This is a genomic window from Azospirillum melinis, from assembly GCF_013340935.1.
GTDB classification, from domain to species: domain Bacteria; phylum Pseudomonadota; class Alphaproteobacteria; order Azospirillales; family Azospirillaceae; genus Azospirillum; species Azospirillum melinis.
The window spans coordinates 57672-115342 of the sequence record NZ_WHOS01000006.1 but is presented as its reverse complement, the minus strand read 5'-3'; the positions used below and the strand labels follow the sequence as shown (position 1 = coordinate 115342).

Annotated in this window: 42 protein-coding genes (1 of these 42 only partly in view); 19 read left to right on the top strand and 23 right to left on the bottom strand. The window is 69.1% G+C overall.

Annotation, left to right across the window (positions count from 1 at the left end; translation table 11 throughout):
* Positions 1–11080 carry the 3' portion of an Ig-like domain-containing protein gene (locus GBZ48_RS07035; protein ID WP_174470362.1) on the top strand. The gene continues 3707 nt to the left of window position 1, outside the view, so only the last 11080 of its 14787 coding nucleotides appear in the window; the start codon falls outside the window, past its left edge; its stop codon occupies positions 11078–11080.
* Positions 11081–11190: 110 nt separating this feature from the next.
* Here GBZ48_RS07035 and GBZ48_RS07030 read toward each other — a convergent pair whose 3' ends face one another.
* The 5 genes from GBZ48_RS07030 to GBZ48_RS07010 form a co-directional block, all read right to left on the bottom strand.
* The gene (locus GBZ48_RS07030; protein ID WP_174470361.1) at positions 11191–13047 is read right to left on the bottom strand and encodes a tetratricopeptide repeat protein; all 1857 of its coding nucleotides are present in this window, start codon (positions 13045–13047) and stop codon (positions 11191–11193) included.
* Between the two features lie 358 nt (positions 13048–13405).
* Positions 13406–14977, bottom strand: a complete 1572-nt coding sequence (locus GBZ48_RS07025) for a gamma-glutamyltransferase family protein (RefSeq protein ID WP_174470360.1) — start codon at positions 14975–14977, stop codon at positions 13406–13408.
* A 57-nt stretch (positions 14978–15034) separates the two neighbouring features.
* Positions 15035–16057 carry an ABC transporter substrate-binding protein gene (locus GBZ48_RS07020; RefSeq protein ID WP_174470359.1) on the bottom strand — a complete coding sequence of 341 codons (1023 nt, stop codon included), beginning with the start codon at positions 16055–16057 and terminating at the stop codon, positions 15035–15037.
* Between the two features lie 27 nt (positions 16058–16084).
* Complete coding sequence (locus GBZ48_RS07015) at positions 16085–16858, bottom strand: ABC transporter permease subunit (RefSeq protein ID WP_174470358.1); 774 nt, start codon at positions 16856–16858, stop codon at positions 16085–16087.
* Positions 16859–16861: 3 nt separating this feature from the next.
* On the bottom strand, positions 16862–17716 hold the full coding sequence (locus GBZ48_RS07010; protein WP_174470357.1) for an ABC transporter ATP-binding protein: 855 nt from the start codon (positions 17714–17716) through the stop codon (positions 16862–16864).
* A gap of 234 nt (positions 17717–17950) precedes the next feature.
* Here GBZ48_RS07010 and GBZ48_RS07005 point away from each other — a divergent pair, with 234 nt between their 5' ends.
* Complete coding sequence (locus GBZ48_RS07005; RefSeq protein ID WP_174470356.1) at positions 17951–18667, top strand: GntR family transcriptional regulator; 717 nt, start codon at positions 17951–17953, stop codon at positions 18665–18667.
* 32 nt (positions 18668–18699) lie between these two features.
* On the opposite strand, the gene GBZ48_RS07000 is transcribed toward GBZ48_RS07005, so the two are convergent.
* Complete coding sequence (locus tag GBZ48_RS07000; protein WP_098737858.1) at positions 18700–19098, bottom strand: nuclear transport factor 2-like protein; 399 nt, start codon at positions 19096–19098, stop codon at positions 18700–18702.
* Between the two features lie 80 nt (positions 19099–19178).
* On the opposite strand from GBZ48_RS07000, the gene GBZ48_RS06995 reads away from it, so the two are divergent.
* Positions 19179–20414, top strand: a complete 1236-nt coding sequence (locus GBZ48_RS06995; protein ID WP_174470355.1) for an amidohydrolase family protein — start codon at positions 19179–19181, stop codon at positions 20412–20414.
* Here the strand turns inward: GBZ48_RS06995 and GBZ48_RS06990 are convergent.
* From GBZ48_RS06990 to GBZ48_RS06970, 5 genes are read right to left on the bottom strand one after another with little or no spacing between them, the layout of a single operon-like run.
* Positions 20386–20706: a DUF3325 domain-containing protein gene (locus GBZ48_RS06990; RefSeq protein ID WP_174470354.1), complete on the bottom strand. Its 321-nt coding sequence runs from the start codon at positions 20704–20706 to the stop codon at positions 20386–20388. The two genes, GBZ48_RS06995 and GBZ48_RS06990, sit on opposite strands and share 29 nt — an antisense overlap.
* Positions 20703–22346: a PepSY-associated TM helix domain-containing protein gene (locus GBZ48_RS06985; RefSeq protein WP_343049384.1), complete on the bottom strand. Its 1644-nt coding sequence runs from the start codon at positions 22344–22346 to the stop codon at positions 20703–20705. Before GBZ48_RS06985 ends, GBZ48_RS06990 begins: the two co-directional genes overlap by 4 nt.
* Positions 22347–22360: 14 nt before the next feature.
* Positions 22361–22642, bottom strand: a complete 282-nt coding sequence (locus GBZ48_RS06980; RefSeq protein ID WP_109051397.1) for a DUF3649 domain-containing protein — start codon at positions 22640–22642, stop codon at positions 22361–22363.
* Positions 22639–23367: a DUF4198 domain-containing protein gene (locus GBZ48_RS06975; protein WP_174470353.1), complete on the bottom strand. Its 729-nt coding sequence runs from the start codon at positions 23365–23367 to the stop codon at positions 22639–22641. The genes GBZ48_RS06980 and GBZ48_RS06975 overlap by 4 nt, the downstream gene beginning before the upstream one ends.
* A gap of 29 nt (positions 23368–23396) precedes the next feature.
* Entirely contained in the window at positions 23397–25883 is a 2487-nt protein-coding gene (locus tag GBZ48_RS06970) for a TonB-dependent receptor (RefSeq protein WP_174470352.1), read from the bottom strand.
* A gap of 314 nt (positions 25884–26197) precedes the next feature.
* On the opposite strand from GBZ48_RS06970, the gene GBZ48_RS06965 reads away from it, so the two are divergent.
* The 6 genes from GBZ48_RS06965 to GBZ48_RS06940 all read left to right on the top strand — a co-directional run bounded on the left by GBZ48_RS06965 (position 26198) and on the right by GBZ48_RS06940 (position 33556).
* Positions 26198–27088, top strand: coding sequence for a LysR family transcriptional regulator (locus GBZ48_RS06965; protein WP_174470351.1), 891 nt, complete (start codon positions 26198–26200; stop codon positions 27086–27088).
* A 131-nt stretch (positions 27089–27219) separates the two neighbouring features.
* Positions 27220–28233, top strand: a complete 1014-nt coding sequence (locus GBZ48_RS06960; protein WP_174470350.1) for a 2-hydroxyacid dehydrogenase — start codon at positions 27220–27222, stop codon at positions 28231–28233.
* Positions 28230–29450, top strand: a complete 1221-nt coding sequence (locus GBZ48_RS06955) for an enolase C-terminal domain-like protein (protein WP_209798437.1) — start codon at positions 28230–28232, stop codon at positions 29448–29450. Before GBZ48_RS06960 ends, GBZ48_RS06955 begins: the two co-directional genes overlap by 4 nt.
* A gap of 65 nt (positions 29451–29515) precedes the next feature.
* Entirely contained in the window at positions 29516–30604 is a 1089-nt protein-coding gene (locus tag GBZ48_RS06950) for a maleylacetate reductase (RefSeq protein ID WP_174470349.1), read from the top strand.
* Between the two features lie 43 nt (positions 30605–30647).
* Complete coding sequence (locus GBZ48_RS06945) at positions 30648–31685, top strand: TRAP transporter substrate-binding protein (RefSeq protein ID WP_246307027.1); 1038 nt, start codon at positions 30648–30650, stop codon at positions 31683–31685.
* Positions 31682–33556: a TRAP transporter large permease gene (locus GBZ48_RS06940; protein WP_174470348.1), complete on the top strand. Its 1875-nt coding sequence runs from the start codon at positions 31682–31684 to the stop codon at positions 33554–33556. Before GBZ48_RS06945 ends, GBZ48_RS06940 begins: the two co-directional genes overlap by 4 nt.
* Before the next feature lie 81 nt (positions 33557–33637).
* Here the strand turns inward: GBZ48_RS06940 and GBZ48_RS06935 are convergent, their stop codons facing one another.
* Positions 33638–34501: an IclR family transcriptional regulator gene (locus GBZ48_RS06935; protein ID WP_209798438.1), complete on the bottom strand. Its 864-nt coding sequence runs from the start codon at positions 34499–34501 to the stop codon at positions 33638–33640.
* 197 nt (positions 34502–34698) lie between these two features.
* Between GBZ48_RS06935 and GBZ48_RS06930 the strand changes: the two genes are divergently transcribed.
* The 5 genes from GBZ48_RS06930 (at position 34699) to GBZ48_RS06910 (ending at position 41175) form a co-directional block, all read left to right on the top strand.
* Positions 34699–35475, top strand: coding sequence for an enoyl-CoA hydratase-related protein (locus GBZ48_RS06930; RefSeq protein WP_174470347.1), 777 nt, complete (start codon positions 34699–34701; stop codon positions 35473–35475).
* A gap of 120 nt (positions 35476–35595) precedes the next feature.
* The gene (locus tag GBZ48_RS06925; protein ID WP_174470346.1) at positions 35596–36696 is read left to right on the top strand and encodes an ABC transporter substrate-binding protein; all 1101 of its coding nucleotides are present in this window, start codon (positions 35596–35598) and stop codon (positions 36694–36696) included.
* Positions 36697–36721: 25 nt separating this feature from the next.
* Positions 36722–37816: an ABC transporter ATP-binding protein gene (locus GBZ48_RS06920; RefSeq protein ID WP_174470345.1), complete on the top strand. Its 1095-nt coding sequence runs from the start codon at positions 36722–36724 to the stop codon at positions 37814–37816.
* Positions 37813–39576 (top strand): ABC transporter permease subunit, encoded by a 1764-nt coding sequence (locus tag GBZ48_RS06915; protein ID WP_174470344.1) that lies wholly within the window; start codon positions 37813–37815, stop codon positions 39574–39576. Before GBZ48_RS06920 ends, GBZ48_RS06915 begins: the two co-directional genes overlap by 4 nt.
* Positions 39577–39636: 60 nt before the next feature.
* Complete coding sequence (locus GBZ48_RS06910; RefSeq protein WP_174470343.1) at positions 39637–41175, top strand: AMP-binding protein; 1539 nt, start codon at positions 39637–39639, stop codon at positions 41173–41175.
* A gap of 113 nt (positions 41176–41288) precedes the next feature.
* Here GBZ48_RS06910 and GBZ48_RS06905 read toward each other — a convergent pair whose 3' ends face one another.
* The 7 genes from GBZ48_RS06905 to GBZ48_RS06875 all read right to left on the bottom strand — a co-directional run bounded on the left by GBZ48_RS06905 (position 41289) and on the right by GBZ48_RS06875 (position 47836).
* Entirely contained in the window at positions 41289–42203 is a 915-nt protein-coding gene (locus tag GBZ48_RS06905; protein ID WP_174470342.1) for an SMP-30/gluconolactonase/LRE family protein, read from the bottom strand.
* Positions 42200–43729, bottom strand: a complete 1530-nt coding sequence (locus GBZ48_RS06900) for a tripartite tricarboxylate transporter permease (protein ID WP_174470341.1) — start codon at positions 43727–43729, stop codon at positions 42200–42202. The genes GBZ48_RS06905 and GBZ48_RS06900 overlap by 4 nt, the downstream gene beginning before the upstream one ends.
* Before the next feature lie 39 nt (positions 43730–43768).
* Positions 43769–44275 carry a tripartite tricarboxylate transporter TctB family protein gene (locus tag GBZ48_RS06895; protein WP_109447488.1) on the bottom strand — a complete coding sequence of 169 codons (507 nt, stop codon included), beginning with the start codon at positions 44273–44275 and terminating at the stop codon, positions 43769–43771.
* 69 nt (positions 44276–44344) lie between these two features.
* Positions 44345–45310, bottom strand: a complete 966-nt coding sequence (locus GBZ48_RS06890; protein ID WP_174470340.1) for a Bug family tripartite tricarboxylate transporter substrate binding protein — start codon at positions 45308–45310, stop codon at positions 44345–44347.
* 51 nt (positions 45311–45361) lie between these two features.
* Positions 45362–46027 (bottom strand): 2-dehydro-3-deoxy-6-phosphogalactonate aldolase, encoded by a 666-nt coding sequence (locus GBZ48_RS06885; RefSeq protein WP_174470339.1) that lies wholly within the window; start codon positions 46025–46027, stop codon positions 45362–45364.
* Positions 46020–47039, bottom strand: a complete 1020-nt coding sequence (locus GBZ48_RS06880; RefSeq protein WP_174470338.1) for a 2-dehydro-3-deoxygalactonokinase — start codon at positions 47037–47039, stop codon at positions 46020–46022. The genes GBZ48_RS06885 and GBZ48_RS06880 overlap by 8 nt, the downstream gene beginning before the upstream one ends.
* Positions 47003–47836: an IclR family transcriptional regulator gene (locus GBZ48_RS06875; RefSeq protein ID WP_174470337.1), complete on the bottom strand. Its 834-nt coding sequence runs from the start codon at positions 47834–47836 to the stop codon at positions 47003–47005. The genes GBZ48_RS06880 and GBZ48_RS06875 overlap by 37 nt, the downstream gene beginning before the upstream one ends.
* Before the next feature lie 279 nt (positions 47837–48115).
* Here GBZ48_RS06875 and GBZ48_RS06870 point away from each other — a divergent pair, with 279 nt between their 5' ends.
* Together GBZ48_RS06870 and GBZ48_RS06865 are read left to right on the top strand one after the other, a co-directional pair.
* On the top strand, positions 48116–48892 hold the full coding sequence (locus GBZ48_RS06870) for an SDR family NAD(P)-dependent oxidoreductase (RefSeq protein WP_174470336.1): 777 nt from the start codon (positions 48116–48118) through the stop codon (positions 48890–48892).
* Positions 48893–49052: 160 nt separating this feature from the next.
* Positions 49053–49304 (top strand): hypothetical protein, encoded by a 252-nt coding sequence (locus tag GBZ48_RS06865; RefSeq protein WP_174470335.1) that lies wholly within the window; start codon positions 49053–49055, stop codon positions 49302–49304.
* A gap of 12 nt (positions 49305–49316) precedes the next feature.
* On the opposite strand, the gene GBZ48_RS06860 is transcribed toward GBZ48_RS06865, so the two are convergent.
* Together GBZ48_RS06860 and GBZ48_RS06855 are read right to left on the bottom strand one after the other, a co-directional pair.
* Positions 49317–49862, bottom strand: a complete 546-nt coding sequence (locus tag GBZ48_RS06860; protein WP_174470334.1) for a GNAT family N-acetyltransferase — start codon at positions 49860–49862, stop codon at positions 49317–49319.
* Positions 49863–49867: 5 nt separating this feature from the next.
* Positions 49868–51109, bottom strand: a complete 1242-nt coding sequence (locus GBZ48_RS06855; protein WP_174470333.1) for an MFS transporter — start codon at positions 51107–51109, stop codon at positions 49868–49870.
* Between the two features lie 75 nt (positions 51110–51184).
* Between GBZ48_RS06855 and GBZ48_RS06850 the strand changes: the two genes are divergently transcribed.
* The gene (locus GBZ48_RS06850) at positions 51185–52069 is read left to right on the top strand and encodes a LysR family transcriptional regulator (protein ID WP_174470332.1); all 885 of its coding nucleotides are present in this window, start codon (positions 51185–51187) and stop codon (positions 52067–52069) included.
* Positions 52070–52289: 220 nt separating this feature from the next.
* Complete coding sequence (locus GBZ48_RS06845) at positions 52290–54662, top strand: PAS domain-containing hybrid sensor histidine kinase/response regulator (RefSeq protein WP_343049374.1); 2373 nt, start codon at positions 52290–52292, stop codon at positions 54660–54662.
* Between the two features lie 27 nt (positions 54663–54689).
* Here GBZ48_RS06845 and GBZ48_RS06840 read toward each other — a convergent pair whose 3' ends face one another.
* On the bottom strand, positions 54690–55418 hold the full coding sequence (locus GBZ48_RS06840; RefSeq protein ID WP_174470330.1) for a GntR family transcriptional regulator: 729 nt from the start codon (positions 55416–55418) through the stop codon (positions 54690–54692).
* A gap of 98 nt (positions 55419–55516) precedes the next feature.
* On the opposite strand from GBZ48_RS06840, the gene GBZ48_RS06835 reads away from it, so the two are divergent.
* The gene (locus GBZ48_RS06835) at positions 55517–56740 is read left to right on the top strand and encodes a benzoate/H(+) symporter BenE family transporter (protein ID WP_174470329.1); all 1224 of its coding nucleotides are present in this window, start codon (positions 55517–55519) and stop codon (positions 56738–56740) included.
* 130 nt (positions 56741–56870) lie between these two features.
* On the opposite strand, the gene GBZ48_RS06830 is transcribed toward GBZ48_RS06835, so the two are convergent.
* Positions 56871–57275 (bottom strand): 6,7-dimethyl-8-ribityllumazine synthase, encoded by a 405-nt coding sequence (locus tag GBZ48_RS06830; protein WP_109447523.1) that lies wholly within the window; start codon positions 57273–57275, stop codon positions 56871–56873.
* Positions 57276–57671: the final 396 nt, after the last annotated feature.

The following is a 57671-nucleotide window of genomic DNA, read 5'->3' as shown; positions in this document are numbered from 1 at the left end:
CGGCAACACCAGCCAGCTGTCCACCGGTCTGGTCATCAGCATCGACCGCACCGGGCCGGGATTGTCGGTACCGACGGCAGACACCGCCGGGCCTTCGGGTCAGTTCACCCCGATCCTGTCGGGCACTGCCGAGGCCAACAGCGTCGTCACCCTGTATGACGGCTCCGCCGTCGGGGCGGCGGTGCTCGGGGTCGTGACGGTCGGCAACAGCGGCCTGTGGTCGATCACCACGCCGGAACTCGGCGGCGGCACCTACACGATGACCGCGCGCGCGCTGGACGCGGCCGGCAACGAAACCGTCACGACCACGCCGCTTTCGGTGACCGGGCGCATCGGCGTGCCCGGCGGCCTCCAGCTCGCCTCCGATTCCGGCGTGCCCAACGACGGGATCACCAACGTGGTCTCGCCGATCCTGACGGGAACCGCGCTTGCGGGCGCGACGGTCTCCCTCTACAGCGGCCTGACGCTGATCGGCACCGGCACGGCCGATGGCAGCGGTGTGTGGACCGTCGCCTCGACCGGCACGTTGGCGACCGGAAGCGCGCACACGCTTTATGCCAAGATCGATGCCTATGGGACGGTCCTCACCTCCGCGGGCCTGACGGTCACCATCGACACGACGGCGCCCGATCAACCGGGCGCGCTGGCGCTGCAGGCCGGATCGGACAGCGGCTCGGTCGACACCGACCGCATCACCAACCTCGACGCGGTCACCGTCACCGGCACCGCCGAGGCGCGCAGCGTCGTCACCCTGTATGGCAACGACGGGACCACGGCGCTCGGCACGGCCACCGCCTCCGACGGCGGGATATGGTCGCTCAGCACGGGCTCGCTGGCGGCGGGCGTCCACACGCTCACCGCCCGCGCGGTGGACATCGCCGGCAACACCGGCGCCGCCTCCGGCGGCCTTGTCGTCACCATCGACCGCACCGCCGACGCCCCGACCGGCCTCGCCCTGGCGACGGGATCCGACACGGGCCTGGCGGGCGACGCGATCACCGGCGTCCTGGCCCCGACCATCACCGGAACGGCGGAGGCCAACGGCACCGTCTCGCTGTACAACGGCGCCAACCTCGTCGGCACCGCCACCGTGGACGGCAGCGGCAACTGGTCGGTGACCACCTCCGCGCTCGGCAACGGCACGCACAGCCTGACCGCGCGCGTCGTGGACGTCGTCGGCAACACCAGCAATGCCTCCTCGGCCTTCGTGGTCACCGTCGACACGACGGCGCCCGACGCGCCGGGCGGGCTGTCGACCGATCCGGCCGACGACAGCGGCGTCCGCGACAACGTCACCAACATCCGGACGCAGACCGTCACCGGAACGGCGGAGGTCGGGGCCACCGTCGTCCTGTACGACGGCGCCACCGCGCTGGGCACGCAGGTTGCGACGGGCGGGGTCTGGACCATCGGGACGGGCACGCTGGCCGAGGGCGGACACACGCTGACGGCGCGGGCCATCGACGCGGCCGGCAACACGGGTGCCGCCTCCGCGGCGCTGACCGTCACCATCGACCTGTCCACCCCGGCTCCGAGCGCCATGGCCCTGACCGGGGCGTCGGACACCGGCTACAGCGCCACGGACCGCATCACCAACGCCACGACGTTGTCGCTGACCGGCTCCGCCGAGGCGAACAGCACTGTCACGCTCTATGACGGCTTGGCCGGCAGCCTGACGCCACTGGCGACGCTGCTCGCGGACGGCAACGGCGCCTGGTCCTACACCGGGACCGCGTTCGCCGAGGGCACGCACACCCTAACCGCCACCGCGGTGGACCCCAGCGGCAACACGTCGAGCGGCGCCGGAACGCTGGTGGTGACGGTCGACCTGACCGTCGACGCGCCCGGTGCGCCGGCGCTGGCCCCCGCGTCGGACACCGGGGTGTCGGGCGACGGGAAGACCCGCCTGCTCGCGCCCACCTTCACCGGCACGGTGGAGAGCGGCGCGGTGGTGTCGCTGTACGACGGCGGCAATTTCGTCGGCATGGGCACGGCCAATGGCACCGGCGTCTATTCCATCGAGACGCCGTTGAGCAACGGGTCGCACACCATCACGGCGCGCGTCGTCGATGCCGCCGGCAACAACACGGCCGCCGCTTCGGCCCCGCTGGTCATCACCATCGACGCCGTCGCCCCGGATGCGCCGTCCGCGCCGGTGCTGGACCCGGCCTCGGACAGCAGCACGCCGGGCGATCTCCTCACATCGGTCGCCACGCCGACCGTGACCGGCACGGCGGAGGCGCTCAGCACCGTCCATCTCTACAGCGGCGGCATCAGCGTCGGAACGGCCACCGCCGACGGAACGGGCGCCTGGACGATCACCGCCGGCAGCCTCGCCGACGGCGTGAACACGCTGACCGTCCGCTCCGTGGACGACGCCGGCAACACCAGCAGCGCCTCGGCTTCGCTTCTGCTGACCATCGACACCACGCCCCCGACCCCGGGCGGCCTGGCCCTGACGGCGGCCACCGACAGCGGCCGCGTCAACAACGATGCCGTCACGTCGGTGACGGCGCCGGTCATCACCGGCACCGCCCAGGCCGGCAGCATCGTCACGCTCTACGATGCCCACGGAAACACCCTGCTGGGCAGCGCGACGGTGGACAGCCTCGGCCAATGGTCGGTCGCCAGCCCGACGCTGACCGAGGGGCTGCACACGCTGTCGGCCCACGCCGTGGATCCGGCCGGCAACACGGCGGTCGTGGCGGCGGCCCTGATCGTCAACGTCGACCTCACCGTCCTGCCGTCGTCGGCGCCCAGCCTGACCGCCGGTTCCGACAGCGGCATCGCCAACGACCAGCTCACCAACGACACCACGCCCACGGTGAGCGGAAGCGCCGAGGCATACAGCGTCATCACCCTCTACGCCGGCACCGCGCTCGTCGGCACGGGAACCGCCGACGGTTCGGGGAACTGGACGGTGACCACGGGGACGCTCATCAGCGGCACCCACACGCTGACCGCCCGCGTCACCGATCTGGCCGGCAACAGCACCGCCGCGGCATCCGCTCCGCTGATCGTCACCATCGACACCGAGAATCTCACGATGTCGAACCTGGCCCTGGCGGCCGGGAACGACACCGGGGTGTCCGACACCGACGGGCTGACCAAGCTTGCCACGCCGACGATTGTCGGCACGGCGGAGAGCTTCAGCGTCGTCACCCTGTATGAAGGCAACGTCAGCGTCGGCTCGGCGACGGCGGACGCGACCGGTGCCTTCTCCCTCACCACGAACTCCCTGTCGCAGGGCAACCATTCCCTGACGGCGCTCAGCGTCGACCGGGCCGGCAACACCTCCACGGTGTCGAGCAGCCTCCTCCTGTCGGTCGACCTGTCCACCCCGCAGCCCAGCCTGCTCATGGCCGTTGCGTCCGACAGCGGCATTTCGAACAGCGACCATCTCACCAACAACACTGTCCTGCCGCTGAGCGGCACGGCCGAGGCGGGCAGCACCGTCGTCCTGTACGACGGCGCGACCGCGTTCGGCACGGTCGTTGCCGACAGCCTCGGCGGCTGGTCGCTGCTGTCACCCTCGCTGGCGGCGGGCAACCACAGCCTGACCGCCGAGGCGACCGACCTCGCCGGGAACCGCTCGACCTCCGCGGCTCTCGTCGTCACCATCGACACGGTTGCGGCGGTGCCCTCGCTGGCCCTGTCGGCCGCAAGCGACACCGGGGTCACCGGCGATTGGACGACGAACGACTCCACGCCCGATTTCACGGGCACGACGGAGGCCGGCGGGTTCGTCTCGCTTTACGAAGGCAGCACGCTGCGCGGAACGACGACCGCCGACGGCGCCGGCCTGTGGACCATCACCAGCAGCCAGATGGGCAACGGTCCGCACACCCTGACCGCGCGCGGCATGGACGCCGCCGGCAACACCAGCGTCCTGTCCTCGGCGGTGGTGATCACCATCGATACGGTCGTGCCGAACGCGCCGACCGGCATCACGCTCGCGACCAGCTCCGACAGCGGGACGTCGAACACCGACCGCCTCACCAACGTCGCGACCCCGACGCTGTCCGGCTCGGCCGAGGCGGGCAGCACGGTCGTCCTCTACAGCGGCACCACGGCCGTCGGCACGGCGACCGCCGGCGGCGGCGGGGGCTGGACCATCACCGCCGCGTCGCTGGCCGACGGCGTGAACACGCTGACGGTGAAGGCAACCGACGCCGCCGGCAACACCAGCGCCGCCAGTTCGCCGCTGAACGTCACCATCGACACCGTCCAGGCGGCGCCCGGCACGCCGGTGCTGGGCGCCGCCTACGACAGCGGAAGCTCCAGCACGGACGGCATCACCAGGATCGTCAACCCGACGATCACCGGCACCGGCGAAGCGGGCAGCGTCGTCACCCTTTACGACGGCAGCGTGAGCTACGGCTCCACCACCGTGAACGGGCTGGGCGTCTGGTCGATTGCCACCGGCACCCTGGTTCCGGGCACCCACACCCTCACCGCCCGTGCGGTCGACGGCGCCGGCAACAGTTCGGTGGCCTCCGCCGGGCTGGTCATCACCATCGACACCTCCGCGGCGGCGCCGGGGACCCCGTCGCTCGTCGTCGACAGCGGCGCCTCCAACACCGACCGGCTGATCAACACCGGTTCGCCGACCCTCACCGGCACGGCCGAGGCGAACGGCCTCGTCCGGCTCTATGACGGCGCCAGCCTCGTCGGATCCGGCACGGCCGACGGGTCGGGCGTCTGGACCATCGCCGCCAGCGGGCTCGGTGCGGGTGCGCACACGCTGTCAGCCCGGATGGTCGACGTCGCCGGCAACACCAGCGATCCGTCCGCGGCGCTGACCATCACCGTGGACACCACGGCGCCCGCCGCGCCGGGAACCCCGTCGCTCAGCGCCGGCTCGAACAGCGGCTCCACGGCCGACCGCATCACCTCGGTCTCCGCCCCGACCCTCACCGGCACGGCCGAGGCGAACAGCCTCGTCACGCTGTATGACGGCACGACCAGTCTCGGCACCGTGACGGCCAACGGCAGCGGTGCCTGGTCGATCACCACCCCGTCGCTGACCGACGGGACGCACACGCTGTCCGCGGTCGCGCTCGACCTGGCCGGCAACACCAGCGCCGCCTCCGCGGCGCTGACGGTCACAATCGACACCACGGCGGCGGCCCCGACGGGGCTTGCCCTGGCTGCCGCCTCCGATACCGGACTCGTGGGCGACAACCTGACCTCCGCCACCACCCCGACGATCACCGGGCGGGCGGAGGCGGGGAGCGTCGTCACCCTGCTGGAAGGATCGACGGTGCTCGGCACCGGCACCGCCGACAGCACGGGCGCCTGGTCGATCACCAGCTCCGTCCTGGCGGGCGGCACCGGAACGGCGCATTCGCTGTTCGCCACGATTGTCGATGTGGCGGGCAACACCAGTTCCGCCTCCGCTTCGCTGAACTTCACCATCGACACCGAGCCGGACGCGGTCTCGATTGCGCTTACCCCGTCGTCGGACACCGGCTCATCCAACAGCGACCGGATCACCTCCGACACCATGCCGACGCTCAGCGGCATCGTGGGAACGGACACGCTCGGCGCCGGCCGGATCGTCACGATCACGAGCGCGTTCAACGGGGGAACCGCCCAGGCCATCGGGACGGTGGTGGCGGACGCCATGACCGGCGCCTGGAGCTTCACGCCGTCGAGTTCTCTGGCCGCGGGTGTCTACAACTTCGGAATTTCCTCGTTCGACAATGCGGGGAACGCGGGCGTCAACGGCCTCACGGTGACCATCGATCTCACCGCCGACACACCCGGCGGGCTGGCCCTCGCCACCGGATCGGACAGCGGCCGCGACACGGCGGACAACAGGACGAACGTCACCGCACCGGTCATCACCGGCACCGCCGAAGCCGGCAGCATTGTCACGCTCTACGACAACGCCGTCTCCGTCGGGACGGTCACGGCAAGCGGGCTTGGCACCTGGTCCTTCACCACGCCGACGCTGGCCGACGGTGCCCACGCCTTCACGGCCAGGGCTGTGGACGTCACCGACAACACCAGCGGCCTCTCCGCCGCGCTGGTCGTCACCGTCGACACGCAGGCCGCCGCGCCAAGCGGCCTCGTCCTGGCGACCGACTCCGGCAGCAGCGCAACCGACCGCCTGACCAACGTCGCGTCGCCGACGATCCGCGGCACGGCCGAAGCCTCCAACGTCGTCATGCTGTACGACGGCTCGGCCCTGGTCGGCATGTCGACCGCCGGTCTCGACGGCAACTGGACGGTACAGGCGATTGGCCTGGCGGACGGTGAGCGCACCCTGACGGCGACGACCATCGACCAGTTCGGCAACACCAGCGCCGCCTCGGCCGTCCTGCTCGTCACCATCGACACCGCGGCACCCCAGCCCTCGTCCATCGCCTTGGCGGCGGGCTCCAACAGCGGCTCGACCGCCGACCTCGTGACCAACAGCACGACGCCGGTCCTGACCGGGACGGCGGAGCCGGGCAGCGTGGTCATGCTGTATGACGGCGCCACCCTTCTGAACAGTTCGACCTCCGACGGCGCCGGCGCCTGGACCATGAGTTCGGCGTCGCTGAGCGAGGGCACGCACAGCCTGACCGTCATTTCCCGTGATGTGGCGGGCAACACCGGCGCAGCCTCGGCTCCGCTCGTCATCACCATCGATCTCACCTCGGCCACGCCGACGGGGCTGGGCCTCGGCACCGGCTCCGACAGCGGTGCGCTGGGGAACGACCGCATCACGAATGTCGCCACGCCCACGGTCCTGGGCGTCGCCGAGGCGAACAGCATCGTCACGCTGCACGACGACGTCAGCGGCGTGAACATCGGCACGGCCACCGCCGACGGGGCCGGCGTCTGGTCCATCGACGTGGCGTCGACGCTCTCCAGCGGCACGCATTCGCTGACCGCGACCGCCGTCGATGTGGCGGGCAACACCAGCGCCGCCGGTGTGCTCATCGTCACCATCGACACGGCGGCGGACGTTCCGACCACGCCGGTTCTGACGGCGGGCTCCGACCTCGGCAGCTCGAACAGCGACCGGCTGACCTCCGACAGCACGCCGACGGTGAGCGGAAGCGCCGAGGCCAACAGCGTCATCACCCTGTATGACGGCAGCGTCTTCGTCGGGCTGGGAACCGCCGGCGGCGACGGCCGCTGGTCGGTGACGGCCGGCGCTTTGACGGAGGGCGCGCACACGCTCACCGTGCGGGCAACGGATTTGGCCGGGAACACCAGCAACGCCTCCGGCGAGCTGATCGTGACCATCGACCTGACGACGGCCGTCCGCTCGATCATGCGGGTGAGCGGAAGCGCGGGCGCCAACAGCGTCGTTCAGCTCTATGAGGGCGTGAACCCCGCCGGGGAGGGCATCACCTTCTTCGGGTCGGCGACGGCCGACGGCAACGGCCTGTGGACCCTGCTGGCAAGCGACCTGGGCGTGGCCGACTATACCTTGACGGCGGTGGCGCCCGGCGCGAACAGCAACACCGCGGGGCCGTCCGCTCCGCTGGTGACCATCGATGTCGTGACGCCGGTCCGCTCGATGCTGCTGGCCCAGGCGTCCGACACCGGCAGCGGGCGCGACGATCTGCTGACCAACGACACCACGCCGACGCTCATCGGCATGGTCGAGGCGGACAGCGTGGTCACGCTGTACGACGGCAACGTCGCGGTGGGCACCACGACGGCCGACGGCAACGGCGCCTGGACGATCACCTCGACGACGCTGAACTCCGGCTTGCGTCAGCTTTCGGTCACGACGGTCGATCGCGCCGGGAATACGGCCACCTCCGCCTCGGGGCTGGCGGTGACGATCGACACGACCGCGCCATCGGCACCCGCCACCCCGGTGCTGAGTGACGACAGCAACAGCGGCCGTCTCAACAACCTCGTGACCAACGTCCGGCAACCGGTGCTGACCGGCAATGCCGAGGCGAACGCGCACATCCTGCTGTACGCCAACGGCGCGCTGGTCGGCGAGACCGACGCGGATGGGTCCGGGAACTGGTCGGGTGGCACCTCGACGCTGAGCCTCGGCGCCCAGACCATGACCGTCAGGGCCGTGGACGCGGCCGGCAACACCTCGTCGGCAAGCAGTGGCCTGACGCTGACCATCACGCCGGAAAGCACCGCCCCGACGGATCTCGGGTTGGCTCCGGCCTCCGACAGCGGCGTCCAGGCCGACCGGCTGACCAACGTCCGCACCCCGACCATCACGGGATCGGCGGTGGCGAACAGCGTGGTGACGCTGTACGACTTCATCACCGTCGTCGGGACGGGGACTGCGGACGGAAGCGGCCGCTGGTCGATCACGGCCGGAAGCCTGAGCGGGTCGAGCTACACCTTCACCGCCACCGCCACGGACCCCGACGGGGTCGAATCGCCGCTGTCGGCGCCCTTCATCTTCAGCATCGACACCACGGCGCCCACGGCGCCGGGCAATCTGGACCTCGCCAACGACGACGATACCCTGACGAACAACGCCACGCCGCCGATCACCGGTACCGCGGAGGCGGGCAGCACGGTGCTGTTGTATGACGGCGCCCTTCTCGTCGGCTCGGCGACGGTGGACGGCAGCGGCCTGTGGACGGTCAGCCCGTCTTCGGCGCTGTCCGATGCCGCCCACAGCCTGACCGTGCGTGCGGTCGATGCCGCCGGCAACACCTCGGCGGCGTCCAGCGCGCTGATCGTGACCGTCGACACCGTCGCGGCGGCTCCCGGCGCCCTCGACCTGACGACGGACAGCGGTGCCAGCAGCACCGACAACCTGACCAACATCGCCACGCCGACCATCGTCGGCACGGCGGAGGCCGGCAACAGGGTCGTGCTGTACGATGGCGGAAGCGCCGTCGGGACGGCCACGGCCGGGGGCGGCGGGCTTTGGACAATCGGGGCCTCCTCCCTGTCCGATGCGGTGCACACGCTCACCGCCAGGGCCTTCGATGCGGCCGGCAACACCTCGGCGGCGTCCAGCGGGCTGATCGTCACCATCGACACCGCCGTGGCGGCCCCGACCGGTCTCGGCCTTGCCACCGGCGCCGGCACGTTGACCAACACCGGCACGCCGACGATCACCGGCACCGCCGAGGCGGGCAGCACCATCACCCTGTACGAGGGGGCCTCCTCCCTCGGGACGGCCACGGCCGACGCGACGACCGGGGTTTGGAGCCTGTCGGCGGCCTCGCTGAGCGAGGGAGTCCACACGCTGAGCGCCATGGCCGTCGATCTGGCCGGCAACAGCTCGTCCGCATCCAGCGGGTTCGCCGTGACCATCGACACGGTGGCGCCGACGCTCCTGGCGGCGCTCTCCGTCAACGGGAGCCTGCTGACCCTGACCTTTGCCGAGGCGGTGAGCCTCGCCGCGGCTCCCCATCAGACCACCGGCATGAGCGTGACGGTCGACGGCACGCCCCGCGCCATCACCGCGGTCTCGGGTACGGGCAGCGACACCCTGACCCTGACGCTCGCGTCCGCCGTGTCTCACGGGCAGACCGTGACCTTCAGCTACGATCCAGCCCTGTCGGGCAGTGCCTTGTCTGATCAGGCGGGCAATGAGATGGCCAGCCTCGTCGGGCAGGCCATCGTCAATGCCACTCCTTCGCCCCCGCCGCCCACGACGACGGTCGTGATCGACGGCGTGCCGACGACGATGACGACGGGCACCGACGGCATGGGCCGTCCGACGGAGTCCGTGGTGATCGCCCCGGTCGCGGAGAACCGGACCGATACGGACAGCAAGACCAGCCTGGCGGACGTGCCGCTGGCCGGAACCACGGTCGCCCCGGTGCTGGTGGCCAGCCTGCCGACCGGCGTGGGCATGACCTCGACCGGCACCACCTCCGGACTGACCCTGGGCGAGCTGGCCAACTCCTTCTCCAGCCAGCTGGGCACCTTGGGCATCGTCGCGCCGACGACCGCGACCGTGCCCAACGCCGGACTCACCCAGTCGCTGCCGTTCACCAGCACGGTGACGCTGCGGCATGTCACGCCCACCGTCGCGACGGGGCAGGCCCCGGCCACGCCGATCACCATCACCGGTTCGGCTCCGGCCGGTCAGGCCTCGGCAGTGCTGCTGGACGCGCGCCAGCTTCCGGCCGGGACGGTGGTGAACCTCGACAACGTGGACTACGCCGTCATCACCGGCGCGGTCACGGTCGGCGGCGGCGCCGGCTCGAACGTGGCGATCGGCGACAGCGCCAACCAGACCATCATCCTGGGCGCCGAGGACGATACGCTGCGCGGCGGCGGTGGCGACGACGTGATCGGCAGCCGGGAGGGCCGCGATCTGCTCTATGGCGACGACGGAAACGACACGGTGTTCGGCGGGCTCGGCTACGACCGTCTGTCGGGCGGCGCCGGCGACGATCTGCTGCGCGGCGACGAAGGCGTCGACGCCGTGCGGGTGGAGGCGAACTTCGCCGATGTGCTGATCGCCCACGGCGCCTATGGCGCGCTGACGATGGCCAGCGCCACGCTTGGCGTCGACCGGCTGGAAAGCGTGGAGATCCTGCGGTTCAACGACCGTGTGGTCCTGGTCAACGCCCCCACGGGCATCATCAGCGACACCGGTGCCTCGCAGATCAGCGAGACGCTGTACCTCGCCCGCAATGCCGATGTGGCGCAGGCGGTAGCGCGCGGCGAGTTCGCCAGCGGCATGGACCACTATCGGCAGCACGGTGCAGCCGAAGGACGGCTGCAACCGGTGGCGCTGGACGAGGCCTTCTACCTGTCCCAGAACGAGGATGTCGCCAAGGCGGTCGCCGCCGGGCTGTTCACCAGCGGCCTCCAGCATTACCTGCTCAAGGGCGAAAAGGAGGGACGCGATCCCAACGCGCTGTTCGACACGGCCTGGTATCTGCAACACAACGCCGACGTCGCCGCCGCCCTTCAGGCCGGCACCATCGACAGCGCCTATGACCATTACGAGGCCTTCGGTTGGAAAGAGGGGCGGACGCCGTCGGCCTGGATCGACACCGGTGCCTATCTGGCGGCCAACCCGGATGTCGCGGCGGCGAAGGTGGACCCGATGGCCCATTATCTGAACTTCGGCGTCCGCGAGGGGCGGACGATCACCGCCGCGGACAGCGGCCTGTGGCTGAGCTGAGGCCGGTCGGGGCAGGAGGACGGGGCGGGGCGGTGTTCCGCCCCGCCAGCCCCGCCACGGGCGTGCCGAAGCGCCTGGAAACCGGCGGGAGCGTCACGCAGGCGGGGTGATCATGCGGCCAACTGACGCAGGGCGTCCGCGACGCGCCTGATGACGGTCGTCCAGTCGCCCGGCGCGGTCTGGCGGAAAAGCCGCATCGTCGGGTACCAGGGCGTGTCGTCGCGGTCCTGAAGCCAGCGCCAGCATCCGTCGTAGCGCGACATGACCCAGACGGGCTTGCCCAGCGCGCCGACGAGATGGGCGACCGAGGTGTCGACGGTGATCACCAGATCGAGGCGCATCACCAGGGCCGCCGTGTCCGCAAAATCGGTGATGGCCCCCATCGGATCGTGGATGTCCATCCCCGCCGGCGGTTCGGCGAGCTGCGTCGCCGGCCCCCCCATCTGCAGGTTCACGAAGCGCAGGTCCGGCACCTCGGCCAATGGCGCCAGGTCGTGCAGGCTCATGCTGCGCCGCCGGTCTGTCAGGTTCGCGCGCAGCAGGCCCAGCCGGGGGTCTCCCGACCACACCAACCCAACCCGCAGCCCGGCGCCCGGCAGGGGCTGGCCCAACCATTTGCCGATCGCCTCGGCGGGCGGGTAAAGGTAGGGAATGCCGCCGGGGATCGTGCCCAGCTCGGTGCCGAGCAGCCGCGGCAGGCTCATCAGCGGACAGTGGAACTCCGGCTTCGGGAAGGGGTCCGTCAGCGCATGGACCGCAGCCACGCCGGGCATGCCGGCGACCAGCCGCTTCAGCGACGGCTGGACCGCCAGCACCACGCGTCCGCCCCGCGCCGCCACCAGCGGGGCGTAGCGGACGAAATGAAGGGTGTCGCCGTGTCCCTGCTCGGCATGCAGCAGGATGGTGGCGCCGTTCAGCGGCTCGCCCTGCCAGGCCCGCAACTGCCCGTTCACCGTCGGGAGCTGGCCGGTTTCCCAGCGGGCCTCGTAATGGTCCCAGCCCTCCTTGAGCCGGCCGGCTTTGAGCAGGGCCAGCGACAGATTGAAGCGGGCGTCGGGGTGCTTCGGTTCGGCGGCCAGCGTCCGGTTGAACAGGCGCTCGGCCTCGTCCAGTTGGCCGAGGTCGAGGTTGACGATGCCGAGATTGTTCAGCGCCGAGACATGCGACGGGTTGATCCGCAGGGCTTGCCGGCACAGCGTCGCCGCCTCGGCGAAATCATCGCCGTTCCGGGCCTGGGACCGCTGGACATAGCCGAGGTTGGCGTAGGGATCGGGATGGTCCGGCTTGAGCGCCACGGATCGGCGGCAGAAGCGGACGGCACCCTGGCCGTCGTTCAACTCCCATACGGCGCTGGCGAGGTTGTTCCACGCCCCCGGATGATCGGGGGACAGGCGCAGGGCCCGGCGATAGGCGGCCGCGGCCTGCGCATGGTTCTTTTCCCGCGAGGCGGTGGCGCCGAGGTTGACGTAGGCCTGGACCGTTGCCGGTTCCAGCGCCACTGCCGCCCGATAGGCGGTGCGCGCGTCGGCCAGCCGTCCCGAAAGCAGGCGGTGATCGGCAACGGCCAGGAGTTCGCTTGCCTTGGCCGGGCGGAGGCGGCAGAAGCGCTCGAGCAGGACCGACGCATCGTCGCCCGGCAGGGGCTGCCTGTGCAGGTTGGCCAGCGCTTCCGGGTAGGCCGGATTGAGCGTGAGCGCCAAGCGGTACTGTTCCCGCGCCTTGTCCGGCCGGCCGAGTGCGCGGAAGGCTTCACCAAGGCTGTTGCGGTAGTAGGCCTGAGCTCTGTCGACCACGAGCGCCCGCCGCAGCCAGCGGCTGGCCACCTCCGCCGCCCCGGTCTGCAACGCTGTCACGCCAAGCAGGTGAAGGACGTCGCTATGCGACGGTTCGGCGGACAGAATGGCCCGGTACAGAGTGCCGGCGGCAGCATCCCCTGCCTTATGCCGGGCAACCGCGGAGGCGAGCATCGACCTCACGTCGGGCAGTGTGGCCGCTGGGCCTTTCCCGACCTCAGGTTTGGCCAGCTGGCCCATGTCCTCACCCTCATCCTCGTGGCGTCAGCAAGTCTTTGGAAATACATAGCGCTTTCCGACGCCAAGGGCAGCATCGTTCAGGTCCTGAAACCGGCTTGGAGCAGGTGGACGGGGCATTTCCATGCGAATTCAAGCAGCCCACAGCGAACTCGATGCCCGAGGACTGCCTCACGCCGCAACAGTCCCGGCTTGGCAACCCGTCTTGACATGCGCCTGCACGGGCTCTTGTCGCCGCGAGGCGGAGCCCGCCGCACTGGAGAGGTCTTTCCGGCGAGCCGGTCGAAGTGGCGCGTTATCCGGGCAGCGCCCTCTGGGATCGGATCGCGTCGCCTTCGCCACGCGGATCGTGGGCTCCGTACAGGGTGTCTGCATCGGTGAGCCTGATGGCTCCCGCCTGGCCGAAGATCGGCGACAGGGCTGGAAGGGGCGCCACCTCATGCCCCAGAGTGGCAAGGGTCTCCATCGCGGCCCCGCCAAGGGACGCTTCGATCTTGAGGCTGTCGCGGCTGTCGGAGAATGTCTTGCCCAGAAGGAAGCGGGGCTGGGCGAGCGCCTCCTCGGGCGTCATGCCGTGATCGATCATGCCGCTGAGCAGCACGGACAGGGTCTGCGGCTGGCCGTCCGCACCCTGGGTGCCGTAGAGAAGGTGAGGGTTCCCATCCTTGAGGGCGATGCCGGGATTGAGGGTATAGAAGGGGCGCTTGCCCGGCTCGATCCCGTTGCGGTCGCCGGGAACGGTGGAGAATGCCGCGCCACGGTTCTGCCAGAGGATGCCGGTGTCGCCGATCAGGACACCGCTGCCCCAGTCGAAATAGGTGCTTTGCAGGACGCTGGCACAGCGTCCCTGTTCGTCGGCCGCGGCGAAATAGACCGTATCGCCATGCTGGTAGGGATGGGGCCAGGGGAGCGCGTGCGCCGGCTCGATGGCGGCGGCCTTGGCGGCCAGACGCTGCGGATCGAGGAAATCCCAGGGAGGCGGTTCGGCACAGTCCGGATCGGCGATCCGCGGCCGGTCCAGGAAAGCCTGCTTCACCGCTTCGACCAGCAGATGGTAACGGAGCGGGCTGGTGGGGGACAGGGCCGCCAGATCGAAGTGGGAGAGGATGCCCATGATCGCCAGCGTGGATAGCCCCTGCGTCGGCGCCGGTGGCGCCAGCAGGGTCAACCCGCGATAGTCCAGGCTTGCGGGGGCCTCGTCCCGCGTCCGTGTTGCGGCCAGATCGACGGCGCCGAGAGGGGAGCCGGCAGCGGCAAGCCCTTCTGCCAGCTGCTCGGCCAGCCGCCCGTCATAGAAGGACCGGTAACCGTCCTCCGCCAGCAGGGAGAGGCTGCGGGCGAGGCCGGGCTGCTTGAAGAGGGCGCCGGGGGCCGCGTTGAAATGGTCCGCGAAGCCTCCCCAGTGCGGGATCTCGTCGCGGCGGAAATCGAACCAGAACTGTTGCGAGCGGCTCGGGACATAGCCGTCCCGGGCCAGGGCGATGGCGGGGGCGAGAAGGTCGGCGAAGGCCTGTGTGCCACCCCAGCGATCCGCGCTGTAGGCCAGCGCATGACCCCAGCTGTCGACCGCGCAGGCCGAGGTGACGGTCGAGGCCGGTCCACGCAGAGGGATGGCAGCGTCATAGGCGGGCAGGGTCTCCGCCGCCTGTCCGATGCCGAGGAGGCAGCGTTGCCCTCCCTGCCGGTCCGCCACCAGCCAGACGGCGTCGCCGCCGATCCCGCAGAAATGTGGCATGACGACGGACAGGCAGGCGGCGATGGCGACCGCCGCTTCGATGGCGGTGCCGCCCTTCGCCAGAACGGCGGCTCCGGCGTCGGAGGCCAGGGGATGCGGACTGGTGACCATTCCGGGCCGGGCGACGTTCATCTCTTTCCCCCTCTGGTGGAACCCGGTCGTCGGTCCGGCCGGGCCTGTTCCCTGCTGTCAGTTGGTCTTGTAGGCGAGCTTGCGGTCGGCCGGCGGCGGCAGGAACTGGCGGGTGAAGATCTGGTCCGGCTTGGGCGTGGCGGTCAGCTGATAGCCTTCGACCACGATGCCGATGGAGCGGGCGAGGCGGGCGTCGTCCACATCGCCGAGGCCGAGCCTGTCGACTTCCGGCGAAACGATGAGATGCTCATAGGAGAAGATCATGCGGGCGCGCTCAAGCTCCTCCTTGGCCAGATTGTCGTAGGCCAGGACCGCCTTCAGCCCGGCGGCAGGATCCCCGCCGATCTCGACCGCCGCCTTGTTGACCGCGCGGACGAGGCCGGTGACGGCGGCCGGGTTCTCCCGGATCAGCTTCTGGGAAACCATCATGCCGTTGGAATAGAGGTCGAGGCCGAAATCGCCGAACAGCAGCCAGTTGTAGTCCTTGGCCGGATCCTGGCGGTTGTTGATCAGGTTGAACCAGCTGGTGATGTTGAAGACCAGGGCGCCGTCGATGTCGCCCTTGATCAGCATTGGCTCCTGCAGGTTCGGCCCCATGTTCTCGATGGCGACCTTGGTCATGTCGACCTTGTTGAGCGTGCCGAGCACGGTCACGAGGCGGGTGGTCGGGGTGCCCTGGGCGCCGCCCAGCTTCTTGCCGACGAGATCGGCGGGCGTCGCTATGTTGGTCGCCTTCTTTGAGACGATGGCGAAGGGCGGCTTGTTCCAGAGTTGATAGACCATGACCGGCACGTCGCCGGGACGGGTCGCCGCATTCTGGATGATCGCGTTGATGTCGCCGAAGCCGGCGTCGTAGGCGCCCGACATGATGCGGGTCACGGTGGCCGCCGACCCTTCACCCTGGTCGATGGTGACGTTCAGCCCCTCCGCCTTGAAATAGCCCTTCTGCAAGGCCAGCAGGAACGGCGCGTCGGAGCCCTGGGTCTTCCAGCCGAGCGTGAACTTGATGTTGGTGTCGGCCGACGCCGTTCCGCCCAGGCAAAGGCCGAGCGCAAGCGTCGCGAGAAGCTTTTTCAACATGGGGAGGCTCCGTTTCGGAAGGATGGATCAGGCGGAGGCAAAGCCCTGCCGGCGGGTGGCCCAGCCGGTGACGCGCGCCTCGACCAGCGAGAAGGCGACGTAGAGCAGGATGCCGAGGGCGGCGAGCAGGAAGAGGCCGGCGAAGACCAGCGGCACGTCGAAGTTGGAGGAGGCCGTCATCATCACGTTGCCGATGCCCTTGTTGGAGGCGACGGTTTCGGACAGCACGCTGCCGACGAAGGCGAAGGTGACGGCGATCTTCAGCGAGGCGAAGAAGAAGGGCATGGTGCGGGGCAGGCCGACATTCCACAGGATGTCGAGCCTGCTGGCCCCGAGCGACTTCAACACGTCCTCCAGTTCCGGTTCGGTGGTGGCGAGGCCGGTCGCGATGTTGACGACGATGGGGAAGAAGCACATCGCGAGCGCCGTGAGGATGGCCGGCGTCGCGCCCGATCCGAACCACAGCACGAAGATCGGCACCACCGCGACCTTGGGGATCGAGGAAAAGCCGATCAGCAGCGGATAGACCGTGTCGTAGGCGGTGCGCGAGACGCCGATGGCCGCCCCGATGACCACCCCGACGGTGACGCCCAGGACGAAGCCGATCATCGTGGTCCACAGGGTCTGCATCACATGGGGCAGGAGGATGCCGAAGCGCGCGGCCAGCGTTGCGAAGACCTGGGTCGGGCGTGGCAGGACCAGGTCGGAGACCTGGAGGACGAGGCAGAGGATTTCCCAGGCCGCGAAGAAGCCGAGGATGAGGAGGGCGGCCCAGAGGCGGCGGCGCAGGTCGTAGCTCACGGCTCAGGCTCCCTGGATTGCGGCATCGCTGCGCGCATCGATGATGAGGTCGCGCAGGCGCTGGTTGAGGGCGACGAAATCGGCGTCGAAGGTCATGTCGACCGTGCGCGGCCGGGGGAAATCGACGGCGCTGTCGTCGATGATGCGGCCGGGGCGGGCGCTCATCACGCAGATGCGCGAGGCGAGGAAACCGGCTTCCTTCAGATCGTGGGTGATCAGCAGGACGGTGGGTTTGCGCTTCAGCCACAGGGATTGCATCGTTCCCCACAGCTCCTCGCGGGTGAACTGGTCGAGCGCGCCGAACGGCTCGTCGAGCAGCAGCAGGCTCGGTTCATGGATGAGGGCGCGGCACAGGTTCGCGCGTTGCAGCATCCCGCCCGACAGCTGCCAGGGGTAATGGTTGGCGAACTTGTCGAGCCCGACATCGGCCAGCAGGGCATGCACCCGGTCGCGGAACTCCGTCCTGCGCTTGGCGCGATAGTCGGAGCGGAAGGGCCGCACGATCTTCAGCGGCAGCATGACGTTCCGCTCGATGGTGAGCCAGGGCAGCATGGTCGGATTCTGGAAGGCCATGCCGATGCGCAGCGCCTTGGCCCCCACCTCGCGCCCGCCGACGATGACGGCCCCCCGCGTCGGGTTCAGCAGGCCGGCCGTCAGCCGCAGGATCGTCGATTTCCCGCAGCCCGACGGTCCGACCAGGGCGACGAATTCGCCTGCCGCGATCCGAAGGTTGGTTTCCTGCAAGGCTGCGACCGTCTTGCCCGGCTTGCCGAACGAAACGGCGGCCTGCGAAAGCTCGACGGCGATGGAGGGGGCGATAGACGGGTGGCCTTGCGGGATGGCGTGGGATCGGGACATGCGGCGTACCTCGTGGCGGATCGGTGAAACTGTATGCAACGGGTGCGCCAGTTTCCCTGAAAAGCCAAGCTCTGCGCAGGAGAAGCCGAAAGCTGGACGGGCAAAAGTGCATACATATTTTGTATGCACTGATTTTATGCAAGCGAGCGACGCCGCTGCATTCAAATGCGGCACTTGGCGAGTTGCATTCCCAACCGGCCTCGCTTATGGAAGGCGGAGCAGGCGGGGGCGGTGATGGCCGAGGAAAAACGCGAGCAAAAGCGTTCAGGGAAAACCGGTGGCGACCGTGTCGCGGCGATCTGCACGGCCTTGCGGCGCGCGATCATCGAGCGGGCGCTGTCGCCGGGAGACCGGCTGCCCGAGGATTCGCTGGGCGAACGCTTTGGCGTCAGCCGGACCATCGCCCGCAGCGCGCTCGGTCAGCTGGCGGCGGAGGGGCTTGTCGACCTGCGCCGCAACCGCATCGCCGTGGTCGCTGTGCCGTCCTTCGAGGATGCGCGCGACATCTTCGACATCCGGGTCGATCTGGAGCGTCAGGTCGTCCGCCATCTGGCCGGCAAGCTGACCGAGGCCCAGGTCAAGCAGCTGACGGCGATCGTCGAGGCCGAACATCAGGCTCGCCATTGCGCGGAGGGGATTTCGATCCGCCTTGCGACGGAGTTCCATGTCCGGCTGGCGGAAATGACCGGCAAGCCCGTCCTGATCCGCTATGTGACGGAGATCTGTTACCGTGCCGGCCTGTCGCTGGCGGTCTTCAGCCGGCCCCATTCATCGGAATGCGCAGTGAATGAGCATCTGGAACTGATCGAGGCGATCCGCACCGGCCCCGCCGACAAGGCCTGCGCTCTGATGGACGAGCATCTGGAGGCCGTGGCCTCGCGGGCGCTGTTGCAAAGCTCGGGCGCCCGGAGCCGCGACCTCATGGACATCCTGGCGCCTTACACCGAATAAGAACGCCAGGACCGGCGGTTGGCAGGCTTAAATCAACGGGCGCAGGAGGGATCGAGGATCCATTCGGCGCTGTCGTTCCAGACATCGGTTTCGACGATCAACCCGTCCCGCACCACGAAACGGTCGACATAGCGGTTGTTGTCGAAGGGCGTGCCGTCCGGCCAGGCGCCATACAGGTAGCCCAGGCTGTAGACGATGGTTTCCGTCTCGCCCGGCACCACGTCATAGCGTTCGATCCGCTTCTTCACCCATTTGTAGCGGGCGGCGTTGAAGCCGGTCGGCCCGCTGGGGGTGTCGAAAACGCGATGCCCGGTGAAGCGGCATATGAAGCCCGGCGCCACGTATGTGGCCGCGCGCACCGGATCGGGGGCCATCGACGCCTCCAGATAATCCTTCACCGCCTGCAGATCGCGTTCAGTCGTCTCACTCATCTGGACCTCCGTAAGTGTCGGTATATTGGTATCAAAAGTGCATACGATTTTCGCATGCAAACGACACGCCGGATTTCGAGATGCCGCAGACCCACAGTTTCGATCTTCTCCTGCGCAATGCCCGCCTGAGGGGAGGGCAGGGCTTGCAGGACATCGCGGTCAGGCAGGGACGGATCGCCGCCATCGGCCCCGACCTGACCGGCACCGCCGCCCTGGAAGAGGATGCCGGCGGGCGCCTTGTCCTGCCGGGGCTGGTGGATACCCACATCCATCTCGACAAATCCTGCCTGCTCTGTCGCTGCCGCGATGCCGGCGGCGGGCTGAAGGGGGCGATTGCCGCCGTCTCCGGGTTGAAGCGGGCGTTTACGGTCGAGGATGTCTACCAGCGCGGCGCCCGTACCCTGGAACGCGCGATCACCCAGGGCACCATGCATATGCGGGCGCATGTGGAACTCGATCCGCTGGTCGGCCTGCGCAGTTTCGAGGCAATGATGCGGCTCAAGCGCGACTATGCCTTCGCCATCGACCTGTCGGTCTGCGTCTTCCCGCAGGAAGGGATGACCCACGACCCGGCGGTCGAGCAGTTGCTCGCCCGGGCGCTGGCGGAGGGGGCCGATCTGCTGGGCGGCTGTCCCTACACCGATGCCGACCCGTCCTTGCAGATGGAGCGGATCTTCGCCCTGGCGGTGGCACATGACGTCGATCTCGATTTCCACCTGGATTTCGATCTCGATCCCACTTGGTCGCATCTGGAGGAAATCTGCCGGCGGACGGTGGCGGCGGGCTGGCAGGGGCGGGTCGCCGTCGGCCATGCCACCAAGCTTGCGGCCATCGACGATGCGGCGCTGGAGCGGATGATCGCGCTCCTGGCCGAAGCCGGCGTGGGGGTGACGGCCCTGCCGTCGACGGATCTCTATCTCAATGGGCGCGATCAGACGCACCGGGCGCCGCGCGGGGTGGCGCCGGTCCATCTGCTGGCGGACGGCGGCGTCACCGTCTCGGTCGCGACCAACAATGTCCTGAATCCCTTTACGCCCTTCGGCGACGGTTCGCTGATCCGGATGGGCAACCTCTATGCGAACCTCATGCATCTGGGGCCCGAACGGTTCGGCGATTGCCTCGACATGGTCTCGACCACGGCTGCCCGGCTGATGCGCATTGCCGATTACGGCATCGCGGTCGGCGGACAGGCGGACCTGATCGTGCTCGACGCCGACGACGAAGCCGACGCCTTCGGCGGAATCGCCACGCCCCTGATGGGGTTCAAGCGCGGCCGCAAGAGCTTCGTCAGACCCGCCGCGACGCTGGTGAGATAGCAGCCGGTTTCCCGCGGCGGCGGGCGCTTGCGAGGCCGATGGCCGCACAGAACACGACGCCTGCGGCCAGGCTGGTGTGGCCGCTGAACATGACGAGGCCGAGGCCCCAGCCCTGCCAGTCCAGCAGGACGCCCAGCGCCAACAGCATGACGCCCGTTCCCGCGACCCGCAGAAGGCGCGTCGCGGCCGGCGACAGCGGACGGCCGAACAGGTCGTGCTGCTGGCGCTCCGTCGCCAGGGCCAGCGCCGCGAAGGCGGCAAGGCAGAGCACGAAAGACAGCAGATGCATCATGAGCGCCCCTCCTCCAGCGCGCCGCCGATAACGCCGCCCCGCCCCTTGGCGGGCACCGTCCGCGGTTTCGGCCGATGGCGGGCGGTGCGCAGCGCCAGAACGGCGTGGAGCGCCGCCAGTGACAGGCACATCAAATCCATGCCGGCGAACACCCAGTCGGCCTCGGTCACGCTGTGCCACAGCGGCCGGTCCGTCGTGACGGCGTTCAGCACCGGCAGAAGCGCCAGCAGCGCCGCCGCCGCCCACAGCTGTTCGATCCAGGCCGTCCTGGCCGGGCGCAGCACGGCATGCGCCAGCGTCAGCGCCCAGACCGCGAAGAACAGGTGGATCTCCCAGGCCCCCCGCTCCGCCAGTCCCGCCGGCAGCAGGCGGTTGCCCCAGAGGAAGGCCGTCATGGCGACCGACAGCCCGGCGATGCTGGCGATGTTCAGCCGCTCGACGATGCGGAAGCCGATATGGGGCTGCTCGGGATCGGCCAGCTTCTGGCGGCGCTTCACCGTCCACATCACCAGACCGGTGCCGACCATCGCCGTGCCCATCAGGCTGACGAGGAAATACAGCCAGCGCGTCACCGTGTCGCTGAACCGTCCCAGATGCAGGGCATACAGCACGCCGCGCGTCTCCGCCGCCGCACCCACCCCCTCGCGGGTCTCCAGCAGCCGGCCGGTCGGGCCGTCGAACAGCATGTATTGTGGGCTCATCGAGACGCGGCCGGCCTCGCCGCGCGCGACCGCCACGCGGGCGGTGCTGTCGCCGGAATTGGTGGCGGTGACGCGGCCGACAGCGTCCTGGCCCCAGCGCTCCTGCGCTTGGCGCACCATGTCGGCGACGGAGGCGAGCGGGGCTGCCTGTCCGCTGGGCTTGCCCGGCTGGATGAAGGCATTCAACTCGGCGCTCAGCTGCTGGCGCTCGGCCGGCGTCGTGATCGCCGTCCGCTCGCCCCAGGGCATGTAGAGCGCCATCAGCGTGACCAGCCCGGTGTAGGTGATCATGGCGTGGAAGGGCAGGCCGAACACCGACAGTGCGTTGTGCGCGTCGAGCCACGACCGCTGTCCCTTGCCGCCGCGGAAGGTGAAGAAATCGATGAAGATCTTCTTGTGGGTGATGACGCCGCTGACGATGGCGACCAGCATGAACATCGCCGCCGCCCCGGCGATCCACCGTCCCCACAGCACCGGCATGTAGTGGAACTGGAAATGGAAGCGATAGAAGAAATCGCCGCCCAGCGTTTCGCGCGCGGTGACCTTCCCGCCGGTGGCGGGATCGAACGCGGCCTCTCCGAAGGCGCGGCGGCCTCCCTCCGCACCTGCCGTGCGCCAGAACGCGTAGACGCTGTTGGTGCGCCCGTCCGGCAGGCGCATGCTCCATTGCGGGCTGCCCGGCGCGATGGCGCCCAGTTCGTCGGCGACGCGCTGGGCAACCAGCGCCGGATCGGGCAGTTCCGCCTGATGCGCCAGTTCCGGCCGCATCCATTGCGACAGCTCGTCCTTGAAGTAGGACACCGTCCCGGTCAGGAACATGGCGTACAGGATCCAGCCCATCAGCAGGCCGGCCCAGATGTGCAGGCCCGACATGCTCTGGCGGATGCCGCGGCCGGCGGGACGCTGTTCCCTTTCCCGCTTTACGTTGTCCGTCTTCACAGGCCCTCTCCCCCTTACCAGACCGACCAGGCCGCCAGCAGCAGCGGGGCCGCCGCCGCCAGCAGGCCGGCCCAGGCCCGCAGCGCACTGCGCGCCGCGAAGACCCAGACCACCGCCGCCGCATAGATCGCGAAGCTCGCCAGCATGCCGGTGAGCACGGCCTGCGGCTTGCTCATCGGCAATGCCAGCGCCGCGACGCTGCCGAGCGCCGCCAGCGCGTAACCGCCGAACAGCGCCGCGACGATGCGCGAGGCGACCGGTGCTGCGCGGCGGACAGGGCCGATCAGCGACATCATTGGTGCGGTGCTGCCGCCGGGCCGGCGGGAAGCGGCGCCAGCCCGTCGCCATGGACGTAGGTCGCCGTGGTGGCGTAGCTCACGGCGTCATAGCGTTCCGGACCCTTGGCGCCCGGACGCTCGCCGGGGCTGCGGTCGGTCAGGCTGGCCTCGGCGACATAGGTGCCCTTCCATGGCAGGTCGAAGCTGACGACACCCTGGTCGTCGGTGTAGCCCTCCTTGGCCCAGCCGGACTGCGTCACCAGCGACACCTTGGTCTTCGACTTGGGCTGTCCCTTGAAGAACAGCTTGAAGCGACCCGGCTCGCCGGCGGGCACCAGATCCAGGGGCAGCTTCGGCTGCTGCTCGGTAAAGCCGGTGATCAGGCGCGCCGACGGGTGGTACCAGTTGGCGGTCTCCTTCCCGTTCTCCTTGCCCGGATAGAGCGGATAGAGCGGGTCGTCGGCGACGATGGTCTCGCCGTCGCCGGCCTTGAAGGGCAGGGCGAAGCCGGTGGCGGTCTTGGCGGCCTCCGCCGCGTGGTCACCCTTGGCCGAGACCAGGGTGGCGGCCGGCTTGACGAACTTGTCGAGCAGGCCGGGCGACGCCTCGCGCAGATTGTCGCCGAACTCGCCGAAGCGGATCACCGCATTCTGGCCGTCGGGCTGTTCGATCCAGATCTGGTGGGCGTTGGCGGGTGCCGCGAGGCCCAGCAGGGCGACGATGGCGATGGACAGTCTGGTCATGATCACTCCGGCTGGATCGGGGGTGGGGATCAGAAATCGGCGGAGGCGGACAGCAGCACCGTGCGCGGCGCGCCGACGGTCACGTAGGTGCCGGTGGTCAGCCAGTAGTTCTTGTCGAACAGGTTCTCGACGTTGGCGCGGAAGGTGACCGGCGTGCCGACGATTGTGGTGGCATAGCGCGCGCCGATGTCGAAGCGGGTCCAGCCGTCGAAGCGCAGGGTGTTGGCGTCGGTCAGGTAGGAGCCCGAGGTGTAGATCACCCGCCCGTTGAGGGCGAGGCCCTGCACCCAGGGGGTTTCCCAGTCCAGCCCGGCCGACAGCGTCTTGTCCGGCACGCCCGCGGCGTCGTTGCCCTGCACCGAGGCGACGGCGGTGCGCGTCAGCTTCGGGTCCATGAAGGCGGCGCTGGCCATGCCGCGCAGGCCGGGCAGGATCTCGCCATAGACCGACAGCTCCAGGCCGCGGTTGCGCTGCTCGCCGTCATAGGCCAGCTCGTTGGCCGCGTTGCGGATCGAGTTCGGCTTGGTCAGCTGGAAGACCGCCGCCGTGGTGGTGATCGTCCCCCAGTCGACCTTGACGCCGGCCTCATACTGCTTCGACTTGAAGGGGGCCAGAACCGCGCCGGTGTTGGCGTAACCGGCACCGACCACCGTGCCGCGCGTCAGCCCCTCGGCATAGTTGGCGTAGAGCGAGACGTTGGACAGCGGCTTGACGACGAAGCCGGCCAGCGGCGAGGTCGCGCTGGCATCGTAGGTGCCGGTCTGGGCGCCGGTGGCGGTGCTGAAGCTGTCGACATGGACCTTCTGGCGGCGGGCGCCCAGCGTCAGCATCACCCGGTCGTCCAGCACCGACAGCGTGTCGGCGACCGCGACGCTGGTCAGCGTGGTTTCCGTCGACTTGCGCGCCGAGGTGCGGGCGGCGGTGACGGCCGGCAGCGGCACCGGGTTGTAGATGTTCGACAGGGCGGATCCGGCCGACTGGATGTAGGCGTTGCCCTCGTCGCGCTTGAAGCCGGTGTAGCCGACATTCAGCTGATGGTGGACCGGGCCGGTCGCGAAGCGCCAGCGGGCGCCCGCAGTGCCGCTGACCGTGCGGGAATAGGAATCGTAATAGGCGTTGCGGACCGTGAAGTTGCCGAGCGCGTTCACCGCGGTGGTCGAGCTGGGGAAGGTCTGGTCGTTCTCGCCCTTGCGGTAGCCGATGCCGGCATAGGCGGTCAGGCTGTCCGTCAGGTCGACCTCGATGTTGGAGGCGACGGTGACGTCCTTCTGCACCAGAACCGTGCCGGGATACCAGTTGCTGCGCGCGTCGGGCGGGGAGGGGATGGCGGTGGTGGCGGGCAGGATGCTGATCTGCGGCCGGAAATTGTCGGTGTCGTCGCGCTGGCTGATGGCGTCCATCGACCAGCGCAGCCGCTCGCCGCGGTAATCGACCGCCAGGGCTCCCAGGCCGGAGCGGAGGTTGCCGCCGTCGACCGACGCCTCGCCGTTGCGCATCAGCCCGTTGAAGCGGACGCCCCATTCCTTGTTCTCGCCGAACCGGCGGCCGACATCCAGATGCACGCCGAGATTGGCGTCGCTCATGTAGGTGGTGGTAACGCGGGTCAGCGGCTCTTCCCCGGCGCGTTTGCTGAGGATGTTGATGCCGCCGCCGATGCTGCCGCCAGGAGAAATGCCGTTGACCAGCGCGCCGGGGCCCTTCAGCAGCTCGATCCGCTCGACGATCTGCGCCGGCACCCGGTTGGACGACACCAGGCCGTACATGCCGTTGAAGCCGACATCGCCGGACCCGACGGCATAGCCGCGGATCTGGAAGGTGTCGTCGAAGCCGTTGCTGCCGGTGGTCAGCCGGACGGAGGCGTCGTTGATCAGCGTGTCCGCCGCGGTGCGGGCCTGCTGGTTCTCGATCAGGTCGGAAGTGTAGTTGACCGTGCTGAAGGGCGTGTCCATGACGTCGCCGCTGCCGAGCAGGCCGACCGACCCGCCGCGCGCGACCTGCCCACCGGCATAGGGCTGCGCCAGACCGCCGGTCATCAGTCCGGCGTTGGCCGTCACCTGAAGGGCCGGCAGGGTCGTGCTGTCCGGGGAAGAAGCCGGGGCCGCGGCGTTCTGAGCGACGACGGCGTAACCTGACGCCATGCGCACGATTCCATGGCCGCTGCCGGCCAGCAGGCGGTGCAGGCCGTCCTCCACCGTGGTGGCGCCCTTCAGGCCGGGCGAGGTCTTGCCCCGGACCATCGCCGGATCCGCCTGGACCGTCACGCCCGCCTGCGCGGCGAAGCGGCTCAGCGCCTCGCCCAGCGGCCCGGCGGGAATGTCGGCGTTGACGGTGGCCGCCGCCGTCTGGGCATGGGCCGCGGGGGCCGGGAAAGCCCCACCCGCCAGGACCGCGGCGGTGAGCCCGGCAGCGACGGCCGCCGGGCGCAGGCCGGACCTGCGGGCGTCAGGCGCGGCCGAGCGCTCGCCACACGCAGTGGTCGTGCGACGGGCGTCCGCCGTGCTGCGAACTAGTTTCATAGTATCGGTTCCCCTGCCTGACGATGGTTGCAGCACGACATCGACGACCGGCACGGTTCCCCCCAAGCCAGTCAAACGTGCGACTTATATAAGAGAATGCGTATCACTCGCATCGATAATGCGAATCGTTCGCACTATAGTCATCGAATCTTGGCCGGTGCAACAGATGTTTGGCTCGATTGGATTTTTCCGGGGAACCGGGAGCGGGCTATCGCAATGCGCGCACCGTCCTGCCGCCGCAGGTGGCGGGCGCAGCGCCCCGCACCGCCCATCGCGGCTTTACAGCGCCGGCCCAATGTTCTTATCTCCGCAGCATGGATCGTCGCAGGCTCCAGTTCTTTGTCGCGCTCTGCGAGGAGCTGCATTTCCACCGTGCCGCCGCGCGGTGCCACATCACGCAGCCTGCCCTCAGCCAGCAGTTGCGGCAGCTGGAGGACGAGCTTCAGGTCCAGCTGGTCCACCGCAACAAGCGGCGGGTTTCCCTGACGAGGGCCGGCGAGTCCTTCCTGGGCGAGGCCCGGAAGATTCTGAACCAGATGGATCGGGCCACACAGCTCGCGCGCCAGACCGACCGCGGCGAGATCGGGCAATTGTCGGTCGGCATGACCGCGCCGGCGCTCTACATCGTGTTTCCCGAGATCATGCACCGGTTCCGCACAGCCTTGCCCAATTTCGGCGTGAACGTGCATGTCATGACGACATCCGAGCAGGAGGAGGCCCTGAGGGCAGGGGCCATTGATGTCGGCATCTTCCATCCGCCGCTCGACGACCAGTCCCTGTCGTCGCACCTCATCGCGCGCATCCGCTTCAACGTCGTGCTGTCGGACCGCAACCCGCTGGCGGAGCGGCCCCGCCTGCGGCTGGAGGAGTTGTCCAGGCAGCGCTTCATCATCTTCCCGCGCGTGATCGGTCCGCGCCTGTACGACGAGATCATCAGCCTGTGCCAGCAGGCGGGGTTCAGCCCGGAACTGATCCTCGAAGCCTCGCCGGCCCAATCGATCATCGCGCTGGCCGCCGCCGACTTCGGCATCGGCCTCATCGCGTCGGACCTTCAGCAGTTCGCGCGGCCGGGTGTCGTCTACCGGCCGCTGGACGGGCCGGCTCCCTACCTGACGCTCGGGGTCGCCTACCAGAGCGACGACACATCCCCGGCGATCCAGACATTCCTCGACGTCGCCGCGACCGTGGGCGAACTGGTCTCCTGAGCCAAAGACCTCCGGCACTAACACTGCCAACCCATGTCAGTGAAAACTTTTCCTTATCAACCGATCATTTTTAAAAGTTGGACCTACTCAGTTCGTTGGCCCTATCGTTTGCGTAACGGAGGATCAAGCCAATGAAAGTCTTCATGATTGGGGAAGCCGCCAATCACAAGGACAAGCTCGGCGCTTACCTGACGACACCCTGCGAGATCATTCCCCTTCCCCGTGAGGCAGCCCACTCGCCCGACTTCGATTCCGCGATCACCACGGACGACGTGGTCGTGTCTTTGCGCTTCTCCCGGAACGATGGGTCCGTTCCGGATTTTCGACTTCTGCATGTGCCGGGGGCCGGATTGGACGGCGTCGACATGGCCTCCCTGCCGTCCGGCGCCAGCCTGTGCAACGTCTTCGAACATGAGATCCCCATCGCCGAATTCGTCATGGCGGCGATGCTGAACTGGGAAATCCGTCCCGACGCCCTGCGCGGCTCCTTCGCCACCGACACCTGGTCCGACGTCTACCGGGCGCGCGTGCCGCATGGCGAGATTCACGGCCTGACCCTGGGGCTGATCGGCTTCGGCCGCATCGGGCGGACGATTGCCCGGCGGGCGGCGGCCTTCGGCATGCGCATCCTCGCCGTTGATCAATTCGCTGCCGATTCCGATGGTCTGGCCGAGGCGATCCTGCCGCCGGACCGCCTGCCGGAGATGCTGGCGCAGTCGGATTTCGTGGTGATCGCCTGCCCGCTGACCGATGAAACACGCGGGCTGATCGGAGCGGCCGAACTCGCCGCCATGAAGCCGACCGGCGTGCTGATCAACGTATCGCGCGCGCCCATCGCCGACGAGGAGGCGCTGTACGACGCCCTGCAACGCCGGACCATCGGCGGTGCGGTGCTCGACGTCTGGTACGGCTATCCGGCCGGGGCGGACGACCGGGTGGCGCCTGCGCGCTTCCGCTTCGAGGATTTGCCGAACGCGGTCTGCACCCCGCATTCCTCGGCCTGGACCACCCGGCTGCCCGAACGCCGCTACGCCTTCATCGCCCGGAACATCGACCGGCTGATTGCCGGCGAACCGCTGCTGAACCTTGTGCGGGCGCCTGCTCCGGCAGTGCGACCCGTCCTCCAGAACACGAGCTTCCCATGATCCGAGACACCGAGGACCTCGCCCGCCGCAGCGCCGGCGTGCCGATCAAGATCACCGGCGTGAAGACCTTCGTCGTCAACGCCGAGATGCGCAACTGGATCTTCGTCAAGGTGCTGACCGACCAGCCCGGCCTGTACGGCTGGGGCGAGGCCAGCCTGAACTGGAAGACGCGGGCCGTCACCGGCGCCGTCGAGGATCTGGAGCCGACCGTGCTGGGCCGCGACCCGCGCGACATCGAGCAGTGCGTCCGCGCGATGAACAAGTTCAGCTATTACAAGCTGGGCATGGTCGGCGTGACGGCGATCAGCGGCATCGAGCACGCGCTGTGGGACATCTTCGGCAAGAGCGTCGGCCTGCCGGTGTGGCGCCTGCTGGGCGGCAAGGTCCGCGACCGCGTGCGCGTCTACACCCATCTCGGCCTCGGCGAGATGAAGTCGGTGTACGAGACCTTCGATGTCGGCTCGCTGAAGGAGCGCGCCGCCGCGGTGACGGAGAAGGGCTACGACGCGCTGAAGGTGGTGTTCATCCCCTACGGCGCCCACAGCGCCCCGGTCCCGGCCCAGCGCCATGTCGGCAAGATGATGCAGGCGCTGCGCGACACGGTGGGCGACGGCGTCGACATCATGATCGACTTCCACGGCCGCCCCGGCTCCATCGCCGCGGCCATGGGCTACATTCGCGAACTGGAGCCCTACCGGCCGATGTTCTGCGAGGAGCCCGTCCAGCCCGGCGACACCGAGGCGCTGCGCCGCATCGCCGAGCAGGCCGACTGCCCCATCGCGTCGGGCGAGCGGCTGGTGGGCTTGAGGGAATTCATGCCGGTGTTCGCCCAGAAGGCGGTGCACATCGCCCAGCCCGACCTGAACCACACCGGCGGCCTGCTGGAGGGGAAGCGGATCGCGGCACTGGCGGAGGCGGAGCTGATCGGCATCGCGCCCCACAATCCCAACGGCCCGCTGGCCGGCGTCGCCGCCCTGCATTTCGACATCTCCACCCCGAACTTCGTCATCCAGGAGGAGATGAGCGGTGCGGTGCCCTGGTACGACGACGTCGTGCAGACGCCGATCCGCCGCACCGGCAGCCATTGGGACGTGCCGGACGTTCCCGGCTTCGGCATCGAGGTGAACGAGGTTGAGGCGGCCAAGCATCCGTTCAAGCCGGAGGTGATGCACACGACCTCCGCCGTGCTGGACGACGGCACCATCGTCGATTGGTAAGCCGTAATCGGTAAGGCGCTGCCTGCCTGCTTCATCGGACGGGTTTCATCGGACGGATTTCCATCATGAGAGAATTCAGCACCCCGGGCGACGTGTTCAACGCGCTGCCGTCGCGGGTCGTTTTCGGGGCGGGCGCGGTCGACCGCATCGACGGGGAAGTGGAGCGGCTGGGGGCCAAACGTGCGCTCGTCGTGTCCACACCCGGCCGCAGCGCCATGGGCGGGCGGGTTGCCGACCGCCTCGGCAGCCGCTGCATCGGCATCCTGCCGGAAGCAATTTCCCAGGTGCCCATCGAGCTGGCCATCCGCGGCCGGGCCAAGGCACGCGAGATGGGCGCCGACTGTCTGGTCAGCGTCGGCGGCGGTGCCTCCATCGGTCTGGGCAAGGCCATCGCGCTGGACCTCGGGCTGCCGATCGTCGCCGTGCCGACCACCTATTCCGGCTCCGAGATGACCGGCTTCTGCGGGATCACCATCGACGGCGTCAAACGGATGCACCAGAGCCTGCGCATGCTGGCCGGCACCGTCGTCTACGATCCCTCCCTGACGCTCGGGCTGCCGGTGGACGTCAGCATGGCCAGCGCCATGAACGCGCTCGCCCACTGTGTCGACGCCATCTACACCCCGACCATCAGCCCGGTGATCGTGCCGGCGGCGATGGAGGGCGCGCGGGCGATCATGGACGCGCTGCCGCGGGTGGCCGCCCGTCCGGACGATGGCGACGCGCGCGCCGACCTGCTCTACGGCGCCCACCTCGCCGGTGCGGCGCTGGCCGGCGGCTTCGCCCTCCAGCATGGCGTCGCCCATGTGCTGGGCGGCACCTACGGCGTGTCGCACGGATTGTCCCATGCGCTGGTGCTGCCCCATGTCGCAGCCTACAATGCACCCTTCGCCCCCCAGGCGATGGACCGGCTTGCCGCCGCCATGGGGGTGGAGGATGTCGGCGCCGCCATCTTCGATGTGATGGAAACGGTCGGCCTGCCGACGCGCCTGACGGAGGTCGGCTTCTCCGCCGACCGGATCGCGGAGGCCGCCCGCATCACCGTCGAGACCGACAACCGCTACAACCCCGGACCGGTGACCGAGGAGGCCGTGCGCGGCATCCTCGCCGCGGCGGTGGAGGGGCGTCGTCCGGGTTCGCATCCGGGCCGGTAGAGGCCGAACCGGACGAGAAAACGCAAAAAGGGAGGGAACCACCATGACGATCAAGCCCACCATGACGATCAAGCGCAGACAGTTTCTGGCCGCCACCGCGGCGGGCGCCCTGGCCGTCCCCTTGGCAGCACCCTTCATTTCGAAGGCGCATGCCGCGGAGTTCGCCTGGAAGTTCGGCCACGGCTTCCCCGCCAGCCACCCGCTGCACGTCCGCGCCGTCGAGGCCGCCGAGCGGATCCGCAAGGAGACCAACGGCAAGGTCGACATCGCCGTCTTCCCCAACAGCCAGCTCGGCGGCGACAGCGACCTGCTGGCGCAGGTCCGCTCCGGCGGCATCGAGTTCTTCAGCACCGGCGGGCTGATCCTGTCCACCCTGGTCCCGGTGGCCTCGATCAACGGCATGGGCTTCGCGTTCAAGGATTACGACGCGGTCTGGAAGGCGATGGACGGCCAGCTCGGCGGCGTGATCCGCAAGGGCTTCGACAAGGCCGGCCTCCACGCCTTCGAGCGCATCTGGGACAACGGCTTCCGTCAGATCACCACCGCCACCAAGCCGATCACCGGGCCGGCCGACCTCGCGGCCTTCAAGATCCGCGTCCCGGTCAGCCCGGTCTATGTGTCGCTGTTCAAGGGGCTGGGCGCATCGCCGACCAGCATCAACCTGGGCGAGGTCTATGCCGCACTCCAGACCGGCGTGGTCGATGGTCAGGAGAACCCGCTGGTGGTCGCCGACACCGCCAAATTCTACGAGGTGCAAAAATTCTGCTCGATCACCAACCATGTCTGGGACGGGTCCTGGATCGTCACCAACGGCCGGTCCTGGCGCGGGCTGCCCGAGGATCTGCGCCAGATCGTCAGCCGCAACCTGAATGACGGTGCGCAGCAGCAGCGCCAGGACATCGCCAGCCTGAACGAGGCGCTGCAGAACTCGCTTTCGCAGAAGGGGCTGACCTTCAACAAGGTCGATCCGGTGCCGTTTCGGGAGGTTCTGCGCAAGTCCGGCTTCTACGGCGAATGGAAGGCCAAATACGGCGAGGAGGCCTGGAGCGCCCTGGAAAGCTCGGTGGGGGCCCTGACATGACGACGGTGGTGGATCACAAATCCACCGCCGGTCCATCCGACGGCGCCGGCACGTGGCTGGCGCAGGTCGACCGGCTTCTGGGCTGGGTGTCGGAACTGCCGGTGGCGCTTCTGGTGGCGGCGGAGGTGGTGATCCTCTTCACCGGCATCGTCGCCCGCTACGTGCTCCACGCGCCGATCACCTGGTCGGACGAGCTGGCCTCGATCCTGTTCCTGTGGCTGGCGATGTTGGGGGCCGTCGTCGCCTTCCGCCGCGGCGAGCATATGCGGATGACCGCCTTCGTCAGCTGGGCGTCGCCCCGCGCGCGGGCGTTCCTCGACGTCTTCGCGGTGGCGGCGGCGCTCTGCTTCCTGCTGCTGGTCATCATGCCGGCCGGTGAATTCGCCTGGGAGGAGCTGGAGATCACCACCCCGGCCTTGCAGATCTCGAACATGTGGCGCGCGGCGGCCCTGCCGACCGGCCTCGGGCTGATGATCGCGACGGCGCTGGTCCGGCTGGCACGGGTGGGCGACCTCCGGCTGGTGGCGGGCGCCCTGGCGGCGGTGGCGGCCATCGCGGCACTGTTCACGGTCCTCCAGCCGGTGCTGGCCGATCTCGGCAAGCTCAACCTGCTGGTCTTCTTCGTGGTCGTGGTGGCGGGGTCCGTGTTCGCGGGCGTGCCCATCGCCTTCGCCTTCGGGCTGTCGAGCTTCGGCTATCTCGCCCTGACCACGAAGGTGCCGCTGCTGGTCGTCATCGGCCGGATGGATGAGGGCATGTCGCACCTGATCCTGCTGTCGGTGCCGCTGTTCGTCTTCCTCGGTCTGCTGATCGAGATGACCGGAATGGCCCGCGCCATGGTGGCGGTGCTGGCCAACCTGCTCGGCCATGTGCGCGGCGGCCTGTCCTATGTGCTGATCGGTGCCATGTATCTCGTCTCCGGCATTTCCGGTTCGAAGGCCGCCGACATGGCAGCGGTCGCCCCGGTGCTGTTCCCGGAAATGAAGAACCGCGGCGCCAAGCCGGGCGATCTGGTGGCGCTGCTGGCCGCGACCGGCGCGCAGACCGAGACCATTCCGCCCAGCATCGTGCTGATCACCATCGGCTCGGTCACCGGCGTTTCCATCGCCGCACTCTTCACCGGCGGCCTGCTGCCTGGTCTGCTGCTGGCGGTGATGCTGTGTCTGGTCGTGCGGCACCGCTACCGCAACGAAGACCTGTCGGGGGTGCGCCGGCCGACCGGCGGCGAGCTGGGCAAAAGCCTGGTGGTGGCGCTGCCTGCGCTCGCCCTGCCTTTCGTGATCCGCACCGCGGTGATCGAGGGTGTTGCCACGGCGACCGAGGTGTCGACCATCGGCATCGTCTATGCCGTCGCCGTCGGGCTTCTGGTCTATCGCCGCTTCGACTGGCGGCGGGTGGTCCCGATGCTGGTCGAGACCGCGGCCCTGTCGGGGGCGATCCTGTTCATCATCGGCACCGCGACGGGGATGGCCTGGTGCCTGACGCGCTCGGGCTTCTCGACCGATCTGGCCCATTTCATGGCCAGCCTGCCGGGAGGCTCCTTCACCTTCCTTGCGGTGTCCATCGTCGCCTTCATCGTCCTGGGCAGCGTTCTGGAAGGCATCCCCGCCATCGTGCTGTTCGGCCCGCTGCTGTTCCCCATCGCCCGCGAAATGGGCGTGCATGAGGTGCAGTATGCGATGGTGGTGATCCTCGCCATGGGCCTGGGCCTGTTCGCCCCGCCCTTCGGCGTCGGCTTCTACGTCGCCTCGGCCATCGGACGGGTCAACCCGGACGAGGGCATGCGCCCGATCATGGGCTATCTGGCGGCGCTGCTGGCCGGGCTGGCGCTGGTCGCGGCCATTCCCTGGATCTCGACCGGCTTCCTGTAACCCGTATCGTCCGGTCTCTCGGCGACTTGAACAAGCCGGCTCCGGTTCACTCCGGGGCCGGCTTCGTCTTTTCGGGACCGGTCAGCGCTGCGAGACCGATCCGGCCGCCGCCACCACCAGCGGGGCGAAGCGCTCCTCCATCTCCTCCGGCGTGAAGCGCGCGCGCGATACGGCGATGTTCAGCGCACCCACCGGCACGCCGCCCGATCCGGTGATGGCCGCCGCGACCGACAGGTCGCCGTGATAGAATTCCTCGAACGCGGTGGCATAGCCGCTCACCGCCGATTTCGCGATCTTGGCCAGCAGCTCGTCGCGCTTCCAGGTGGTGGTGGGCGTATAGGGCTTCAAATCCATCCGGTCGACCAGCGCCGCCGCCTCCGCCGCCGGCAGGCGCGACAGGATGGCGATCCCCGGCGCGGTGCAATAGGCCGGCATCCGCGTGCCGACGATGACGTCGGTGTTCAGCACATGCCGGCTCATGAAACGCGACACGAAGACGATCTCCGTCCCGTCCATCATGGTCAGGTTGATCGTCTCTTCCGTCGTCTTGCTGAGATGCATCAGATAGGGCATCGCGCGCTGCAGCATCGCATTGCTGTGCAGATAGTGATGCGCGATGTCCAGGCTGCGGACGGTCAGCTCGAAGCGCTTGGTGACCGGATCCTTCCGCAGATAGCCCAGCTTTTCCAGCGTGTAGGTGAAGCGCTGCGCCGCGCTCTTGTCCATGCCGACGGCGGCGGCGACCTGGGTCAGGCTCATGGACGGCCGCGAGGAATCGAAGGCGTGCAGCACGCGGAACGCCTTGTCCACCGACATCACCATCAGCGGATCGCCGGCCCGGCCCTCGGAACCGGTGTTTTCGGCGGTGACGGTGCCGGCATCGATGTCCGTGCCGGCGGGAACGCCCGTCTTGGGCGCTGGGGAGGCGGATCGGCGCGGTGCCATGTCGGTCGGTCCTGACTGTGCGCGGTGAGAGATACCGTTGACAGCGTACCGAAAGCAAGCCAAGCTAATCAATACAAAGTATTGCATTTCAATACACCGCTTCGCGATCACCCTTCGATCCCTCATTCCCGCGGGAGGGTTTCGGCGGCCGGCACCACTTGGCCGGACCGGCCCCCCGCATCGACAGGAGCGCATCCGTGACCGACTTCATCCTCACCGAGACCCGCGGCCCGGTCGGCATCATCACGCTGAACCGTCCCAACGTGCTGAATGCCTGGAACAAGGCGATGCGTGACGATCTGGTCGTCGCCTTCGACCGCATGGAGGCCGACGAGTCCATCCGGGCGATCATCCTGACCGGCGCCGGCGACCGCGCCTTCGGTGCGGGCCAGGATCTGAACGAAACCAAGAGCTTCGATGCCGACCGCGCCGAGGAGTGGGTGGCGGAGTGGGAGCGGCTCTACGACCGCATGCGCAGCCTGTCGAAGGCGCTGGTGGTGGCGCTGAACGGCGTTGCCGCCGGCTCCGCCTTCCAGGTGGCGCTGCTGGGCGACCTGCGCGTCGGCCATCCCGGTGTGCGCATGGGCCAGCCGGAGATCAATTCCGGCATCGCCAGCACCACCGGTCCCTGGATCATGAAGGAGATGATCGGGCTGGCCCGGACCATGGACCTGACCCTGACCGGCCGCCTGATGGACGCGGAGGAATGCCACGCCATCGGTCTGATCAACCGCATCGTTCCGCAGGACCGCGTGATGGCCGAAGCGCTCGAACTGGCCGGCGAACTGGCCGCCAAGCCGCCGGTTGCCATGCGCCTCGACAAGCAGCGCTTCCGCGAGATGACCGAGGCCGGGTTCCGCGACTGTCTGGCCGCCGGCGTGCGCATCCAGCGGGAAGCCTACGCGTCGGGCGAGCCGGCCCGCATGATGGAGGAATTCCTGGCCAAGCGCGCCGCGCGCAAGACGGCAGCCTGACCGGCCGTTTCGGCCCGTCTTTTAAAAGCGGGACGGTTCGCCGCCGTCCCACCCCACCCGACAGCTCCTCCATCAACCGGACGATTGCCAAGATCCGGCCAGCGAACAGGGAATAAGACAATGGGACAGAATGACGGTTTCTCCATCGACCGCCGCGGCCTGCTCTCCACCGCGCTGAAAGGTGCGGCGGGCACCGCCGTTGCGGCGGCCCTTCCGCCGGTCCTGGCGGCCGGGATGAGCAGCCCGGCGCTGGCGCAGACCTCTCAGATCACCGTGGCCGATCCGGGCGGCCCCTACAGCCCGGCCTTCCGCAAGGCGTTCTACGACCCGTTCGAGAAGGCCACCGGCATCAAGGTCGTCAATGTCGCCCGCGAGGCCGAACCGACCGCCCAGTTCAAGGCAATCGTCGAAACCAGATCCTACAGCTGGGACGTCTGCACGCTGACGCTGTCGGCGCGTGACATCCTGACCCGCCAGAACCTGCTGGAACCGCTGGATTTCGCCGCCGCCGACGCGCCGGGCCTGATGCCCGATGCGCTGACCGGCCAGTGGATGGGAACGGACGTCTATTCGACCATCCTCGGCTACCGGACCGACAAGTTCGCATCCAACCCGCCGCAGAGCTGGGCCGATTTCTGGAATGTCGAGAAGTTCCCCGGCCGCCGGTCGCTGCGCAAGAACCCCATCGACACGCTGGAGCAGGCGCTGCTCGCCGACGGCGTGCCGCTGGACAAGCTCTACCCGCTCGACGTCGACCGCGCCTACAAGAGCCTGGACCGCATCCGCCCGCACATCGCCGCCTGGTGGACCGGCGGCGCCCAGTCGACCCAGCTGATCCAGAGCGGTGAGGTCGACATGATCGCCCTGTGGAACGCCCGCGCCCAGGCCGCCATCGACGGCGGCGCGCCGGTGAAGATCTCGTGGAACCAGGGGCTCTATTCCATCGAGGGATGGGGCATCCCGCGCGGCAACCCGCGCGCCGACGCCGCGCGCAAGTTCATCAAGTTCTGCGCCGATCCGCAGCGCCAGTCGGTCTTCACCGAGGTGCTGGCCTACGGTCCGACCAACCTCAAGGCCTATGACGACATCCCGAAGGAGCGGGCGCAGGCCCTGCCCACCTTCCCCGAGAATCTCAAGACCATGACCATCGCCCGCGAGGATTGGTGGGGCGCCAACCGCTCCAAGATGAGCGAACGCTTCAACGCCTGGATCCTCGGCTGACGACCATCACAGGAGACCCGCCGCCATGCTCCCCTCCCACGGAACGGCCCCTCCCGCCTGCAAGCTCCTGGTCGATGGCCTCACCAAGAGCTACGGGTCCGTCGTCGCCCTCCAGCCCACCCGGCTGGAGGTCCCGGCGGGCGAATTCCTGACCCTGCTGGGCCCCTCCGGTTCGGGCAAGACCACGCTGTTGCAGATGATCTGCGGGCTGGTGGAGCCGAACGGCGGGCGCATCCTGATCGATGGTCGCGACGAAACCCGCACGCCCGTCCACAAGCGCGACATCGGGCTGGTCTTCCAGCATTACGCCCTGTTCCCCCACCTGACGGTGGCGGAGAACATCGGCTTTCCCCTGCGCATGCGCGGGATCCCGGGCGCCGATGTCGACCGGCGGGTCCGGGAGGCGCTGGAGATGGTCCATCTCGGCCATCTCGGCGACCGCTTCCCCAAGGAGCTGTCGGGCGGCCAGCAGCAGCGGGTGGCGCTGGCCCGCTGCTTCGTCTACCAGCCCTCGGTCATCCTGATGGACGAACCGCTGGGGGCGCTCGACAAGAAACTGCGCGAGCACATGCAGTACGAGATCAAGCGGCTGCACCGCGAGACCGGCGCCACCATCATCTATGTCACCCATGACCAGGAGGAAGCCCTGGCCATGTCCGACCGCATCTGCCTGATGAACCACGCGCGCATCGAGCAGATCGGCACCCCGCACGACATCTATGCCCGGCCGAAGACCGCCTTCGCCGCCGACTTCATCGGCGTGTCGAACATCTTCCGCGGCCGGCTCCAGCGCGACGAGGGTGGGGCGCCGATCCTGGTGACCGGCGGCGGGCGGTTCCGCCTGTCGCCCGCCACCGCCACCGCCAGTGCCGCGGCCGGCCAGGGCGAGGCGTCGCTGATCGTCCGGCCCGAACAGCTCGACCTCGACGGCGAGGGCGACAACGAGGTGTCGGGCCAGGTGGTCGACACCGTCTATGCCGGCTCGGAAACCCGCGTGTTGGTGGCGCTCGGCGACCAGTCCACCATCACCGTCCGGCTGCGGCGCGGCATGTCGCCGCCGCCGCTTGGCGACCATGTCGCCGTGCGCTGGCGCAGCGACGCCGGGGTGCTGGTGTCATGAGCGCCGTTCTCCTGCACGGCGCCGACGAGGGCGGTCTGCGGCAGCGCCTGCGCTTCGGACCGCTCTGGCTGGCGGCACCCGGCATCGCCTTCCTCGCCGTCTTCTTCCTCTATCCGGTCCTGCGGCTGCTCGGCCTCAGCGTGCAGGACGCCGACACCGGCGCCTGGACGGGGGAGCATTACGCCCGCATCGTCGACACCGGCGTCTATTTCCGCGTGCTGATGGGCACCTTCCGCATCGCCGGGCTGACGGCGCTGTTCTCGCTTCTGCTGGGCTATCCGCTGGCCTATTGGCTGGCGCAGCTTCCGGAGCGCAAGCGCGGCGTGATGATTCTGGCGGTGATGGTGCCGTTCTGGACCAGCTATCTGGTGAAGACCTTCGCCTGGATGGTGATCCTGGGCCGCACCGGCGTCATCGGCGGCATCCTGGCTGCCGGCGGCCTGCCGCAGCCGGAGATGCTGCACAACGAGTTCGGCGTGATGATCGGCATGGTGCACGCCATGCTGCCGCTGGCCGTGCTGACCATGCTGCCGGTGATGACCGGCATCGACCGCCGGCTGGTCCAGGCGGCGGAAACGCTGGGGGCCGCACCCGGCCATGCCTTCTGGCTCGTCTATTTCCAGCTGTCGCTGCCGGGCATCGCCGCGGCGGGGCTGCTGACCTTCATCTCCTCGCTGGGCTTCTTCATCGTTCCCGCATTGCTGGGCGGACCGCAGCAGACCATGCTGGCGCAACTGATCATCGCCCAGATCCAGGAGATGCTGAACTGGGCCTTCGCCGGGGCGCTGGCCACCTTCATGCTGGCGGCGGCGCTGGTCACCTGCTGGGTCTATGACCGCATCTTCGGCCTGTCCACTTTGTCCGGCGAGGGATCCCGGCGCAAAAAAGGCGGCGGCCGCATGCGCAGGGCCGGGCAGGGCATCCTGTCGGCGCTGGCGGCGCTGACGGCAATGGCCGCGCGGGTGACGGCACCGGTGCTGGGCGAGCGTGGCCGTGACCGGCTGCCGGCGGTCTATTCGACGCTGGTGCTGGTCTTCCTGGTGGCGCCGGCCATCGTGGTGGTGCCGATCGCCTTCACCAGCTCGCCCTTCCTCGACTTCCCGCCGCCGGGCTACAGCCTGAAATGGTTCGAGGTCTATTTCGGATCGGACCTGTGGCTGGGCGCCACGCTGCGCTCCTTCGGCGTCGCCTTCGCCACCGCCATCCTGGCGACCCTGATCGCCGGGCTGGCGGCCCTGGCGCTGGCCCGCTCGACCTCGCGCTGGCGCGGTGCCATCTTCGCCCTGTTCCTGGCGCCGATGATCGTTCCGCGCATCGTCATCGCGGTCGGCCTGTTCTATCTGTTTGCCCAGATCGGGCTGGTCGCCACCGACCTCGGCCTCGTCATCGGCCATACGGTGCTGGCGCTGCCCTTCGCCTTCGTCGCCATCGCCGCGGTGGTCAAGGGGCACGACTGGCGGCTGGACCAGGCGGCGGCGACGCTCGGCGCCAACCGGGTGCAGACGCTGATGCGGGTCACGGTTCCGCTGATCCGTGGCGGTCTGGTCGCCGCCTTCCTGTTCGCCTTCATCACCTCCTTCGACGAGCTGACGGTGGCCATCTTCGTCAGCGGTGGGGTCAAGACCACGCTGCCCAAGCAGATGTGGGACGACATGATCCTGCAGCTGAACCCGACCCTGGCCGCGGTTTCGGTCGTCGTCTTCCTCATCGTCATGGCGCTTCTGCTGATCGCCGAACGGCTGCGCCGGTCCGGCCGCTGAGCGGCAGACCTGAGCCGCCGTCCATTCATCCCGAGATTTTCCGAGCCGAGAGTCCCGACCATGTCCGATTTCTCCACCGGGTTCGCCGGCCTGCTGACCCAGGCCGCGCGGACCGACGGCGAGCGTCTGTTCGCCCGCTACAACGGTGCCCCGCTGACCGCCGGCACCCTCGACCGCCAGTCCGATAGCATGGCGGCGGAGCTGCGGCGGATGGGTCTGGTCCCCGGCGACCGCGTGGCGCTGATGCTGCGCAACAGCCCGGCGGTGCTGTCCACCCTGTTCGGCATCGCCAAGGCCGAGCTGGTGTGGGTCCCGATCAACGCCCAGCAGCGCGGCGACGGGCTGCGCTACATCCTGGACCATTCCGAACCGGCGGCCGTACTGGCCGACGCCGACCTCGTGGCGACCATCGCGGAGTGCGGCGCCGACCTGTCGGGCAAGCCGCTGATCGTGGCCGGCGCCGACGAGGCCTCTTCGCTTCTGCGGCTGGAGCCGATGCTGGACAGCGGTGCCGCGTTCGAGGGGACGCTCCCCGGACCGGACGACCTCTTCGCCATCATGTACACGTCGGGCACCACCGGCCGGCCGAAGGGCGCGCTGGTCACCCACCGCATGATGCGTCTGGCGGGCGAGGCGGTGGCCCGCGTGTCGGCGGCCCGCGACGGCGACGTTCTGTTCGTCTGGGAGCCGCTCTATCACATCGGCGGCGCGCAGATGATCGTGCTGCCGCTGATCCGTGCGGTGTCGCTGGCGATGGTTGACCGCTTCAGCGCCAGCCGCTTCTGGGATCAGGTCCGCGACTATGGCGCCACCCACATCCATTATCTCGGCGGCATCCTGCAAATCCTGCTGAAGCAGCCGCCGGACCCGCGCGACCGCGACCATCCGGTGCGCATTGCCTGGGGCGGCGGCTGTCCCAAGGAGACCTGGACGCCGTTCCAGGAGCGGTTCGGCGTCGAGATCCGCGAATGCTACGGCATGACAGAGGCGTCGAGCATCACCACCTGCAACGACGAGGGGACCGTCGGCGCGGTGGGGCGGCCGATGCCCTGGTTCACCGTTGAGCTGCTGGACGAGGCCGGCAAGCCGGTCGCCCGCGGCGAGCGCGGCGAGATCGTGGTGCGCACCGACACGCCCGGCGCCCTGTTCGCCGGCTATTTCCGCAATCCGGAGGCGACGGCGAAGGCGCTCCGCGATGGCGCGCTGCACACCGGCGACCTCGGCTCCCTGCTGCCGGACGGCACGCTGCTGTTCCACGGCCGCATGACCGACAGCATGCGCTGCAAGGGTGAGAACGTTTCCGCCTGGGAGATCGAGCACATCGCCGCCACCCATCCCGCCATCGAGGATTGCGCCGTCATCGGCGTGCAGGCGGACATCGGCGAGCAGGACATCAAGCTGTTCGTCAAGCCCCGGCAGGGCGCCACCGTGGACATCCCGGCGCTGTCCGACTGGCTCGGCCGCCAGCTGGCGCCCTACCAGAACCCGCGCTACATCGCCCTGGTGGAGGGGTTCGAGCGCACGCCCAGCCAGCGCATCATGAAGCACCGCCTGTCGCCCGCCGTGAATGACAGCTGGGACCGTCAGGCGGCGCGCTGAGGTCGCCCGGCATCGTCTTCAGCTCTGCCTACAATGGACAAAGCCGGCTGTGAGACACAGCCGGCTTTGCCCTTCGCCAGGAATGGGATCGCCTTGGTGCGAGGCCCGTGCCCTCAGCGGGTCAGGCGCGGCTCCGGCAGGCCCTGGACGCCGGGGTCGAACATCAGGACCCGGCCGCCGTGCGGATCCTCGGCCAGATCGGCCGGTCCGCGGCTGAGCGAGGTGACCAGCATCGTGCGCAAGCCGTCGCCGCCGAAGGCGCACATGGTCGGCTTGCGCATCGGCACCTCGATCCGGCGGTCGAGGTCGCCGCGCGGGGTGAAGCGCTTGATGCAGCCTTCGTCGAGGCAGCAGATCCAATAGCAGCCGTCGGTATCGACCGCCGCACCGTCCGGCCGCCCGACCATCGCCCGCATGTCGACGAAGGGACGCCGGTTGCCGGCGGTGCCGGCCTCCGGATCGTAATCCCAGGCCCAGACCATCCGCACGTCGCGGTGGGTGTCGGACGCGTAGAGCGTGCGGCCGTCCGGGCTGAAGGCGGAGCCGTTGGGGATGACGAAGCCGGTCAGCCCGGTCTCCACCAGCCCCTCGGCGCGGGTGTAGCGGTACCACGCGCCGGACGGGTCGCCCTTGGCGATGTCCATCACCATGGCGGACACCCACAGCCGCCCCTGCCGGTCGCAGCGCCCGTCGTTGAAGCGCATGCCCTCCGTCGGGAAGGGGCTGTCGGCGAGGCGGCTGAGCACCGCTTCACCCCCCGCTTCGGGCAGGTCGGCATCGAAGAGGCCGGTCTGGCAGGCGACGACCGCACCGCCGTCCGGCCGCAGCACGAGGCTGCCGACCGGCTCCGGCAGCGTCCAGTCGCGCCGCACACCGCTGGACATGTCCAGCCGGTGGATGCGGCGGCCCGGAATGTCGATCCAGGTCCAGCTGCGGCGGTCGGCATCCCAGACGGGATTCTCGCCGGTGCCGTTGCGCAGGTCCGGTTCGATGACGGCGTCGAGGCCGATGGTGGTGACGGCGGTCACTTGGACGCTTCCAACGGTCCGGCCGCAGCACCCCCCGATGCACCGGCCCGGTCGGCCCGCCAGCGCTTCACCAGCGGCAGCAGCATCGTCAGGATGGCGACGGTCAGCAGAACCGCGGTGATCGGCCGGGTGTAGAGGAAGTCGTAGCTGCCGCCCGAGAGCGACAGCGCGCGGCGGAAGTTGGCCTCGGCCATCGGTCCCATGATCAGCGCCAGCACCACCGGCGAGGCCGGGAAGTCCCACTTCTGCATGAAGTAGCCGGCGACGCCGGCGGCCAGCATGATGCCGATGTCGAACAGGCTGTTGTTGATGGCATAGGTGCCGACCACGCAGAGCGCCAGGATGACCGGCGTCAGCACCGACTTCGGCATTTGCAGGATGCGGCCCATGAAGCGCAGCGAGCCCAGACCCAGCACCAGCATGCCGACATAGCAGAAGATCATGCCGGCGAAGAGGGTGAAGACCAGATCGCCATGTTCCTTGAACAGCAGCGGACCCGGCTGCAGCCCCTGGAGCGTCAGCGCGCCCAGCATCACCGCGGTCACCGCGTCGCCGGGGATGCCCAGCGTCAGCATGGTCAGCAGCGCACCGCCGGTGCAGCCGTTGGCGCCGGCCTCGCAGGCGGCGACGCCGCCCAACTCACCCTTGCCGTAATTCTCCGGCGTCTTGCTGAAGCGCCGCGCCTCGTTGTAGGCGACGTAGGCGGCGATGTCGGAGCCGGCACCGGGAATGATGCCGATGACGATGCCGAGAATCGAGGAGCGCGACACCACGCCGAGCAGCGACTTGTAGGTCGCCCAGGGCGGGATGATGCGGCCGAGCGCTGCCGCCATGCCGAGGCGGACCTTCGGGTCCTCCATCGACTTGAAGGCTTCGGCGGCGGCGAACAGCCCGATCATCACCGGGATGAAGGGGACGTTGAACAGCTCGGTGTAGCCGCCGGTGAAGCGCGGGAAGCCGCCCATCGGGTCCATCCCGACGGTGGCGATCAGCAGGCCGAGGAAGCCGGCGATCAGCCCCTTCACCACCGATTTGCCGGAGATGCTGGCGATGATGCTCAGCCCGAAGACGGCGAGCGCGAAGCTTTCCGACGCGCTGAACTCCAGGGCAAAGCCGGCGAGAACCGGCGCCAGGAAGATCAGCACGAGGATGCTGGCCATGCCGCCGAGGAAGGACGACAGGGTGGCGGTGCCGAGAGCCACGCCGGCCATGCCCTTCTTGGTCAGCTCGAAACCGTCCATCGCGGTGGCGGCGGCGGCCGGGGTGCCGGGGATCTTCAGCAGGATGGCGGTTACCGAGCCGCCATAGACGCCGCCGAAGAAGACGCCGGAGATCATCAGCAGGCCGGACACCGGGTCCATGCCGAAGGTGAAGGGCAGCAGGATGGCGACGCCCATCGTCGCGGTCAGGCCGGGAAGGGCGCCGATGACGATGCCGAGAGCCACGCCCACCAGGGACAGCAGCAGCGCCATCGGGTTGGCGGCCAGCGTCGCGACGCCGTTCATCAGCATGCCGAGTTCATGCATGGCGGCGCTCCTTCGTAGGCGTGAGGCGGGATGACAGGCTCATTCGAACAGGCTCCCGACCGGCAGTGGCACCTGGAGGGCGCTCTGGAAGGTGAAATAGATCACGGCGGTCACGACGACGGCGATCACCGGGTTCCACAGCGGGCTGCGCTGCCCCATCAGCCACATCAGGGCTGCCATGTAGACCACCGTGGCGACGGCGTAGCCGACATACTCCATGGCGTACAGGCAGGCCGCGGTGGCGAGGATGCCCAGCGCCACCCCGGCATAACCGGCGACACCGACCGGCGGAGTGTCGTCGGCGATGGTCGGCATGCGCAGCGTGTTGGCGATCAGGATCAGGCACAGCACGATCAGCACGGAGGCGTGGATGATCGGGAACCGGGCCGGGCCGACGTCGGCGGCCAGCATGGTCTTGGGGAAATCGCCGGTCGAGGCGATGGCGGCGGCGGCCACCGCGATCAGCACGACCGCGATGACGAGATTGGCGATCTTGGTGGAGAGGGGCGCGCCGGCCCCGCCGCCCTGGACAGGTGCGTTGCTCATCAGTCGGACTCCTCGGAAACGGAACGCCGGGCCGGCGGCTCGCCGCCGCCGGCCCGGCGCGTTTCCGTGTTACTTGGCCATGCCGAGCTTGGTCATCAGATCCTTGAAGAAGGCGTTGTCCTTCTGCATGGCGGCGCCGAACTCCGGACCGTCGGCATAGGCCCAGGTCAGGTTCATCTTGGCGAGCTGCTCACGGAAGGCCGGCTCCTCGGCCGCCGCCTTGCTGGCCTTGCGCAGGGTCTCGACGACCGGCGCCGGGGTCTTCTTCGGCACCACGATGCCGCGCCAGGTGGCGACCGACAGGTCGATGCCCTTCTCCTTCAGGGTGGGCACGTCGGGGAAGGCCTTGGAGCGCTCGTCGGCCATCACCGCCAGCATGCGGAGCTGGCCGCCGGCCACCTGGCTCGACACCTCGGCCGGGCTGACCGACACCGCCTCGATGTGGCCGCCCAGCAGGGAGGTCACGGCCGGGTTGGCGCCGTCGAACGGGATGTGGTTGAAGGTCAGGCCGGTCTTGTTCTGCAGGGCCTCGGCGGCGAGGTGCCAGATGGCGCCGGTGCCGGAGTTGCCGATGCGGACCTTGCCGGGGTTCGCCTTGGCGTCGGCCAGGAACTCCTCGATGGTCTTCCAGGGCGCGTCGGCCTTGACGGTGATGGCGCTCGGCTCGGCGTTCAGTCGGGCGATCGGGGTGAAGTCGTCGACCGAGAAGCGGGCGACGCCCATGTGCGGCAGCAGGGTGATCTCCACCGTGCCCATGCCCACCTTGTAGCCGTCGGCGCGGGCGGCCATGATCTCGGTCAGGCCGACGGCGCCGCCGCCGCCGGTCTTGTTGACGACGCCCATCGCCTGCGGCAGGTGCTTCTTGGTAGCGTCGGCATAGGCGCGGGCGACCAGATCGGTGCCGCCGCCGGCGGCATAGGGAACGATCAGCTCGACCGGCTTGGTCGGGTATTCGGCGGCCTGCGCGCCGGCAATCAGGCTGGCCGTGGCCAGGACGCCGACGACGGCGCCGGTCAGAAGGCGATAGCCCTTCATAAACGTTCTCCCTCGAATTTTGCTTGGTGGGGTACGGAAAGAAACAGCGGGTCAGCGCGGATTGAGCGCCGTCCAGGACGCGACGAAGGCCTCGGCCCGCTCGGCGATCTGTGCTGCGGTCATGCCCGGCTTGTAGAGCGCCGATCCCAGCCCGAAGCCGGCGACGCCGACCTCAAGGAAGGGGGCCATGGTGTCGGGGGCGATGCCGCCCACCGGCAACAGCCGGGTGCCGGCCGGCAGCACGGTGCGGATCGCCTTGACGATTGTCGGATTGATCTGCTCGGCCGGGAACAGCTTCAGCGCGTCGGCGCCGGCCGCCAGTGCGGCGAAGGCCTCGGTCGCCGTGGCGACGCCGGGAACGCAGGCCAGCCCGGCGGCCTTGGCGGCCCGGATCACCGCGGTGTCGGCATGCGGCATCACCACCAGATCGGCGCCGATCTCCTTGAGGCGGGCGACCTGCGCCACCTCCAGCACGGTGCCGGCGCCAACCAGCGCGTCCTGCGGCAGGATGCGGCGGATGGCGGCGATGCTGTCGAACGGGTCCGGCGAGTTCAGCGGCACCTCGATCAGCCGGAAGCCGCGGTCGTAGAGGGCGCGGGCGGCATCCTCGCATTCGACGGGCTTCAGGCCGCGCAGGATGGCGACCAGCGGCAGGGCGGCGAAGGCGGCGTCGAGCCGGGCCTTCAGGCCGTCTTTGGGCAGGCTTTCATCAGACATGAGTGTCCTTTCCGGCCGGCGGCGCGATCAGGCCGGCGGCTATGGCGAACTGGAACAGCCCCTTGGGCGCGGTGTTCTCGAGCCGGGCAGTGGGCTCGATGCCCAGCAGGGCCAGGCCCTGGACGTAGCGGCGGCACAGCATGCCGTCGCCGATCAGCAGCAGCGGCCGGCCGCTGCCCAGCGCCGCCCCCATCCGAGTGAGGCCGGAGACCATCTCGTGCCCGATCAGCAGGCCGGACAGGAAATCCTTCAGCAGTTCCGGCGCCATGCGGCGGGTGATGCCGAGCGTGCGCGCGGCGAAGATCTGGTGCGACAGGTCGCCCGGCCCGCTGGCCTGCGCCGCCCGCACGCCGTCGGCGAAGGCCGCGTCGCGGGCGTCTGCATCGGCCCGTGCCTCAATATCGGCGTCCGCTGGCATCAAACGGCCGAGGATCGAGTGCTTGGTCAGCACGGCGAACAGCTCGCCGGTCATGTAGGTGGCGAAACGGGTCATCCGCCCGTCCTCGATCTGCACCCATTTGGAATGGGTGCCCGGCAGCACCATGCAGGCTTGGTGCGCCCAGTCGGGGCGGTCGGCCAGCACGCCGGCGATCTGGATCTCCTCGCCGCGCAGGATGTCGGGCGGTGCGTCGGGCGGGGCGTAGGTGACGCCGGGGGCGATCAGGATGCGGACGCCGGCGGCGCTGTCCACCGCGATGGCTTGCCCGGCCAGCGTGCCGGTGTCGGCGGGGCAGGCGACATAGGGCGCTTCGGCCCAGCCCTGGGCGCTGCCGACCATGCCGCCGGCCACCACCGGGACGCCCGGATTGCCGGCCAGCCAGTCGCCGCACAGCCCGGCGAAGGCCTGCTCGAAGCCGGGCAGGCCGGGCTGCGGCAGATTCTGGATGCCGTGCGCGTTGGCTCGCTGCTCCAGCACCGTGCCGGCGCTGTCCATGAGGAATCCGCGCAGACTGGAGGTGCCCCAGTCCAGCGCGATCAGGGCCGCCCCGTCGCGCTTCCGTCCTGTTTCCATCCCAATTCCTTCGATATCGCGTCGGCGGCCGCGCGGACGATCGGTCCGAGTTCAGCCATCCGTTCGTCCGGCATGTAGGGCACCGCGCTCGCCACGCTGATGGCGGCGACCACTTGGTTGCTGATGTCGCGCACCGGCGCGCCGACGCAGCGGACGCCGATCTCGTTCTCTTCGAGGTCGAGCACCCAGTCCCGCCGCAGGAAGCCCGCCATCAGCTTTTCGTATTTCGGCCAGGGCAGCGGTCCGGGCCGTCCGCCCACCGTGTCCGGCGCCGTCGCCACTGCGTCGTGCAGCTGGCGCCAGCGCGACGGCGGCATCCCCAGCATCAGCGCCTTGCCGATGCCGGTCGAGGCCAGCGGCATGCGCAGGCCGACGCGCGAGCGCATCTCCAGCCCACGCGTGCTCGGAATCTTGTCGAGATAGAAGACCTCGTCGCCGTCGACCACGCCGAGATGGACGGTGTCGCCGGTGCGCTGGGCCAGCGCCTCGATGTGGGGCCGGGCCAGCGCCACCAGCGGCCGCTGCTCCAGCGCCCTCATGCCGAGTTCAATCAGCTTCGGTCCCAGCAGATAGCCCTTGTAGGGGACATGGTGCAGGTACCCCTCCGCCACCAGGCTGTTCAGCATGCGGTGGACGGTGCTGCGCGGCGTGTTCAGACGGGCCGCGATTCCCTTCACCTCGGTCGTGCCGGTCGCCACGCACTCGATCGCCGCCAGCCCGCGGAGCAGGGTTTGCGTTCCGGCGGCCTGCCGCCTTTCGGGCGTGGCCGGGTCGATTACGTCAACGGGCTGGGTCATGGGATCGGTTCTGGTGGGCATTCGTGTCGCCTCGGTGACGGGACCTTAGTGGCCGCGTTGTATGTTGTCAAATCCAACATAGATAGTGCCATATAGTGAGACATTTATAAAGAAGGCAATATGACGTGCTGATGTAGCCATTCTTGACCAGACTGCTCTTCGCCCCTACCATCCGGGCAATATTGAGAACTGCGTCTCAATATTTGGGACAGTAAGTGTGTCGGGTGCGGACCGTACCGCGCTCCGCGGTTTTCAACGATGGCAAGGAAAGGCTCACGCATGTTCGGTGATCTGAAAGGCCGGCGCGTTCTGGTGACGGGGTCGACCCAGGGAATCGGTCTGGCAGCGGTCGAGGCGTTCGCCCGCCATGGCGCGCTGGTCGGCATGAACGGCCGCAAGGCGCCGGCCGACCTCGACTCCACGCTGGCCCGGCTGAACGCGCTGGACGGCGAGGTCGCCTTCCTGCCCGGCGACGTGTCGTCCAGCGAGGGGGCCAGGCGTCTGGTCGAGGATTTCGTCGCCCGCTTCGGCGGCATCGACGTGCTGATCAACAATGCGGGCGGTCTGGTCGCGCGCAAGCCGCTGGAGGAGATCGACGACGCGTTCTTCGACGCGGTGACCGACCTGAACGCGCGCTCCGCCCTGATGGTCACCAAATACGCGCTGCCGCACCTGAAGGAATCCGCCAGCCGGAGCGGCACCACCGCGTCGGTGATCCTGGTCGGCTCGGTCGCCGGCTACACCGGCGGCGGCCCCGGCGCCGGGCTGTATGGTGCTGCGAAGGCTTGGCTGCACAACATCCAGAAGAACTGGGTGGTCTTCCACACGAAGGACGGCATCCGCTTCAACACGGTGTCGCCCGGCACCTTCGACACCGCCTTCCACGCCGACAAGGACACGGACACCAAGGCCCGCATCGGCGCCGGCTTCCCGATGGGCCGCTTCGGCAAGCCGGAGGAATGCGCGCCGACCTTCCTGTTCTTCGCCTCGCACGCCTGCAGCGGCTACATCACCGGACAGATCCTCGACGTGAACGGCGGCCAGTACATGCCCTGAGCCTGCCTGCCGGCATCCGACCGATCCGCATAGACCCTGAGGCCGCAGTCTGCCTTCGCCTGAACCGAAGGCAGACTGCGGCAAAGCCACATTGTGACGTTCCGCCGCATCGATCAAGCTTGTCCCAGATACGAAGGCCGAGAGGACAGGAGGACGGAGCATGGCCCTGCTGGATCGCGACAACGCCAAAGCCGATGACAAAGGCCCGATGGCCGGCGTGGACCGCCGGCTGCTGGTGGTGGCGCTGTCCCTGGCGCTGCTGACCCTGCTGGCGGTTCTGGACCAGTACCGGCCGACGCCGGGATCGGCGCCGCCGGTGGACTGGCAGCTACCCGGCGTGGAACTGCCGCGGACGGTGCCGATGGCGAAGGCGTCCAGCCCGCGGCCGGACGAGCTGCTGGGGGCCGACTGACGGGGTTTCCGGTCAGCCGACCGGCGGGCTGTTGCTCCCGTCGCCGAGCGGCCGTTCCATCAGCACGCCGTCCAACCAGCGGCCGAACTTGAAGCCCACGGCGGGCAGGATGCCGACAGGACGGAAGCCGCAGGCGCTGTGCAGGCCGATGGAGCCGTGGTTGGCGCTGTCGCCGATTGCCGCAATCATCCGGCGGTAGCCCGCCGCCTCGCACATCTCGATCAGCGGGTCCATCAGCGCCCGGCCGATGCCGCGCCGGCCCATGCCGTCGGCGACATAGACGGAATTCTCCAGCGTGAAGCGGTAGGCGCTGCGGGTGCGGTACAGGCCGGCATAGGCATAGCCGACCAGCCGTCCCTCGCACTCCGCCGCCAGATAGGGCAGCCCGCGCCCAAGGATGTCGGCGCGACGGCGGGCGATCTCCGCCTCGTCCGGCGGAACCTCCTCGAACGAGGCGGTGCCGTGCAGCACATGGTGGGCATAAAGCGCGGTGATGGCGGGAATGTCGGCGTCGGCGGATGCCCGCACGGTGATGGCAGGCCCGGCAATGGAAACCATGTGGATCAGCTCCGGTCAGGACGGTCGGCGGGAAGAAGAAGGGCGCAGACGGTCGCCAACCCGCCGCCGACGCCGAGAAGCGCGAAACCCCAGCCCCAGCCGGCATCCCCTGCGCCGCCGGCCCGGTCCAGCACCAGACCGACCGCCAGCGGCGCCGCACCTCCGGCGCCGAAGCCCAGGATGGAGCGGACGGCGAGCGCCGCACCCAGGCTGCCCGGCTCGACCGATTCGGTCATCGCCGTGGACAGCACGGGAGAGTCGCCCAACGCGGAGAAGCCGTAGAGCGCCGCCACCGCCAGGACCAGGGCCAGCGGCATCCCGTCGATCCAGCCGATGGTGAAGGAGCAGGCGGCCCCCAGCATGCCCATCGCCACCAGCACTGCCCGCCGGCCCAGCCGGTCGGATGCGCGTCCCATCAGCAGCGACGACAGGAAGCCCGAGAGATGGATGGCACCGGCGATCCACAGCCCGCGCCCGCCCGCCCCGTCGCCGCCGGCGCCGGCCAGACTGGCGGTCAGGAAGGCCGGCAGCCACGCCCACATGCCCAGCAGTTCCCAGCAATGGGCGGTGTAGCCGGCGGTCAGCAGGAAGGACCGGCGGTCGGATAGGAAACGGAAGGCGCCGCGCAGCCGCCGCGCTCCCCCGCCCGCCACCAGATTGGGCCGCCGGAGCAGGCCCGGCGTGGCGAGCAGCGCCGCCAGCAGCGGTCCCAGCCCGCAGGCGATGAAGGCCGCCTCGTAGCCGAACCGCTCGGCCAGCCATGCTGCAAGCGCGATGGAGGCGAAATAGCCGAGCGACCCCGCCGCCAGCAGCCAGCCCACCGCAGCACCGCGCCGGTCCGCCGGCACGCCCTGCGCCACCAGCATGATGGATGGGGCATAGGTGCCGCCCTGGGTCAGCCCCATCAGCGCGAACAGCAGCAGTCCGCTTTCCGCCGAGCGGGCGAAGAATGCGAAGGCGATGCCGGTCAGCGCGGTCGCCCAACTGGCACACAGGAAGACGCGCTTGGCGCCCAGGCTGTCGGCGAACCAGGATGAGCCCACCAGCGACAGGGCGTAGCCGACGTTGAAGGCGGTCTGGATCGACCCGGCCTCTCCCGCCGACATGCCCCAGGCCTGCATCGCGGGCACGAGCGCGCCGGCATAGACCATGAAGGACAGCGAGGTGGCGAAACGGCTGGCGCAGAGCAGCACGAACCAGATCGGCCGGGAGGAGGGGGCGGGAGCGGTGATGGCGGCGGTCGTCATGGCCACACCGTCGCGGACCGCCGGAGAAAAGGCAAATTTATTGATTTGATCGAAATCATAAGGAAGACTGTTGGTATGCGCGGCCTGAACCTCGACCAGCTCATCACCTTCGCGACCGTCGTCGAGCATGGCGGCTTCACCGAGGCCGCCGGGCGGCTCGGTCTGACCCAGCCGGCGGTCAGCATGCAGATCCGCAACCTGGAGGAGCGCTTCGGCGTGCGGCTGGTGGAGCGGGTGGGCAAGCGTGCCCTGCCGACCGCGGCCGGTCGCGACCTGCTGCCCTTCATCCGCCGCCTGCGCGAGGAGATGGAGGCGGCAGCGGCCGCCATGGGCCGACACCGCGCCGGGCAGGTCGGGCGCGTGCGCATCGGCACCGGGGCCACCGCCTGCATCTACCGCCTGCCGCCGGTCCTGACCGCCCTGCGCAACGCCCATCCCGGGCTGGAGATCATCGTCGTCACCGGCAACACGCCGGACATCCTGGATGCGGTGGAAGGCGGAACGCTGGATCTCGCGCTGGTCACCCTGCCGGCCGGCCGCCCCGGCCTGTCCATCGAGCCGGTCTGTGCCGAGGAACTGGTCTGCGTCGGCCCCCGCGACGACTTTCATCAGCAGCAGGCTGTCGCCCCGACGGCGCTGGCGGATGAAACCCTGATCCTCTACGAACGCGGCGGAACCATGCGGGCGGTGATCGACGGCTGGTTCATGGCCGGCGGCATCCAGCCGCGCCCATCGATGGAGCTGGGCAATGTGGAGGCGATCAAGAACCTCGTCGCCGCCGGGCTCGGCCGGTCGATCCTGCCGTCGGTCACCGTGGCGGGGCCGCAGGATTGCGACCGGTTCGCAGTACAAGCTCTGACGCCGCCATTGATCCGCACCCTTGGGTTGGTGTTGCGGCGTGACAAAGTGCTCGATGCCGGCGTGCGGGCCATGGTTAAGGCGATCTCCGGTATGCGGTAACGACATCGATTACATTTCGGGATATCGCGATCATCCGGAATATTGCTTTTGGAAGGTTTACAGCGGCTTTGGGCATTGCGCACTCTCGACGGATGAGCGTTTCGTTTTTCTTTGGGCGCCTATGACCGAACAGCTGTCCGTCCCGAACGAGCCCGCCGATCACCGAACGGGAGCCGGGCCGGATTTGCCTGCCCCACAAGATACGGATCTGCTTGCAAGGGTGGAGAAGCTTGAGCGGGAGAACGCCCGGCTCCAGTCGGCGCTGTCCACCGCCATGTCCACCGCCCACAGCGGCCGCGACGATCTGCTGACGGTCACCGCGTTGAACGAGGATTTGCGCACCGCCTTCGAAGCGCTGGAGCGCAGCCGCACCGCCCATGCCGACAGCGAAAGACGGCTGCGCGCGATTCTCGACAGCGCCATCGGGCACGCCATCCTGACCCTGGCGCCGGACGGCCGGATAACCAGTTGGAACCCCGGCGCCGTCCGCATCCTGGGCTGGACCGAGGAAGAGGTGCTGGGCCAGCCGGTCGACATCCTGTTCCCGCCGGAGGAGGTCGCAGCCGGCGTGCCCGATGCTTTGCGGATCCGCGCGCTCGCCGAAGGCCGCATCCAGGAGGAGCGCCCCATCCGCCACCGGGACGGCTTCTCCGTTTGGGGCGCGCTGACCATCCTGCCGCTCCAGGGCGACGAGGAGGGATTCCTGTGGATCCTGCATGACCGGTCCGACGAGCGGCGGATGGAGGAGGCGATTGCCGACGTGCGCCGGCGTGCGACCGACATCCTTGACAGCATCGACGAGGCGCTGGTGGCGCTGGACGGCGATTACCGCGTGATCTACCAGAACCGCAGCGCCGAGCAGCTCGACCGCCAGTCGCTGTCGGCGATGCGCGGCCGCCGCCTGTGGGAGGTGTGGCCGCAGCTTGCCGGGTCGGACCTGGAGTCGCTGTGCCGCAGGACAATGACGGAGCGGCAGCCGACCAGCATGGAAAAGCGCTTCGATGGCGAAGGCACCACCCTGTGGCTGGAAATCCGCTTTCTGCCGACGGCGGAGGGGGTGGGCTGCTTCTTCCGCGACATCACCATGCGCAAGCGGGCGGAGGAGGAGGCCCGTGCCTCGCACGAGCGGGCGGTGAAGATCCTGGAGAGCATCAGCGACGCCTTCTATGCCGTCGACCATGACTGGCGCTTCACCTACATCAACCGGAAGGCCGAGCAGTTGTGGCGGCGGTCGCGTGAGACTCTGCTCGGCCGCCGCGTCTGGGAAGCCTTCCCCAAGGTGGTGGGCAGCGAAGCCTTCGAGGCGCAGAAGCAGGCGGTGCGCGAAGGGCGCGAGATGACCATCGAGGTTCTCTCCCCCATCCTGGGCGACTGGGTGGAGATCAGCATCTATCCCAACGCCGACGGGCTGTCCGTCTATTTCCGCGACATCACCGCCCGCCGTCAGGCCCAGCAGGCGCTGTTGCAGGCGAAGGAAACGGCGGAGGCCGCCGACCTCGCCAAGGGCAAGTTCCTGGCCGCGGCCAGCCATGACCTGCGCCAGCCGTTGCAGGCGCTGCTGCTGTTCGTCGACGTGCTGAAGCCGCATGTGCAGGGCAGCCAGGGTGCCACCGCGCTGATGCATCTGGGCCGCGGCCTGGACGCGCTGAAGGAGTTGCTGGACAGCCTGCTCGACATGTCGCGGCTCGATGCCGGCGTGGTCCAGCCGAACATCGAGAACGTGTCTGTCGCCCCGCTGTTCGACCACATCGCCGCCTCCTACCGGCCGGTGGCGGCGGCCAAGGGGCTGGAACTGCACGTCCTGTCCTGCAACGCCGCGGCCCGGACCGACCGCACCCTGCTGACCCGCATGGTGCGCAATCTCGTGGAGAACGCCCTGCGCTATACCGAGAACGGGCGGATTGACATCGAATGCCGGCGGGCCGGCGGGCGGTTGCTGATCGAGGTTCGCGACACCGGCATCGGCATCCCGCCCGACCATCTCGAACGCATCTGGGAGGAGTTCCATCAGGTCGGCAACCCGGAGCGCGACCGCAACCGCGGGCTTGGGCTTGGGCTGGCCATCGTGCGGCGGCTGTCGCTGCTGCTGAACCATCCGGTGGACGTCACCTCGAAGCCGGGGCAGGGGACCAGCTTCGTCATCGCCCTGCCGCTCGGCCGCACGGTTGAGACGCCGGTGACCGCGGCGGAGGCGGCGACCGCCGGCCGCGGCCGCTTCGCCGTGGTGGTCGACGACGACGCCATCGTGCTGCTGGGGCTGGAGACGATCTTCCGCGAATGGGGCTATCAGGTGCTGGTCGCCGGCTCCGCCCAGAAGGCGGTGGAGGGGTTGAGCCGCACGGGCCGCCGCCCCGACCTGATCGTCGCCGATTACCGGCTGCGCGAAGGGCGCTACGGCACCGAGGCGGTCGCCCGCATCCGCGCGCTGTACGACGATCCCGGCAGCGCGCCGGTCCCCGGCCTGATCCTGACCGGCGAGACCGGTCCCGAATGCGAACTCGACGCCGCCGCCCATGGGCTGGGCATCATCCACAAGCCGGTGACGCCGCGCCAGCTCAGCCACGCGCTGGGTGAACTGCTGGGGACGCCGTGAAAGGGCGGGGTGCCATCCCCGCCAACCTCACCCCCGCCCGTCCAGAAAGGCGCTCAGCTGCTCGCCCGCCTGGATGACATGGCGCACGACGATGCCGCAGGCGGCGTCCGCATCGCCGGCACGGCAGGCCGCCAGCAGGGCATGATGCTCGTCCTGGGAGCGGGGATGGTAGCCCAGCGCCGAGAACTGGAAGCGCAGATAGCGGTCGGCGGCGGAGAGATGCTGCTCCACCAGCGCCAGCAGGCGCGGCCGGCCGGCGCGGGCATAGAGCGTCATGTGGAAGCGCCGGTTCAGCTCCCCCATGCGGCCGGGATCGGCCTCCGCATCCATCTCCGCGATCAGCTCCGCCGCCAGGGCAAGGTCGTCCGCCGTCAGATGCGGCAGCGACAGCCGCAGGGCCGCCGGCTCCAGCGCCGCCCGGATGGCGCCGATGTCGGCCGAATCCTCCGCCGATATCTCCGCCACCACCGCGCCGCGGTGGGGATGGAACTCCACCAGCGCGCGGGCCTCCAACTGGCGCAGGGCCTCGCGCACCGGCATGCGGCTGACGCCGAAGGCGGCGGCGAGATCCTCCTGGCGCAGCGGGGCGCCGGCCGGAAGAACCCCCTCCAGGATCGCCTCGCGCATCGCCGCCTCGACGAACTCGGTCGCGGTGCGGAAGCGCGGCCGGTTGCGCGCGATCAATACGGCCAGATCGGCAAGGCGCGCATCGGAGGGTCGGGAGTCGGAAGGGCGGGCGTCGGGAAGCTGGGACATGCGGGGGACCTGGGAGGTGAGAAAAAACGCTTGCCTGGATATTGGATCCAATTTACCAGTCGGATCCTCTCCTGTCCATGCATGCGAAAGGACCGGCCATGACCGGCTCGTCATCCGCCGACCAGACCGTTTCCGACGCGCCCACAGCCCCGGGGGGGCGTGGCCTGTCGCCCTCGGCGCTCGCCACCGGCGGTCTGGTGGCGCTGGTCGGCTATGCCAGTTCGGTCGCGGTGGTGATCCAGGGGCTGGCGGCGGTGGGGGCGGACACGGCGCAGATCACCTCCGGGCTGGTGGCCGTCGGCTTTTCCATGGGGCTGTCGGCGATCTGGCTGGCCTGGACGCAGCGCAAGCCGATCAGCGTCGCCTGGACGACGCCGGGCATGGCGTTGCTGGCGGCGACCGGGCCGGTGGCCGGCGGCTTTCCGGCGGCGGTGGGGGCCTTCCTGACGGTCGGCGCGCTCATCATGGTTGCGGGGCTGTGGCGGCCGCTCGGCCGCTGGATCGCGGCGATCCCGAAGCCGCTCGCCAACGGCATGCTGGCCGGGCTTCTGCTGAAACTGTGCCTGGCGCCCTTCATGGCAATCGGGCAGGCACCGGGGCTGGGCCTGCTGGTGCTGGCGACCTGGGCAATCGTCGGTCGCTTCGCCCGGCTCTATGCGGTGCCGGCGGCGGTCGCGGTGGCGCTGGCGGCGATGGCGATGAACCCGCCGGTGTCGGGCGCGCTGCCGGCCGACCCCTGGCCGACGCTGTCGCTGGTCGCCCCGGCCTTCACCTGGGAGGCGCTGGTCGGGCTGGCCCTGCCGCTGTTCGTCGTCACCATGGCGTCGCAGAACATCCCCGGTCTGGCGGTGCTGGCGACCTTCGGCTACACGCCGCGGGTGCCGCCGGCCTTCCTGGCGACCGGCTTTGCCTCGGCCCTGACGGCGCCGCTCGGAGCGCCGACGGTCAATCTGGCGGCGATCACCGCGGCGATGTGCGCCGGCCCCGATGCCGACCCGAGGCCGGAGCGGCGCTGGCAGGCCGCCGTCACCGGCGGTGTCGGCTACATCGTGCTGACGGCGCTGGCGGCGGTCACCGCCACGCTGGTCACCCGCTCGCCGCCGATCCTGATCGAGGCGGTGGCCGGTCTGGCGCTGATCGGTGCCTTCGGCGGCTCTCTGCTGGCGGCGGTCCAGGCGGAGGAGGAGCGCATCCCCGCCCTGGTCACGCTTCTGGTGACCGCGTCCGGCCTGTCCTTCTTCGGGGTCGGATCGGCCTTCTGGGGCCTGCTGTTCGGCGGGGCGATGCATGTGCTGCACCGGTGGCGCCCCGCCGGAGCGTGAGACCGGGTTTGGGAAGTTCGGACTTTCCAAACCCCGGTCTCGCCCGCGACTGCGCGCGCCGTCAGGCGCGAAGCCTGCGTGGCGTATGAACGCAGCGGTCAGAATTTTCTCTGACCGCGTACAGAAAACCTCAGCCCTGCTCGATCAGGTCGGCGCAGGCATTCACCGCGGCGGCGGCGTAGGGGCGGATGCGCGGCGGGATCTGCGACGGGTTGATGCCCGGCCCGAGGATGCCGACGCCGACCGGCTTCATGAACTGGAGCTGCAGGTCGATCAGGCTGCCGATGACCGCATGGCCCATGACGTTGCCATGTTCGGTCTCGCCCCGCTCGATGATGCCCAGCGCGACCGCGCCGGCGACGTCCTCGCGCATCAGCAGGCGCTTGATCGCCAGCGGCTTTTCCATCGAACCGGGAACCCAGACCTCCGCCACGATGCCGAGGCCGCGGCTGGCGGCGACGGTGCGCGCCTCGTCCAGCATCTCTTCCACCTCTTTGCGGTGGAACCGTCCGAGCACGATGCCGATGTTGCTCACCCTCTGCTTCTCCCATGGTCGCGGTGTAACGTCCGCCCAAACTGTCGCGTCGCCGCGCAAAGCGCAAGGGCCGTCGCACGGCTTCCGGACCGGGCCGCACCGGTACGGAGATTTCCGTCCGGCTTTATAAAATTGCCTGGGTAAATCGCGCCGCTTTGCGGTGATGTCCAAGCGTCCGGAAAGCAGACCGGGGACAAAGCTTATGGATAGGCCCACGCTCGACGTGCGGGTTGTTGCCAACTGCGACAGGCCGTCGCATGGCGCTACAATTCAGAACAAATTGGTCGCCGCCGCATTTCTTACGACCATGTAATAATGCAGGTATGGTGCAATTGCGGGGGGCCGGCCAACGGACCCGTAATGGTGCCGGCAGAGTGACCAAGCGAATCCGGAACG

Coding starts and splice junctions, on each gene's coding strand:
- GBZ48_RS07030 (WP_174470361.1), bottom strand. CDS start 13,047: ATGCTCGCCTCCGCGGTTGCCCGGCATAAGGCAGGGGATGCTGCCGCC.
- GBZ48_RS07025 (WP_174470360.1), bottom strand. CDS start 14,977: ATGAACGTCGCCCGGCCCGGAATGGTCACCAGTCCGCATCCCCTGGCC.
- GBZ48_RS07020 (WP_174470359.1), bottom strand. CDS start 16,057: ATGTTGAAAAAGCTTCTCGCGACGCTTGCGCTCGGCCTTTGCCTGGGC.
- GBZ48_RS07010 (WP_174470357.1), bottom strand. CDS start 17,716: ATGTCCCGATCCCACGCCATCCCGCAAGGCCACCCGTCTATCGCCCCC.
- GBZ48_RS07005 (WP_174470356.1), top strand. CDS start 17,951: ATGGCCGAGGAAAAACGCGAGCAAAAGCGTTCAGGGAAAACCGGTGGC.
- GBZ48_RS07000 (WP_098737858.1), bottom strand. CDS start 19,098: ATGAGTGAGACGACTGAACGCGATCTGCAGGCGGTGAAGGATTATCTG.
- GBZ48_RS06995 (WP_174470355.1), top strand. CDS start 19,179: ATGCCGCAGACCCACAGTTTCGATCTTCTCCTGCGCAATGCCCGCCTG.
- GBZ48_RS06990 (WP_174470354.1), bottom strand. CDS start 20,706: ATGATGCATCTGCTGTCTTTCGTGCTCTGCCTTGCCGCCTTCGCGGCG.
- GBZ48_RS06980 (WP_109051397.1), bottom strand. CDS start 22,642: ATGATGTCGCTGATCGGCCCTGTCCGCCGCGCAGCACCGGTCGCCTCG.
- GBZ48_RS06975 (WP_174470353.1), bottom strand. CDS start 23,367: ATGACCAGACTGTCCATCGCCATCGTCGCCCTGCTGGGCCTCGCGGCA.
- GBZ48_RS06970 (WP_174470352.1), bottom strand. CDS start 25,883: ATGAAACTAGTTCGCAGCACGGCGGACGCCCGTCGCACGACCACTGCG.
- GBZ48_RS06965 (WP_174470351.1), top strand. CDS start 26,198: ATGGATCGTCGCAGGCTCCAGTTCTTTGTCGCGCTCTGCGAGGAGCTG.
- GBZ48_RS06960 (WP_174470350.1), top strand. CDS start 27,220: ATGAAAGTCTTCATGATTGGGGAAGCCGCCAATCACAAGGACAAGCTC.
- GBZ48_RS06955 (WP_209798437.1), top strand. CDS start 28,230: ATGATCCGAGACACCGAGGACCTCGCCCGCCGCAGCGCCGGCGTGCCG.
- GBZ48_RS06950 (WP_174470349.1), top strand. CDS start 29,516: ATGAGAGAATTCAGCACCCCGGGCGACGTGTTCAACGCGCTGCCGTCG.
- GBZ48_RS06945 (WP_246307027.1), top strand. CDS start 30,648: ATGACGATCAAGCCCACCATGACGATCAAGCGCAGACAGTTTCTGGCC.
- GBZ48_RS06940 (WP_174470348.1), top strand. CDS start 31,682: ATGACGACGGTGGTGGATCACAAATCCACCGCCGGTCCATCCGACGGC.
- GBZ48_RS06935 (WP_209798438.1), bottom strand. CDS start 34,501: ATGGCACCGCGCCGATCCGCCTCCCCAGCGCCCAAGACGGGCGTTCCC.
- GBZ48_RS06925 (WP_174470346.1), top strand. CDS start 35,596: ATGGGACAGAATGACGGTTTCTCCATCGACCGCCGCGGCCTGCTCTCC.
- GBZ48_RS06920 (WP_174470345.1), top strand. CDS start 36,722: ATGCTCCCCTCCCACGGAACGGCCCCTCCCGCCTGCAAGCTCCTGGTC.
- GBZ48_RS06915 (WP_174470344.1), top strand. CDS start 37,813: ATGAGCGCCGTTCTCCTGCACGGCGCCGACGAGGGCGGTCTGCGGCAG.
- GBZ48_RS06910 (WP_174470343.1), top strand. CDS start 39,637: ATGTCCGATTTCTCCACCGGGTTCGCCGGCCTGCTGACCCAGGCCGCG.
- GBZ48_RS06900 (WP_174470341.1), bottom strand. CDS start 43,729: ATGCATGAACTCGGCATGCTGATGAACGGCGTCGCGACGCTGGCCGCC.
- GBZ48_RS06895 (WP_109447488.1), bottom strand. CDS start 44,275: ATGAGCAACGCACCTGTCCAGGGCGGCGGGGCCGGCGCGCCCCTCTCC.
- GBZ48_RS06890 (WP_174470340.1), bottom strand. CDS start 45,310: ATGAAGGGCTATCGCCTTCTGACCGGCGCCGTCGTCGGCGTCCTGGCC.
- GBZ48_RS06885 (WP_174470339.1), bottom strand. CDS start 46,027: ATGTCTGATGAAAGCCTGCCCAAAGACGGCCTGAAGGCCCGGCTCGAC.
- GBZ48_RS06880 (WP_174470338.1), bottom strand. CDS start 47,039: ATGGAAACAGGACGGAAGCGCGACGGGGCGGCCCTGATCGCGCTGGAC.
- GBZ48_RS06875 (WP_174470337.1), bottom strand. CDS start 47,836: ATGACCCAGCCCGTTGACGTAATCGACCCGGCCACGCCCGAAAGGCGG.
- GBZ48_RS06870 (WP_174470336.1), top strand. CDS start 48,116: ATGTTCGGTGATCTGAAAGGCCGGCGCGTTCTGGTGACGGGGTCGACC.
- GBZ48_RS06865 (WP_174470335.1), top strand. CDS start 49,053: ATGGCCCTGCTGGATCGCGACAACGCCAAAGCCGATGACAAAGGCCCG.
- GBZ48_RS06860 (WP_174470334.1), bottom strand. CDS start 49,862: ATGGTTTCCATTGCCGGGCCTGCCATCACCGTGCGGGCATCCGCCGAC.
- GBZ48_RS06855 (WP_174470333.1), bottom strand. CDS start 51,109: ATGACGACCGCCGCCATCACCGCTCCCGCCCCCTCCTCCCGGCCGATC.
- GBZ48_RS06850 (WP_174470332.1), top strand. CDS start 51,185: ATGCGCGGCCTGAACCTCGACCAGCTCATCACCTTCGCGACCGTCGTC.
- GBZ48_RS06840 (WP_174470330.1), bottom strand. CDS start 55,418: ATGTCCCAGCTTCCCGACGCCCGCCCTTCCGACTCCCGACCCTCCGAT.
- GBZ48_RS06835 (WP_174470329.1), top strand. CDS start 55,517: ATGACCGGCTCGTCATCCGCCGACCAGACCGTTTCCGACGCGCCCACA.